Here is a 56,917-nt window from a genome sequence, read left to right as displayed (position 1 = left end):
GCGCCGGCACCGTAGCGCTCGGCGATCCAGCCGACGATCGGGGCGCCGACCGGGTTGGTGCCGAGGAACACCAGTACCCAGAGCGCCATCACCCGGCCCCGGAACGCCGCGTCGACCCCGAGCTGCACCCGCTGGTTGGACGCCTGGGCGAAGAAGACCGTGAAGAACCCGGTCAGCGGCAGCAACGCCACCACCAGCCAGTACGCCGGAGCCAGCCCGACCAGCGTGCCGCAGACGCCGGTCGCCACGGCCGAACCCAGCACCACCCACACCGACGGCCGGCTGCGCCGCCCGCTGCCGGCCAGCGCCCCGACCAGGGAACCCACCGCGAGCGCGGTGGTGAACAGGCCGAACGAGGCGGCCCCGGTGTGGAAGGTGGTCTTGGCCAGCGCCGAGAGGGTGAGCTGGAAGTTGAACAGCGCCAGCCCCATCACCGACATCAGCACCATCGGCAGCACCAGGTCGGACCGGCGGGCGACGTACCGGAGGCCGTCGATCACCCGGGCGGAGGCCCGCTCGGCGAGCGGCGGCAACTCCTCGCGGTGCAGCTCGGCGACGCGCATCATCACCACGCAGATCACCGGGGCGATCGAGCTGACCGCACTGACCAGGAAGACCGGGCCGACGTCGAAGAGGGCGATCGCCACCCCGGCCACCGCCGGGCCGACGATCCGGGCGGAGTTGAACGTGGCGGAGGAGAGCGCCAGCGCGTTGGGCAGCAGCGAGGTGCCGACGAGCTCGGAGACGAAGGACTGGCGTACCGGGGTCTCGACCGCGTTCGCCACCCCGAGCAGGGCGGCGAAGACGAAGACGTGCCAGAGCTGCACGACGCCGGTGAGCACCAGCGCGCTCATGCCGAGCGCCAGCACGCTCCAGGTGGCGTTGGCGATGACCAGCAGCAGGCGCTTGTCGTACCGGTCGGCGAGGCGGCCGGAGAGCAGGGTGAGCAGCAGCACCGGGGTGAACTGCAGCGCGACCACCACGCCGAGCGCGGAGGCCGAGTTGTTCGAGAGATCCAGGACGAGCCAGTCCTGCGTGGTGAACATCATCCACACGCCGATCAGCTTGATCAACTGACCGGTGACGAAGAGCCGGTAGTTGCGGATCGTCAGGGACTGGAACGTGGTGCTCAGCTTTGCCCGCACTCGGGGTGCGCCTCCTCGGGTCGTACGCGTGATCCCGACCTCCGGTTGGCGACCTTGCGCCGGAAGTCCTAGCGGACGAAGCGGACCCGTTGGTTTGCGGCGGTCAGTCGCGCGCCACCTTCTGCAGGATCTCCGCGGCACGCTGGAGCGCGTCGCGTTCCTCCGGGGTCAGCTCGGCGAGCCGGACGGCCAGCCACCGGCTGCGGGCCCGGTCGAACTGGGCGAGCATCTCGCGGCCGGTGTCGGTGGTCGAGAGGATGACCTGTCGACCGTCGGTCGGATGGGGGGTGCGCTGCACGAGGCCGCGCTCCTCCAGCTTTGCGACGATCTTGGTCATCGTCGGCGGCTGCACCCGTTCGGTGTCGGCCAGCTCGCGGGGGGTCAGCGCGCCGCCCAGCTCCAGGCTGGTCAGGGCGGAGAGCTGGGTCCCCGTGAGGTCGCCGACCGGCCGGGTCTGCCGCACCCGTCGGTTGAGTCTGGTGATCGCGTCGCGCAGTAACGTCGCGAGCTGCGCCGGTGGCATCTGCTTCGCCATCACCGTCCACTCCGTCACGATCGTTAGCATAACTAATGAGCTTGGCTAACGACCACCGATTATGACCACTGTCACCGGCGCCCCCGCCCGACCCGCTGCCGCGACCCCCGGTAGCCGTTGGGCACAGGTTAGAACAGCAGGGTCTCGATCGGACCACGCAGGAAGTAGACCACGAAGAGCCCGGCCACCCCGTAGAGCAGGGGGTGCACCTCCCGGGCCCTGCCCCGGGCAACCTTCACCAGCACGAAGCTGATCACCCCGGCCCCGATGCCGTTCGAGATCGAGTAGGTGAACGGCATCAGCACGATGGTCAGGAACGCCGGGATGGCGATCTCGTAGTCGTTCCAGTCGATGGTCTTCACCGCGGTCATCATCAGGAACCCGACGATCACCAGCGCCACGGAGGCCGCCTCGAAGGGCACCACCACGACCAGCGGGGCGAGGAACATCGCCAGCAGGAACAACCCGCCGGTGACCAGGTTGGCCGCACCGGTCCGGGCACCCTCCGCGACCCCGGCGGCACTCTCGATGTACGCCGTGTTGCTCGACGTACTCGCCGCACCGCCGGCCGCCGCGGCGATCGAGTCCACCAGCAGGATCTCCCGGGTACGCGGCGGCATCTTCCGCTCGTCCAGCAGCCCGCCCTCCTGGCCGACCGCCACCATCGTGCCCATGGTGTCGAAGAAGTCGGTGATCAGCAGGGTGAAGACGAACATCAACGCCACCAGCACACCGGCCCGCTGCCAGGAGCCGAGCAGGTCGAAGTGCCCCAGCAGGGAGAGGTCCGGGGTGTCCACCACCCGCTCCGGCAGCGCCGGCACGTTCAGTGACCAGCCCGACGGGTTGGGCCGGCCGTCGACCAGCGACGGGCCGACCTTGGCGACCGCCTCCACCACGATCGCCAGCACGGTCGAGGAGAGGATGCCGATCAGGATCGCGCCCCTGACCCGGCGCACCACCAGCACCAGCGTGACCAGCAGGCCGAGTACGAAGACCAGCGCCGGCCAGGTGACCAGCTTGCCGCCGATGCCCAGCCCGACCGGCACGGTGGTGCCGGCGGCGTCCGGGATCCGCCGGACGAACCCGGCGTCGACCAGTCCGATGATCGTCAGGAACAGCCCGATGCCCACCCCGATCGCCGTCTTGAGCTGGGTCGGCACCGCCCGGAACACGGCGGTACGCAGCCCGGTCAGCACCAGGATGCCGATGACCACACCCTCGATCACCACCAGGCCCATCGCGTCGGCCCAGGTCATCTGCGGTGCGATCTCGAGCGCCACCAGGGCGTTGACACCCAGCCCGGCGGCCAGCGCCAGCGGGAACCGGCCGACCACACCCATCAGGATCGTCATCACCCCGGCAACCAGGGCGGTTCCGGCGGCCAGCGCCGGGATGGCCAGCCGGGCGCCGTCGCCGTCGACCGCGTTGCCCAGGATGAGCGGGTTGAGCACCACGATGTAGGCCATGGTGAAGAACGTGGCGAGACCGCCGCGCACCTCCCGGTTCACCGTCGAGCCACGTGCCGTGATCTCGAAGTACCGGTCGAAGGCGTTACCGGCGGCCGGCCGGCCGGGCGGCGGCGTCGGGACTTTGTGCATCGGGTCCTCGCGAAGGGTGTACGAGTGCGCTCGGGGCGTCGTTGACCCGATCCTCGTTGATCGGGTCGTCGTTGATCGGGGCATCGTCCCAGATCACCGGTGACCGGCAAAGAGCTTCCCGGTTGCCGACGCCCAGCAGTACGGCCGTACGCTGGAGCGATGCCCGAGGAGCCGCAGATCGAGCCGCTCGACCCGCCGATGGTCCCGTTCGCCGTGGCCGGGCTGGTGATCTGGGCGGCCGTCGGGCTGGTGCTGCTGCTCTTCGGCGGCGACTGGCTCGCCGACACCGGCCGCGAGCACTGGCTCTGGACCTGCCTGGCCGGTTTCCTGCTGGGCTTCCCCGGGCTGGCCGTGATGCTCCGGCACGACGCCAACCGCCGCCGCCGTCGCGCCGACGGTTGACCGTTCCCCGGTCAGCCGTGCCCGTACGGCTCCGGGGGTTCGGCGGCCTCGACCGAGCCGGGCGCCCGGCTGACCGCGATCGCCTCGACCTCGCTGTCGTCGTAGATGGTCGGCAGCTCGTCGACCGGTGTCTCGGCCGACTCGACCAGCGTCTCGGAGTGCGCCCCGCAGCCATGGTCGGCGCTGACCGCCCGGCCGTCGTCGGGGGCGAAGAAGTTTCCGCAGACCCCGAAGGACTGGCGCAGCGCGCCGGCCAGCGGGAGATAGAAGCCACAGGTGCCGCAGCGGGCGGCGCGCGGCGCGGCGATCGCGATCGGCGCGCTCGGCCCGTGGTCGCCGTCGTACCACCGCTGGGCGGTCTCGATCCGGCCCTCCCGGGACATCACCCGGGGCCGCCCGAGACCCAGCTCCCAGGCCGTCTCCTCCACCGCCGGATCGTCCGAGAGCAGGTAGCCGGGAACGAGTCGCTCGTCGTCGGACGGGGTGGGGAGCAGGTCACCGACCCCGAGGTCGCCCGGCTGGAGCCGCTCCTGCCACGGCAACCAGCTCGGCGCGAGCAGCGCGTCCGGGCCGGGCAGCAGGAGCGTCTCGCAGATCGTGACGTGCCGGCTGCGCGGCACCCGGGTCACCGTCACCGCCCACTGCCAGCCCTGGTAGCCGGCCATCCGACACTCGAAGAGATGCGTCACGAGCCGGTCGCCCTCGGCGATCGCCCCCTGGTGGTCGCCGACGTCGGCGGGGTCGACCTCGGTGATGCCCTCCCGCGCCACGTCGACGGCGCTGGCACAGACCTGGTCGAGGCGGGCGGCTCTGGCCGTGGTGCTCCTGGTCACCCACCCATTCTTGCCTATCCTTGACGACGGGTCGGCGGCACTCCCCCGGCACTTCGCACCGCAGAGATATCTCGGCACAGATCCGACGGTCGTCGACCGGATGGGCGAGGATGATGCTCATGCCGCTGTTCACCCGCTCCGGGCGATCGGTACCCGGGCGTGTCGTCGGTACGGCGATCCGGGGCGTCCGGCTGCTCTTCCGGGGTTCGCTCGGCAGTGCCCGCTGGACGACCCGCCGGGTCGCCCAGGTACGCGCGAAGGGTGCCGGCGGCGAGACAGGGATGGTCCGGCTCTTCGACCTGCACGCCGCCTCGTGTGCCGGCGACACGTTGATCACGATCGGACTGGCCGGGACGATCTTCTTCAACGCCCCGCTCGGTGAGGCACGGAGCAGGGTCGCGCTCTATCTGTTGGTCACCATGGTGCCGTTCGCGCTGCTCGCCCCGGTGGTGGGACCGCTACTCGACCACTTCCGGCACGGACGCCGCTACGCCCTGGCCGCCACAATGCTGGGGCGGGCCTTCCTGGCCTGGCTGATCTCGGACTACATCCACGGTTTCGGCCTCTATCCGGCCGCCTTCGGCGTACTGGCGCTGTCCCGGGCGTACGGGGTGGCCCGGTCGGCGGCGGTGCCCCGGCTGCTGCCGGAGGGGATCGGACTCTCCCAGGCCGGCGCCCGGGCCAGCGTGTACGGCTCGATCGCCGGCGGCGTGGTCCTGCCGATCGGACTGGCCGCGTTCTGGTTCGGTCCACAGTGGCCGCTCCGGGTCGCCTCGGTGATCTTCCTGGTCGGGATGGTGATCGCGTTGCGCCTGCCACCCCGGGCCGACTCCGACCCGCCGGAGACGGTGCCCAGGGCCTTCCAGGCGCTCCGACCGGGCCGGAACGGGCGGGAACGGGCACTCAGCCGCAGCGGCCCGGGTGGCCGGCTGGTGATCAGCGCCCTGGTCGGCAGCGCCCTCCTGCGCGGCGTCTACGGCTTCCTGCTGCTCTTCCTCGCCTTCGCGATCAAGGCGGGTGACCTGGACACCGAACTCCTCGGCCGCCAGCGCGGCGCGGAGGTCGCGCTCGGGCTGGTCGGCGCGGGTCTCGGCATCGGCACGTTCCTGGCCACCGCGCTCGGCACCCGGCTACGCATCCACCGTCCGGTCGCGCTCCAGGCCGCCGGCCTGGTGCTGGTGGCCGGGGTCGGGGTGCTGGCCGCCCTCCGGTTCTCCCTGCTGCTGGTCGCCCTGCTCTGCCTGGTCACCGCCGTGGTCAGCGGCATCGCGAAACTGGCCGTCGACGCCTCCATCCAGGAACGGGTCCCGGAGCGGCTCCGGGCGACCGGATTCGCGCACTCCGAGACTGTGCTCATGCTGGCCTTCGTCGCCGGCGGCGGACTCGGTCTGGTACCGCTGGACGGTCGGCTCGGGGTCGGGCTGCTCGCCGGCCTCGCCGCCGTCGGTACGGTCTGGGCCTTCGTCGTCGCCACCCGGCTGCGCGGCCATCGACTCTCCGGGCGGGCGATGGCCGACGCCGAACCACCGGAGACCGGCCGTCCGGACGGTGACCGGCGGCCGGGGGACGACCCGGCGCCCACCTCCCCTGCGCCGGTCGCCAACCGTCGGGAAGTCGACGAGGCTGCCACCGGGGCAGCCGCGGAGCGCGGTGAGGACCCGCACTTCGCGCCCCCCGGCTACCACATCTACCGGCCGTCGTCCGCGGTACCCGGCTCCGGGCCGGGCGAGGAGGGCTCGCGCCGAGAGACCCGGGGGACGTAGTGGCCGAGGGGATACTCGTGGTCACGGCCGTACCGGCCGAGGCCGAGGCGGTGCGGGCCGGTCTGGTCGCCGACGCGGTCACCGTCGAGCCGGTCGGGGTCGGCCCGGCCGCGGCCGCCGCCGGGACCGCCCGGCTACTCGCGCTGGCCGAGGCGGCCGGGAGGCCGTACCGGGGAGTGCTCAGCGCCGGCATCGGCGGCGGCTTTCCCGGCCGGGCCCCGGTCGGCGGGATCGTGGTCGCGACCCGCAGCGTCGCGGCCGACCTGGGCGCCGAATCGCCGGACGGGTTCCTCACCCTCGACGAACTGGGCTTCGGCAGCACTGTCGTGCCCGCCGCCCCGGCCCTGCTGGACGTGCTCCGCGCCGGCCTGCCGCAGGCGGTCACGGGCGCGGTTCTCACCCTCGGCACGGTGACCGGCACCGCCGCGAGCACCGCCGCCCTGCTGGCCCGACACCCGGACGCGGTGGCCGAGGCGATGGAGGGGTACGGGGTGGCGACCGCCGCCGTCGCCGTCGGACTCCCCTTCGCCGAGCTGCGTACGATCTCCAACCCGGTCGGGCCCCGGGACCGCGCCGCGTGGCGGATCGGCGACGCCTTCGCGGCCCTGACCGCCGCCTTCGCCACGGTCGGCCAGAAGCTCTGAGGTGATTGGGCGCCGGGCCCGTGTTCCGGGCCGGCGACGGAGGTGACCTGGCCAACCGGTCCCGGGTGGGCCGGGGTGGCGACCGGAGCGGTCGGGGTTAGCGTGGACCCGTGGCGCTCTCCCTGGCGATCTCCCCCTGCCCCAACGACACCTTCGTGTTCCACGCCCTGGTGCACGGGCTGGTTCCCGGTGCCCCGCCGGTCGACGTGACCTACGCCGACGTCGACGTCACCAACACCGCCGCCGAACGCGGGGCGTACGACCTGGTCAAGGTGAGTTACGCGGCGCTGCCGTGGCTGCTCGACGACTACCATCTGCTGCCCTGCGGCGGGGCGTTGGGCCGGGGCTGCGGACCGCTGGTGCTGACCCGGGAGGATCGGGCCGGAAACGCCGACCTGACCGGCGCGACCGTGGCGGTACCCGGCGACCGGACGACGGCGTACCTGCTGTTCCGGCTCTGGGCGGCGCGGCGACCCCCGGCGCGGATCGAGGTGGTCCCGTTCCACGAGATCATGCCGGGGGTGGCCGCCGGTCGGTACGACGCCGGGCTGGTCATCCACGAGGCCCGGTTCACGTACCCGCGCTACGGGCTGACCGCCCTGGTCGACCTCGGGCAGTGGTGGGAGGCGGACACCGGCCTGCCGATCCCGCTCGGCGCGATCCTGGCCCGCAGGGGTGCCGTCGACCCGGCCGAGGCGACCGGCTGGATCCGCGACTCGGTACGCCGGGCCTGGGCCGACCCGGCCGGTACCGAGAAGTACGTTCTCGCGCACGCCCAGGAGATGGAGCGTGACGTGGTCGACCGGCACATCGCGCTCTACGTCAACGAGTTCACCGCCGAGCTGGGCGTCGACGGCCAGGCGGCGGTCGACGCCCTGCTCGGCCGGGCCGCGGCCGCCGGGCTGACCCCTCAGATCTCCAGTTCGCGGGCGACCGCGTGGACGAGCTGAGCCACCGTCTGCGCGGTCTTCCGGTCGGGGAAGCGGCCCCGGCGCAGGTCCGGCTGGACCTTCGCCTCCAGCACCTTGATCATGTCTTCGACCAGGCCGTGCAGCTCCTCCGCTGGCCGGCGGCGAAGCTCCGCCATGGACGGTGGCGCGTCCAGCAGCTTCACCCCGAGCGCCTGCGCGCCCCGGCGGCTGTCCACGACGCCGAACTCGACCCGCTGGCCGCCCTTCAGGTCGGTGACACCAGCCGGCAGCGCGCCCTTCGGCAGGAACACGTCGCCACCCTCGTCACTGGTGACGAACCCGTAGCCCTTGGCCGCGTCGTACCACTTCACTCGACCCGTCGGCACCTGAGAAACCTCGACTCCCTGATGAGATTGCTGTCCTTCACAAGGCTAGCCGCATCAGCCGCCGGAGCGCCTGCGGGAATCCGGTAAGGTCCTCGACCACCAGATCGGCGCCGGCCGCCCGCAGCTCGTCACCGTCGTGCGAACCGGTGGTCACCCCGAGTCCCGGGATGCCGGCCGTCTGCGCCGCCACCATGTCGGCGATGTGGTCACCGACGTAGAGTTCCGCGCCGTGCGTGGTCAGCGCGGTCGCCTTGTCGGCGGCGAAGAGCTCGCCGACCAGCTCGTCGACCTCCATGCCGAGGTGTTCCAGGTGCAGCCGGGCCAGCGGGCCGTACTTGCCGGTGACCACCACCACCCGCAGACCCGCCGCCCGGACCTCGGCCAGCGCCTCGACCGCGCCGGGCAGTGGCGGCGACATCGTGATCGCGTACTCCGAATAGAGCGACCGGTAGATCTCGACGGCCTCGTCCAGTCGCTCCGCCGGAAACCAGTTCCGCAGTTCGGTCCGGAGCAGCGGGCCGAGTCGGGAGACCACCGCGTCGGCGTCGACGTACACCCCGGTGCTGGCGGTCAGCGCCCGGTAGGCGGCGGCTATCCCGGGCCGGGTGTCGATCAGGGTCAGGTCGAGGTCGAACCCGACGGCTGGGGCAGTCACATCGTCATGATCGCACGGCCGTCGGAAACCACCCCTGGTGCCGCTCGCCGACCGACGCACACGAGCGACGCCCGGCCGGGATAGCGTGAAAGGACGATGACCACACTCGCCGACCACCTGCGGGCGTTGCCCGACGAGGCGCTGGCCGCCCTGTTCCGGCTGCGTCCGGACCTCGTCGTGCCGGTACCGACCGATCTGTCCGCCCTGGCGGTCCGCGCCCAGTCCCGGGTCTCGGTCGCCCGGGCCCTGGACGGGCTCGACGAGTTCACCCTGCGGATCCTGGACGCGGCCCGGCTCAGCCGTGACGCGGATCATGGCGAGACCTCCACGGAGGCCGTCCTCACCCTGGCCGCCGGGACCGACCGCCGGGCGGACCGGACCGCCGCCAGGTCGGCCGTCGACCGGCTCCGGGCGCTCTTCCTGCTCTACGGGCCACAGGAGTCCCTGCGAATCGTGCCCGGCGTGGACGAGGTCTGCTCGCCGTACCCGGCCGGGCTGGGCAGGCCGGCAGCGGAGCTGGACCCGGAGGCGGCCGCGCTGGTCGCGGACCCGGCCCGGCTGCGCCGGACCCTGTTGGCCGCGCCGCCGCCGGCCCGGGCGATCCTGGACCGGCTCGCCACCGGGCCCCCGGTGGGCACGTTGCCGGCCGCCGCCGCGCCCGGCGCGGGTGCGGCCGCCCCGGTCTCCTGGCTGGTCGACAACCGCCTGCTGGTGCCGGTGACCGAGCCCAGCGCCCTGGCCGGCAAGCCGACCGCCGTCGAACTGCCCCGGGAGATCGGCCTGCTGCTGCGCCGCGACTCCGGTCCGCTCGGTCCGCTCCGGCCGACCCCGCCGGCGGTGGCCGGCGCGGCCAGGGAGCCGAAGGCCGCCGACTCCGCCGGCGCCGGCCAGGCGATGGAGGCGGTACGGCACACCGAGGCGCTACTCGAACAGCTCGCCACCGAACCCGCCCCGGTACTCCGCTCGGGCGGACTCGGCGTACGCGACCTGCGCCGGCTGGCCCGGGCCACCGGGCTGGACGAGCCGACCGCCGCGCTGCTGCTGGAGGTGGCGTACGCGGCGGGACTGCTCGGCGAGTTGGACCTGCCCGGTACGGCCACCGCCCGGAACGGAGCGGACCAGCAGCTGCTGCCGGCCGCCGGCTACGAGGGCTGGCGGGAGGGCTCGCTGGCCCACCGCTGGGAGCACCTGGCCCGGGCCTGGCTCAGCATGACCCGGCAGGTGGGGCTGGTCGGCCAGCGCGACGAGCGGGACCGGCCGGTCGCCGTACTCTCCGCCGAGGTGGAGCGGGCCGGGGTGCCGGCGGTACGCCGTGCCGTGCTCGACGTGCTGGCCGATCTCGAACCGGGCGCCGCACCCAGCGTCGACGAGGTCGTCGACCTGCTCGCCTGGCGCTCGCCCCGGCGCAGCCTCGGCCGGGAGGCCGGGCAGCGGGAGGTGATCGCCGAGGCGGCCCTGCTCGGTGTCACCGGGCTCGGCGCGCTCACCACGTACGGCCGGCTGCTGTTGGCGCAGTGGGCGGCCGGGGACACCCGGCTCGGCGAGCCCGGCGACGATCCGCTCGGCGTACGCCCGGACGCGGACGGCGCGGCCGGGGGCGGTTCCGCCGCGGTCCGGGCCCTGGACGCGCTGCTGCCGGCGCCGGTCGACCATTTCCTCGTGCAGGCCGACCTGACCGTGGTGGTGCCGGGGCCGCCGGAGCCGAGCGTCGCCGCCGAACTCGCGACGGTGGCCGAGCCCGAGTCGGCCGGCGGGGCCAGTGTGCACCGGGTCACCGGGGCGAGTGTGCGCCGGGCACTGGACGCCGGGTACGCGGCCGAGGACCTGCACCAACTCTTCAAGCGCCGGTCCCGCACACCGGTACCGCAGGGTCTGACCTACCTGATCGACGACGTGGCCCGCAAGCACGGCGGGTTGCGGGTCGGCTCGGCCGGGGCGTACCTGCGCAGCGACGACGAGGCGCTGCTGACCGAGGTACTCGCCGACCGCCGGCTCGGCCCGATGTCGCTGCGCCGGCTTGCCCCGACCGTGCTCACCACCCCGCACCTGGTGGGGCGGCTGCTCGCCGCGCTGCGGGAGGCCGGGTACGCGCCGGTCTCCGAGGACGCCACCGGGGCGACGGTGCTGACCCGGCCGAAGATTCGCCGGGCGCCGGCCCGGGGCTCGGTCGCCAACCGGGTCACCGATCCGCTGGCCACGCCGAGGCTGAGCACGCCGAGGCTGCTCGGAGTCGTGCAGCAGGTCCGTCGAGGTGACGCCGCGACCCGGGCGGCCCGCCGGGCGCCGAGTACGGTCCGGGGGGCCGGCCGGGCGGGTGGAGCCGGGCCGGGGATGCCGACCGCGCACGCGCACACCCAGGCGCTCGCCGTACTCCAGCAGGCGGTCCGGGACAAGGCGCTGGTCTGGGTCGGGTACGTCGACGCGCACGGCGCCACCGCGTCCCGGCTGGTCCGTCCGGTGTCGATCGGCGGCGGATACCTGCGGGCCGAGGACGAGCGCACCGAGATGCTGCACACCTTCGCCCTGCACCGGATCACGGCGGCGGTGCTGGAGGAGTGAACGCAAGGAGGGGCCCTTCTACAACAGAAAGCGATAAGAGGAGGCCCTTCCTCACACCTCAGTCGCGGGGGTGCTGCCGGACCGAGCCGACCACGGAGACGATGAGCAGCAGGGTGAAGGCGGCGCCGAGCCCTTCGCCGAGCGAGTCGACCAAGCCCTGCTGCTGCACCAGCCAGCCGAAGAGCACCCAGCAGGCCAGCAGCACCGCCACGGTGGCGTACGCCAGCACGGTGGCCCGGGAGACGGGCGCCGGAAGGGGTCCAGGGGCGGTCGGGGGATCTGCCTCGGACCTGACCTCACCGTCGACCGTCATCTGTGACCTCCCACCACGCGGCCTGCCCGAACCTCCAGACTCGCACCTGGCGGGCCGATATGACAGGTCCACCGACCGGAGTCGCGTCAGGTGCCCGGCCGGCGACCCGTCACGTGCACCCTGGTGCCCACCTTGCCGAGCTGCCACAACCGGCGGGCGTCGACGGGCAGCAGGTTGACGCAGCCGTGCGAGCCGATCGGCTTGTTGTGCAGGTAGGTGGTGGTTTCGTGGAAGCCGATCCCGCCGACGAAGCGCTGCCAGTACGGCAGCCACACCTCGTACGGGTCGGACCACTCCTTCGTGTTGCGGAAGTTGATTTTGTAGGTGCCGGCCGGCGTGGCGTACCCCGACATGCCGGTGCGGGTGACGGTGGGCGGCATCACCACCTTGCCGTCGCGCATCGCCCAGACGGTCTGCAGGGTCAGGTCGACGCAGAAGGTCGTACCGCTGCCGGTCCTGCACTTGCCGGTGTCGGTGCGGGCCAGCCGGCGGGCCACGTCGGCGGTGGTCGGTCCGGCCCGCCCCTCGGGCGGCCGGATGTCGTAGCGGCGCTGGAACCTCTTGATGGCGGCGCAGTCGGCGGCCGACTGCCGACCGTCGACGGTGACCGTGCCGAACCCGCCCAGCCGGGCCAGGTAGCCCTCGACCTCGCGCTGCCGCTCCCCCTGCGGGCAGCCGCCCGGCGGCTTCGGGGAGGCGGTACGGGTCGGCTTCCTGGTCGGCTTCCGCGTCGGTTTCTTCGTCGGCTTGCTCGTCGTCGGCGCCGGCTCGCGCGGGCTGGTACGCGGACTCGGCGTGACCTTTCCCTGATCCGGCCCGGGCGGCGCGCTCGCCCCCGTTGCGTCCTCCGCCGCCCCGACCGGCGCGAGCCCCCCGGCGGCTCCCGACTGGTCCGACTGCGGATCAAACGCGCACGCACCGGCGCCGAACAGAGTGACCGCGACCAGAGTGACCAGACCGGTGCCGAGACGTGTCAGAACCATCTGCCCTCCCCAGAGCCGTCGACAGCTAGACGCACGGGAGTACCACTTCGGTTGCGCCCGGTGAAGAATTTTTCCGGTTCGTTATCCATCGTGCAAGACTGGAGGGTCGGTGCGTAGGACGCCCGACCGGAACGGAAGGGCGTGAGCGTGAGCGGCGGACCACTGATCGTGCAGTCGGACAAGACCCTGCTGCTGGAGGTCGACCACCCGGACGCGCTGGCCTGCCGGATGGCGATCGCACCCTTCGCCGAGCTGGAACGCTCGCCGGAGCACGTGCACACCTACCGGCTGACCCCGCTGGGCCTGTGGAACGCTCGGGCGGCCGGGCACGACGCCGAGGGCGTGGTCGACGCGCTGCTGCGGTTCTCCCGCTACCCGGTGCCGCACGCGCTGCTGGTCGACGTCGCCGAGACGATGGACCGGTACGGCCGGTTGCAGCTCGTCGCGCATCCCAGCCACGGCCTGGTGCTCCGGGCGGTGGACCGGCTGGTGCTGATCGAGGTCGCCAAGAGCAAGAAGCTCGCCGGCATGCTCGGCGCGAAGGTCGACGACGACACCGTGGTCGTGCACCCGTCCGAGCGGGGCCGGCTCAAGCAGGCGCTGCTCAAGCTCGGCTGGCCGGCCGAGGACCTGGCCGGCTACGTGGACGGCGAGGCGCACCCGATCGAGCTGGCCACCGAGGGGACCGACGGGCGCCCCGGCTGGGAGCTGCGGTCATACCAGCGGGAGGCGGTGCAGCAGTTCTGGGCCGGCGGGTCGGGCGTGGTGGTGCTGCCCTGCGGGGCCGGCAAGACCCTGGTCGGGGCCGCCGCGATGGCCGAGGCGAAGGCGACCACCCTGATCCTGGTCACCAACACCGTCGCCGGCCGGCAGTGGAAGCGGGAGCTGATCGCCCGCACCTCGCTGACCGAGGAGGAGATCGGCGAATACTCGGGGGAGCGCAAGGAGATCCGTCCGGTCACCATCGCGACGTACCAGGTGCTGACCGCGCGGCGCGGCGGCGCCTTCACCCACCTGGACCTGTTCGGTGCCCGGGACTGGGGGCTGGTGATCTACGACGAGGTGCACCTGCTGCCGGCGCCGATCTTCCGGTTCACCGCCGATCTCCAGGCCCGCCGCCGGCTCGGCCTGACCGCCACCCTGGTCCGGGAGGACGGCCGGGAGGGCGACGTCTTCTCGCTGATCGGCCCGAAGCGGTACGACGCGCCGTGGAAGGACATCGAGGCGCAGGGCTGGATCGCCCCGGCGGACTGCACCGAGGTACGCGTCACGCTGACCGACGCCGAACGGATGGCGTACGCGGTCGCCGAGCCGGAGGAGCGCTACCGGGTGGCGGCGACCGCCCGGACCAAGCTGCCGGTGGTGAAGGCCCTGGTGCGGCGGCACGCGAACGACCAGGTGCTGGTGATCGGCGGCTACATCGACCAGCTACACGAGCTGGGTGAGACGCTGGACGCGCCGATCGTGCAGGGCTCGACCACGAACAGGGAACGGGAACGGCTCTTCGACGCGTTCCGGGCCGGCGAGATCTCCACCCTGGTCATCTCCAAGGTCGGCAACTTCTCCATCGACCTGCCGGAGGCGGCGGTGGCGATCCAGGTCTCCGGCACCTTCGGGTCGCGGCAGGAGGAGGCGCAGCGCCTCGGCCGGGTGCTCCGGCCGAAGGCGGACCGCCGGCAGGCACACTTCTACACGGTGGTCTCCCGGGACACCATCGACACGGAGTACGCCGCACACCGGCAGCGCTTCCTCGCCGAGCAGGGATACGCGTACACGATCGTCGACGCCGACGACGTGCTCGGCCCGCCACTGCCCAGCGTGGAGTGAGCTGTCTCCCGGCTCAGCAAATCCACACGCGCTCGCCCAAGCTGGCCCTCGCGACGCCTTCTACCTGCGGATGACGCACTGGGCAGCACCGGACTCGTGGGACGTGTCCGCCCGGCCGATGGACGGCCGGTCGAGCGGACCTTCGCCTGGCTCACCGCCCACCGCCGCCTCGCCCGCCCCTTCTCAGATCCTCCCTGAGGGAACTCGTCGGCGGTCGCGACGGCCGCGAGGCGTCGCTGCGTTTGGCGCTACCATTCGGCAGCGAGCGGCAGGGGACTCGCGAACTTCCTGACATGTCGAACGAGCGCAGTCGCCGGGTGGACGGGCGTCAGGGCTGGTACTCGCCACGGGTGCGGGGTAGCCATTGCGGATGGGTGTTCCGCAGGTAGTGGATCAGTCCCTCGCGCAGGTCGCAGCGGAGATCCCAGGCGCTCGGCCCGTCTGCGGCGGAGGCCTGGACCTGGATGATCACGGTCTGCGGGGTGGCGTCGACCATCTGCAACACCCACTGGTGCCGGTCCCACAGCGGCGACGACTCGACGAGCCGTCTGGTCACCTCCCGGAGGTCGTCCAGGTCGGCGGTGTAATCCAGGTGGATGCGGATCTCGCCCACCACCCGGGTCTCGTGCCGCGTCCAGTTCTGGAAGGTGTGTTCGGTGAAGTAGGTGGTGGGCAGGACGAGCATCCGGTCGTCCCAGAGCCGGATCACCACGTTGGTCAGCTTCACCTCCTCGACCCGGCCCCATTCGCCGTCTATCACCAGCACGTCGTCGACGTGCAGACTGTCCGCGAAGGCGACCTGGATGCCGGCGAAGGCGTTGCCGAGCGCGGTCCGGGCGGACAGGCCGATCACCGCGCCGATCACGCCGGCCGAGGTCAAGAAGGTGAGCCCGAACGAGCGTACGGGTCGGAAGGTGACCAGCATCAGACCGACCGCCACCACTATGACGACAGCCGACGTCAGCCGGCGTACCGGGCGGATCTGGGTACGCGCGCGGCGGATTCTGCGGTCGGCGACCGTCTCGCCCGGCAGCCGGCTGAACGCGACGTCCTCGGCGACGTGCAGCGCCTTGACCACCAGCCATCCGGCGCTAGCGATCAGCAGCAGCAGGATGCCGTGGCGGACCGCGCGGATCCACTCGTCCCCGGCCGATGGCAGCGCGGAGTACAGCGCCGCGAGCAGCAGCACCACCGTGGTCGGGCGGCGACAGGCCTGGCGCAGTGGGGTCAGCAGCCACTGGTAGCGGCCACGGGCGAACCGACGGACCAGCACGCCGGTCAACAGGTCCACCAACACAGCCGTGCCGACCGCGGCCAGCACGATCAACGCTGCGCGCAAGAGATCCCGTCCGCTGCGGTCCTGGTCCCCATCCTTCGCGGCTCCTCACTCGGTGGTATCGCATCAGCTTGACACCAAGCGGCGGGGACGGAGCGCATATCACCAACGGCCGCGCCTCCGTGGGCCGACCGTGCCGCCGGGTCTCGCGGCGGGAAGCCTGGCTGATCAGGATTCGCCCAGGCCGGTTACCAGGTTCACGGCCACGGCGAGGATGACCGTGCCGAACAGGTAGGACAGCAGCGCATGGCCGAGGGCGGTCCTCCGGACCCGCGTACTGGCCGGTTCGCTCTCCGACACGGCAAACGACATGCCGACCGTGAACGCCAGATAGGCGAAGTCGCTGTAGGCCGGTAGCTCGCTCTGCTTGAAGTCGATCCCGCCGTCCTCAAGGTAGAACATGCGCGCGTACTTGAAGGCGAAAACGGTGTTCATCAATCCCCAGGACAGGATCGCCGTGAGCACACTCACGATGACCAGGGTCACCGCGAGCGCGTCCTGGTCGCTCGACGAGCGAACGAGGGCCCAGGCCACGGCACCGAGGCTAGCCACCGCGGCGATCAGCACCCCGCCGTCGGTGGAGCGTGACCGACTCTCCTCCTCGGCGAGTCGCTCGGTGCCCTCCGCCCCCTGATGCCAACTGATCCGCCAGACCCAGAGCAGCACGGTGGCGGCGGCGACGTTCCAGCCGACCAGCGGAAACAGTTCGGGGAACCCGAGCACCGCGACAGCCACGGCGACGACGGCGCCGGCGGCCAACGAGATCGACAGGCGCCGGACGGAGAGAATCCGGTCCGGCGTTCGCATTCTGACCTGACCCATTTGCTCAGGATTCCAGGCGGTCGGAGAAAGGCCGGCCAGCCATGCCGCGCTCCGTCCGGATCGGTCGGCTCGCGGCACCGGTGACCTGCCCCGGGACGCCGTCTCAGCCGCACCGTTGTTGTCGGCGGCACGGCGCTGGCAACGCCGTTTGACCGATGCCGGGTCGAAAGCCAGGCCCCTACACCTGGGCCTGGCTCGACGACGTCACCGACCCCGATGACATCTGTCGTCAGCCGTCAGCCTATCGATCAGACCAACACGCCACCGCTGAGGAGCTGACCTTCCACCGTCTGCTGCACCCCACAGCCGACCAGCCTCTCCCAGCTCCTGCGAGTCGTCAGGATCCGCTGGACCGTCGAAGACGTGTTCCAAACAGCCAAGCGCCAGGTCGGACTGGACCAAGCACCAAATCCGCCGCCGGGACTCGTGGCACCGCTACAACCTCTCGCCCTGACCGCCCTCACCATCCTCGCGATCTGCGCCGCCGACCGAACGCGAGGATCCCACCGAGCAGCACGTGATCCGACTCACCGTCAACAGCTGAGAGGCACGGCGCCCGGCGCCGATGGCCAACATCAGCCGATGGCCAACATCAATAGCGCCAGAAGTGAGCGGCGTCAGGCGGTCTCGCGGGCCAGTCGGACGAAGGCGCGCCAGGCAGCCGGGCCGAAGGTGAGCGCCGGTCCCTGCCGGTCCTTGCTGTCCCGGACCAGCACGCGGCCGGGGAGGTTGTCGGCGACCTCCACGCAGGAGCCGGTGGCGTTGCTGCGGGTGGAGGTCCGCCAGCGCGGTTCATTTGTGATCATCGAGCATCCTCAGGATCATGTCTCGGGACTGGACCACGGGCAGCGCCAACGCGTCGATCTCCTCCCATGCTAGTTCCAGGTGACCCAGGTCGCCACGGTCAATCACCGGGTGTCCGATCAACTGGTCGTCCAGGAGGCCGATCCGCCGGCCATCCGGCATTGTCGCGATATTGAACGGACCGGAGAGCCCGACGTGGATACCCTCCCACTCCGCCGGGACGATGCGAATCTTGACGTGCGGCCGGTGGCTCTCGTCCGCCAGGTGGCCCCACTGTTGTTTGCGGACTTCGCGCGGGCCACGGCTCAGTGCCAGCTCGCCGATGATGGCGGAGAGCGCGACGGGGTTGTCCCGGTGGATCGTGTTCGCCTGCCGCTCGCGGCGGGTGGCGACCAGGTCGTCAACCTGCCCTGCGGTGCGAGGCACCGCCGCGAAGACTTCGCGCATGTACGCCTCGCATTGCAGCAGCCCCGGTATCAGCAGCGGCTCCCAGGTGCGGATCAGCATCGCGCGGCGCTCCTGCTCGAACCACGATCGCAGCCAGGGTTGCCGGTCCTCGCGCTCGACCTTGGCGAGCTTGCGGATCTCGTCGCCCGTACCGAAGAACTCGTCCAGGCGCTCCGCCGTGTCGTCCTGCGGGGTCAGCTTTCCGCTCTCGAACTGCTGGATCAGCGACTTCGACACGTGAAACGCCGCTGCCAATTTCTCTTGGGACAGCTTCCGGCCGGTCCGCAGTTGCCGGAGTTTGGTCCGCAAATCCTGATGGTCACTCACGATTATCGTCACCTGTCGTTCGCGCGGATACTCACTCTGACCCATCCATGAACGTCATCCATCTTCCAGCCCTTCGGTCGCGCGGTCCAGCATGGATGCCAAGCACGGCGATTCGGGCGCGATCGGCAGAAGGAAAAGCATCCGACTCGGCACGGCGGGTTGCACCGCGCACCGGTCGTCGTGCGGCGTATGGCCCCGCCCGGTCGGCCTCACCAGGCAGAGGGTGAGGCGGGGACGGGATCGAGCGGGGTCTGTCGACGGTCCCGGGAGGACCGGAGCCCGGTCCGGCTCGCTGCCATGTCGCGCGGGCCGGGGTGGAGGTAAACCGGTCCCCCGGGTACCGAGCAAACAGGGAAGGCGGAAAGCACATGAGTGAGACCGAGTTGACGCGGCTCGTCGCCGAGACCATCCACGCGTCCGGGTGTCCGGACATCGTTACGGCAGTACCGTTCGGCGGTGGGACGGAGACGCCCGGCATCCGGATAGAGCATGCGGGAGGCGGCACGACCTACCTGGTGCTCACCCCTCCCGCACGTAGCGGAACGACGGCCGACGTGGTGGAGTTCCTCAATTTCGTCGCGGGCCTGCTGCACCGAGCGCAGCGACCGGAGATCCTGCGGGTGGAGGCCGTTCTCACGGCCATGGACCACCCTTCCGGACTGCGGGTGACCACGGCAGCCGGAGACGTGCGGGTACTGCGGGTATTGCGCACCGAGGCGCGGCCGGTGACCGCCATCCCGATCACCCCCGCCACCTCCGCCCCCAACGCGGCGGCGCTCCGGGACACGTTCCCGCGCCCCATGCATGCCCCCCAGGCGGGCCGGAACACACCGAGGCGTTGACGCGCGCCGGGTACACCTGGAACTCGTATTCGTTCAGGGAAAGAGTGGCTTGCGCCGGTGGTGAAGGCACTCTTTCCCTGAAACAGCACGAACCTTCCCTGCCTGTCACCGGACCGGCAGCTCCGGGCCGCCGTCGAGGAGCTCGATCAGCAGGTCGCCGTACTCCTCGATCCGCTCCAGCACCTCGACGGCGGGGAACTGGCGGACGGCGCCGGCCTCCCCGTCGGCGGCGGCCTGCACCTCGGCCCAGGTCAACGGGGTGGAGACCGACGGCGTCGGCTGGGCCCGCAGCGAGTAGGGCGCCACCGTCGTCTTCGCCGCGTTGTTCTGGCTCCAGTCGATGAAGATCTTGCCGGGGCGGAGCCGTTTCGCCATCTGCGCGGTGATCGACTTCGGTGCCTCCCGGGCGAGTTCCCCGGCGATCCGGCGGGCGTAGTCGGAGACGACGTCGGCGGACTGCCGGCCGGAGACCGGGCAGCAGAGCTGCATGCCCTTCTTGCCGGAGGTCTTCGGATAGCTGGCGACGCCGTCGGCGGCGAGGCGTTCCCGGAGCAGCAGCGCCACCTGGCAGCACTCGACCAGTCCGGCCGGGGCGCCCGGGTCGAGGTCCATCACCATCAGGTCCGGGTGGGCGTCGACCTGCCACTGCGGGGTGTGCAGTTCCAGGGCGGCGAGGTTGGCCAACCAGACCAGGGTCGGCAGGTCGTCGCAGACGACGTAGTCGAGCATCTCCCGGCCCTTTGTCGAGCCGGGGGCGGGCAGGGTCTCCAGCCGTACCCAGTCCGGGGTGCCGGCCGGGGCGTTCTTCTCGAAGAAGGAGTTGCCGTCGACGCCGTTCGGGTAGCGGATCCGGGTCAGCGGCCGGTTGCGCAGGTGCGGCAGGAGGGCATTCGAGATCCGGGTGTAGTAGTCGATCACCTCACCCTTGGTGAACCCGGACGCCGGATAGAGCACCTTGTCCAGGTTGGACAGTTCGAGGCTGCGGCCCTCGACCTCGACCCGTACCCGCTGCTCACGCGCCATCGATGTCCGCCACAGTCTTGTCGGTGCGCAGCCGGCGGATCCGGGGGAACCGCAGCCGGCCGTCCGGCGTGCGCTGGCCGTACTTCACCTCCACCACGATCTGGGGGGTTACCCAGATCGCCCCCCGGGCATCCTCCCGGGGCACCGGGGTCACGAACGGCGAGCCGGCGGCGCGCAGCGGCTCCAGCACGGCGAGCAGTTCCCGCTCGGTCGCCGCGCCGATCCCGCCGCCGACCCGACCCCGGTAGACGAGCCCGCCGTCCGGCGCCGGCACCCCGACCAGCAGCCCACCGATCCGGCGTACGCCGGGCCGCCAACCGCCGACCACGAAGTCGTCGGTGACCTCCAGTTTCACCTTCACCCAGTCCGGCGACCGGAGCCCGGCCCGGTAGACCGCGTCGGCCCGTTTCGACACCACACCCTCCAGCCCGTGCTCGCCGGCCGCCTGGTAGGTGGCCCGGCCGTCCGGGAAGACCGGCGGCACCGCCCAGCGCGGACCGCCCAGGCCGAGCGCCTCCAGCGCCTCCCGGCGACGGCGGTAGGGCCACCCGGTCAGGTCCGTGCCGTCCCGCCGCAGCAGGTCGAAGACCATGTACGTCACCGGCAGGCTCGCCGCCAGCCGGGCGGCCCGGGCCGGTTCCCGGACGTGCATCCGCTCGGCGAGCGCGGTGAACGACGGCTGTCCCGACTCGGTCAGCACCACCACCTCGCCGTCGAGCACCGCATCGGCCAGCCCTCGTTCGGCGAGCTGCGCCCGCAGCCCGGCCAGCTCCGGATAGGCGGCGGTGATCTGCACCCCGGAGCGGGCGTAGAGCCGCAGCTCACCGCCGACGAAGTCGGCGATCGCCCGCACCCCGTCCCACTTGAACTCATGCACCCAGCCGGGGCCTGCGGGCAGCTCCCCGGTAACCGCGAGCATCGGCTTGACCGGGGTGCCGGGCACGATCCTCACTCTAGGTCCACGCCGAAACGCTCGCGCCCGGTTCGATCCGGTGCGATCCTGGATCGAACCGGTCGTCCGCACCGGCAACGGCGGGGGTACCGGCTGCTCGGGGGCACTTTCACTCGACGGGGTGAATATCCGCCCGGAGAGGGGAAGGTACGAGATCATGCGGGCTATCTGGCGCGGCGCCGTCTCGTTCGGGCTGGTCTCCATCGGCGTACGGGTCTACTCGGCGACCGAGGAGAAGGACATCCGGTTCCACCAGGTGCACCGCACCGACGGCGGCCGGATCCGTTACAAGCGGGTCTGCTCGATCGACGGCGAGGAGGTCAGCTACGACGACATCGCCAAGGGGTACGACATCGGCGGCGGCGAGATGGTCATCCTCACCGACGAAGACTTCGCCGACCTGCCGCTGAGCACCTCGCACGCGATCGACGTACTGGAGTTCGTCCCGGCCGAGCAGGTCGACCCGATCCTCTACAACAAGGCGTACTTCCTGGAGCCGGACGGCGCGGCGGCCAAGCCGTACGTGTTGCTCCGGGACGCGCTGACCGACTCGGAGCGGGTGGCCATCGTCAAGGTGGCGCTGCGGCAGCGGGAACAGCTCGCCACCCTGCGGGTCCGGGAGGGCGTGCTGCTGCTCAACACCATGCTCTGGCCGGACGAGATCCGCCGCCCCGACTTCGGCTTCCTCGACGAGGACATCAAGGTGCGCCCGCCGGAGCTGGCGATGGCGAGTTCGCTGATCGACTCGATGGCCGGCGAGTTCGAGCCGGACATCTTCACCGACGACTACCGGGCCGCCCTCCAGGAGGTGATCGACGCCAAGGTCGAGGGCCGGGAGGTGGTGCAGCCGGAGGAGGTCGAGGAGGCACCGGCGGCGGCGGTCGACCTGATGGCGGCGCTGCGCGCGTCGGTGGACCGGGCCCGGGCCGCCCGGGGCGAGGAGCCGGCCGGGGCCGGAGCCGGCCAGCCGACCCCGATCTCGTCGGCCAAATCCGCGAAGGCGGCGGCGAAGAAGGCCACCGGCGCGAAGAAGGCGGCCAAGAAGACCGCGGAGAAGTCCACCGGGGCGAAGAAGGCCGACGGGGGCAAGAAGGCCGCGACCAAGTCGGGCACGGCCAAGAAGGCCGCGCCGAAGAAGGCCCCCCGCAAGTCCGCCTGAGCCCCGCTACCGGACACCCCTTCCGGGCGTCGGTACCGGGGGCTCAGTACGCCGGCGGCACGCCGAACGGGTACGCCACCGGCGGCGCGCTGCCGTGTCGCTCGGCGCAGTAGGCGGCTCGGGGTCCCGGCCCGGACAGCGGCGGGACGTAGCTGGTCAGCGTGGCGAGGCCGGTGGCGATCGCCACCGCGCCGGACTCGATGTCGAGCTCGACCAGGGTCCGGGCGAAGGGGGTACGCGCATCGGCCAGCCGGACTGCGTTGCGCCACGCCTGCTCCCGCCAGCCGACCAGCAGCCCGAGGGCGGCGCTGGTGGGGATGCCGGTGTCGAAGCCGGCCCGGTCGAGCCGGGCGATCAGTTCGGCGAGCAGTGGGTCGATCACCGCGGCCAGGATGTCGTTGACCCTGTCGTGGTCGGGTTTGCGGCTGCTGCCGTCCGGTGCGATCAGCCCGACCCGTTCGAGCACGTACGGCAGGTCCCGGTTGATGTGCGCGTTCATCCCGAGCAGCAGGTCACCGGCGCCACTGAGCCGGCGGGACCGGGCCGCGTCCAGGGCGACCAGCCAGGCGCCCGGTACGGCGGAGCGCCGCCCGGCGGCCCAGTCGTCGTACGCCCGGTAGTAGTACTCGGCGAAGAGCGCGCCCTCCCGGTTGACCCAGGCGTTGTCGGCGAAGTATCCGTCCTGGTCCCGTCCCCACTTGAAGCCCTGGGTGGTGCGCAGGTAGGCGAGCGCGAAGGTGGCGTGGTGGTCGCAGGACGACCCGAGCACGGCGAACCGGTCCCGGAGTCGGGCGATCGTGTCGTCCACGCAGCCGGCGCCGCCGTCCGGGCAGGTGTCGGGGACATCGGCCCTCGCCGCCGCACCGGCCGCCGGCGACGATGCGGCGGCGACAGGCGGGGCGGGTGGTAGCGCCCCCGTCACGCCCAGCGTGGCCACCAGCAGAGCCCGCGTCACCGCCCGCCGTCCCATGTCCGCCCCCTCAGATGATGATCGGCATCAATTCCAGTCATCATTCCCAATCTGAGTGACCAGTCAGGAACATTGGTCTGATACCCGACTCGACCAGCGAAAAGAGCCGGACTGGCCGCTATCCTCGCGGCCAGTCCGACTCTGTCTCGTCGGCGGATCCCGCTCAGCGGTTGCCGAGCACCGCCGACAGCCGTGCCGGCGAGCACCGCCCTGACCGGCCGGGCCAATCACCACGATCGTTTCAATCCCGACCACGGCGGGCCGGCGCCGGGCGGCTGGGGCAGGATGGAGCCGTGGTGGATGCGGTGGTCTTCGACCTGGACGGCGTACTGGTGGACTCCGAACCGGTCTGGGAGCGGGTCCGGCGGCGCTACGTCGACACATCCGGCGGCCGGTGGCAGCCCGACACCCAGCGCCGGCTGATGGGGATGAGCACCGGCGAGTGGGCCCGCTACCTCGGCGAACTCGGCGTACCCGGCAGCCCGGAACAGATCGCGACCGACGTCATCGACGCGATGGCCCGGGAGTACCGGAGCCACCTGCCGGTCATCGACGGCGCACCCGAGGTGGTCCGCCGGCTCGCCCGGCACTGGCCGCTCGGGCTGGCCAGCTCGTCCCCACGGCGGCTGATCGACGTGGCGCTGACCGCGATGGGGCTGGCCGAGCAGTTCCGGGTGACGCTCTCCACCGAGGAGGTCGCCCGGGGCAAGCCGGCGCCGGACGCGTACCTCGCGGTCGCACAGCGCCTCGGCATGCCGGCCGATCGCTGCGTCGCCGTCGAGGACTCCAGCAACGGGGTACGCTCGGCCGCCGCCGCCGGCATGCGGGTGGTGGCGATCCCGCACGGGTCGTACCCGCTCGACCCGGACGCCGAACAGCTCGCCGCGGTGGTCCTGCCGCACGTCACCGACCTCACCGAGGACACGGTGCCGCCGACCCTGTCCGACACCGGACCCGACCGGACGGCGTAGCGCAGACACCTCGGCCCGGCCTCGACGGCGAGTCGCGCCAGCCACGACACCCGAGCGCCGAAGTGCCGGCCGCGGCGCCGGCTCCCCCTGCTGGCCCCGCTACCGCCGTTGTCAGCTTTCCGACCGGTCGGGCCGGTGAGCCAGGCCGCTCCGACGCACTGCCGCGCCGGGCGGGGGTGACCGGGGACGGACCGCCCGGCCGGTGAAACAGCGCCTGACAACGGGGTTTGTGCGGCGTACCGCCGGGTCTGCCGGGAGTGTGCCGTGCCCCCACTGCCACCAGGGAAAACGCGAGCAGAATCCGCGTACCACTCCGCTGCGTATCAGATCTGTTGCTCTAGGTGATTGTCTGCGTAACATGCCCGAGGAGCAGGGCCCCGACCGGCCGACCGGGTCCATCGGACGTGTGACAACCCCATCGATCAGTGAGAGCGGTCAACGGTATGCCAACTTTTCGATCGACGCTGCGCCGCGCGTTCCACCAGTCCGGTGCGCAGCACGTCCGCCGGGCCGCCCACCGGATCGCCCTCCGCACCCGGGCAGGTGCCTTCCGCAACGAGATCGGCGTCGTACTGCACGCCGATTACACCGACATCAGAGGCACCGAACTCGCCGTCTACAAGGGGAACCTCGACCGCAAGGCGGTCGCCGCCTGGCGGCGCCTGGTCTCCGAGACCCGTCCCACCGTCGCGATCGACGTCGGCGCGAACTACGGCGAGGTGGCCTTCTCGACCTGCTACTACGGGCTCCGGGAACTGCATCTCGTCGAACCGAACCCCGCCGTGCTGCCCTGGCTGCGCAAGACCATCGCGGCGGCCAGGGGCGACTATCCGGGTACCGTGCTGCACGCGGGCGCCGCCAGCGACCGGTCCAGCATCGCCCGGCTCTACCTGCACGAGCACACCGGCGTCGCGTCGCTGCGGGTACACAACGACCGGGGCGTCGAGGTGGAGTGCTTCCGGCTGGACGAGCGGATCCACCTCGGCGACGACGACTCACTGCTGTTCAAGATCGACGTCGAGGGTCACGAGCAGGCCGCGCTGGAGGGGATGGCCGGGCTGTTGCACCGCCGACGGGTCGCCGGCATCTGTGAGATCCTCCACGCCGACGACGACCTGCTGAAATACCTCTGCGCCAACTTCGCCGTCGCCCTGCAACAGGCCGGCCGGGAGCAGCCGGTGGACGAGTCCCAGTTGCGCGACACCGTCGCCCGGGCCAGGGAAACCGGCTGGGGCGACCTCAGCAAGGACGTGGTACTCCGCAGCCGCTGACCCCTGGACCGCACGGGTCGCGGCGGCGGCTACCCGGCGCAGACGAACTGGGGATCGGCCCAGACACCGACCGCGCCACCGGACGGACTGCTGGTCACCAGGTCGACGAAGCTGGCGCTGGCGATCGCCACGTCGATCTGCTCGGCGCTGTCCGCCCGGCTGCGTACGCCGGACTCGAAGACGGTCACGTCGTCCGCGCGTACCGCGAAGGCGACCTCGACGTCGTCGGCGCCGACGTCGATCACGGCCCGGAGCCGCTCGCAGCCGGCCGGCGGCTGCACCCGGACCCGGCTGGGCGCGGCGGTGAGCACCGCACGCGGATAGACCTGGCCGTGCACGGTGACCGACCCGGGCGCCGAGTCGGGCGGCGGGGCCGACGACGGCCACTCCGAACTCCCGTCCAGCAGCATCGGCAGGTCGGAGAGGTGGTAGGTGACCTCGGCCGGAGACGCCCCGACCTGACTGCGGGTCGTCACCCCGGGCCACAGGTTGAGCGCCATCACTCCCAGACCGACGGCGAGCACCGCGACGGTCGAGGCCATCGCCCGGTGCCAGCGCCGCGCCGCCCGGACCGACCCCGCCGGACGCGCGGGCGCCGGGCTCGGCCCGGACAGCGCTACCCCGACCGCTGCCGCGGGTATCCCGGCGGTGTCCCGGCCACCCGCGCCAGCACCCCGCCACCCGCTCCGATCGAGGCCGGCGGGCACGCTGGACGCGGTGGCCCGTCGGGGCGGGCTGACCCTGGCCGGGACCAGCGCCGGCCGGCGCCGAGCGGCCAGATCCTCGATCCAGCCGAACATTGCCACCGCCACGGCCACCAGCAGCCAGACGGCGGCCAGCCGGACGGTGACGGTCTGCACCCAGCCCGAGACGGCCAGCGGTGCGACCAGCACCCCGGCCAGTACGCCCAGCGGCAGATGCCACAGGTAGATGGTGACCGCCCGGGCGTTCAACAGCTCGACCAAGCGGTCCAGCAGGCGGATGCGGCCCAGCCAGTCGAGGCGCGGCCGGAACCGGAGCACCGCCGCGACGAACGCCATCGACCACAGCGTGTTGCCACCCGCGATCCGGTTCAGGTCGTAGCTGCCGGTCGACCAGGCAACCGCCAGTACCCAACCTGCCCCGGTGACCGCGAGCAGCCCGACGGCGAGTGCGTACCGCCGGGCGGGTATCCGGCGCAGCAGCCCGTCGTGGTGCGCGAAACCGAGCAGCCAGCAGGCCAGGTACGTGCCGACGTTGGTGGCCTGCTCGTTGAAGTACCCGCCGATGTTGACGATCTCAAGCCGGAAGGCGATCGGCAGCGCCACCGCCACCGCCAGGCTGTACCAGGGCCAGCGACGGAACGCCGCCAGCAGAGCCGGCGAGAGCAGTACCAGCCACAGATAGGTGACGATGTACCAGAGCACCACGTTGTAGGCCCAGGCCCACGACTGGCCGCCGACCGGCGGGGTACGGGCCGGGAAGATCCACCAGACCAGTTCGCCCCAGCCGAGTTGCGCGGCCGGTGCCGTACGCCAGCCGGTGACCAGCAGCAGCGTGACCGCCACCACCCCGAACCCCCACAGCGGGGGCAGCAACCGGCGCAGCCGTCGCCCGACCGCGCCTCGGCCGGTACGGTCCAGCGAGCCGGCCATCAACGAGCCGGCGAGCGCGAACATCAGCCCCATCGCCGGGAACAGCACGGTCAGCCAGACCCAGCCGAGCACGTGGTACGTCACCACCCGGACCAGCGCGGCCGCCCGCCACAGGTCCAGGTACCGGTCCCGACCACCGACACGAGCCCTCGACGATCCGCCACCCGGAAACGGTCCGCCCCCCGAAGACGAGCCGCCACCCGGGAACGGTCCGCCCCCCGAAGACGAGCCGGCACCCGAAGACGAGCCGGCACCCGAAGACGAGCCGCCGCCAGGACCGGCCGTCGGCGCCACCGCCGGACCTGCCGTCGGTACGAACGCAGCCGGCACCGCAGGCTCGGCTGAGGTTCCCATCGGCGTCTCCACGTCCCAGGTCGGCGGGCCGGCGCTCTCGACAGACGGACCCTTGCCCACCAGTCCTACCCGACAAACCTGAATGATTCCTGACCGGGCTCCCGCAGCGTGTTCCCGGCAACGAAAGCTCTGCGATCCACCCGTTCGGGCAGCAAGATGGTGATCAGACGTATCGCGTGCGGAACCCCGTCGGCCGGCAGGTCACCAACGCCGAGGATCGGCGGACCGGGGCGGCCGGGCCGGCGGATCGAGACGAGAGGTGGTCAGGCGTGGCAGCTCCGGAGAGGTCGACGATGAAGGCGGCCGTCTACCAGCGCACCGGCGATCCCTCCGTGCTCAAGGTGGTGGAGCGGCCGGTGCCGGAGCCGGGCCCGGGCGAGGTGCTGGTTCGGGTCGCCGTCTCGGGGGTCAATCCCACCGACTGGAAGTCGCGGCAGGGCGACGGCTCCGGCACGCCGCCCCGGCACGGCTGGCAGATTCCGAACCAGGACGGCGCCGGGATCGTCGAATCGGTCGGTACCGGTGTCGACGCGAAGTTGACCGGCGAGCGGGTCTGGATCTGGGAAGCGGCCTGGCAACGGCCGTGGGGCACGGCAGCGGAGTACACCGTGGTGCCGGTCCGCCAGGTGGTACGGCTCGGCTCGGCCCCGTTCGACCTCGGCGCGGCCCTCGGCATTCCGTTCATGACGGCGCACCGTTGCCTGACGGCCGGCGAGACGATGCCGGACCGGCTCGACGTCGGCGCGCTCACCGATCGCACCGTGCTGGTCCAGGGCGGGGCGGGCGCGGTCGGCAACGCCGCCATCCAGCTCGCCCGGTGGGCCGACGCCACCGTGATCGCCACGGTCAGCAGTGCCGAGAAGGCCCAGCTCGCGGTCGCGGCCGGCGCATCGCACGTGATCAACTACCGGGAAGAGGACGTGGTCGCCGAGGTCCGGAAGGTCGCGCCGAACGGGGTGGACGCGATCGTCGAGGTCGCCGCCGCCAGCAACGCCGAGATCGACTGCCAGGTGATCGGCGCCAACGGCGCGGTCGCGGTGTACGCCGACGACGGCGGCGACGCCCTCACCCTGCCGGTACGCCCGATGATGGTGCCGAACGTCCGCTGGCAGTTCGTACTGGTCTACACCCTGCCGGCGGTGGCCAAGGCGCAGGCCGTGACGGACGTCGCCGCCGCCGCGTCGTCCGGCGTACTCCGGATCGGCACCGAGGCGGGACTGCCGCTGCACTATTACCCGCTGGACGAGGTGGCCCGGGCGCACGCCGCCGTGCAGGACTCGGCGGTGGGCAAGGTGCTCGTGACGACCAGCGAGTCCTGACCGTCCCTGCCGCCGCCCACGGCACCCACACCGGCCGCCGCCACGGCACCGCCGGGGTCACCTACCGCACGGCCGAAGGTCACCTACCGCACGGCCGGAGTCCGCCTACCGCACCGCCGAGAGTCGCCTACCGCACGGCCGGGGTCCGCCTACCGCACGGCCGGGGTCCGCCTACCGCACCGCCGAGAGTCGCCCACGGCACCCGCCGAGGGTCGCCTACCGCCCGGCCGGGGTCCACCTACGGCACCCGCCGAGGGTCGCCTACGGCACCGCCGGGGTTGTCTACGGCATGAGGATGATCTTTCCGCGCAGCCGTCCCGCCTCCACCAGCCGGTGCGCGTGGGCCGCCTCCGCCAGCGGTAGCGAGGCCGCGACCCTGGTCCGCAGCCGCCCCGTCGCCACCTCGGTCATCAACTCCGCCAGCATCGGCGGGTCGAGCTGGACCAGGACCGTCTCCTGGCGTACCCCGCGCGGCGGATCCAGCGGCGGGACCGGCCGGGTCGTCACCAGCTTGCCGCCGTCGGCGACCGTGGCTGCGGCCGACGCGCCGACCGGCACCGCGTCCAAGACCGCCGGGACCGGTCCAAGCTGGGACAGATCGGCCGAACGGGGCACCACCTCGGCGACGCCGAGACCGCGTACCCACTCCTCGTCGTCGGAACTGGCCACCGCGAGCACCCGGTGGCCGGCCCGGACCGCCAACTGTGCGGCGAACCCGCCAACCCCGCCGCTGGCGCCGGTGACCAGAATCGTCGACCCGGAGGCCGGTACCGCCGATCCGGATGCTGGCGACAGCATCTCCAGTGCCTGCCGGGCGGTCAGCGCGTTCAACCCCACGGTCGCCGCCTCCGCCGCGTCCAACTCGTCCGGTACGGCGACCAGCCAGTCCCGCTTGGCGACCAGGAACTCGGCGTACGCCCCGACGGCGCCCCGGGTGAGATACCACGGCACCATGCCGGCGACCTGGCTGCCGGGACGATGTTCGGTGACCCCGTCCCCGACCGCCACCACGTCACCGGCGAAGTCCCAGCCGAGCAGGAACGGTGGCTCGACCGGGCCGCCGGGGATCCGCCCGACCCGGGCGGCCAGATCGGCGGGGTGCACCGCCGCCGCGCGCACCCGGACGAGGATCTCGCCGGGGCCGGCGACCGGGTCCGGTCGCTCGACCACCCGCAGCACACCGGGACCGCCCAGTGCCGTCACCGCCACCGCTCGCATCGCCAGCCCCTTCCACGTGGCCAACATCCTTCCCGCCACGACATCCCGTTGGCAACGGCTCAGATCCGTTGGACCGTGGGCTTCCGCTGCCCCTCTGGGGGCAGCAACAGCACACGATCCGCCGGGACCCACCCGGGTTGTCCACAGGGGGCGGGGTGGGGGTGGAGAGCGGGGGGTTGGGGCGGGATAGTCGGCGGATGGCGGGCTGGGCCAGCTTCCTGAACCGCGTCGTCGTGCAGGAACGCCGGCGGGTCCCCCGCCGCCACCGGCCGAAGCGGGAGGTCCGTGATGCGGCGGGGCAGCGGGGGGGCGTGCTGACGGGCGGCGGGCGAGCGTGCTCGGGCGGGGCAGCGTGCTGACAGGCGGCGGGGCGACGTGCTGACGGGCGGGGCAGCGTGGTGACAGGCGGCGGGGCGACGTGGTGACGGGCGGGGCGAAACGGCGCCCGGGGCTGCGGCGCGAGACAGTGCCCGGGCTGCGCCCGCCGCCGCCACCGGACGCGGACGAGCTGACGTACCTGCGCTGGCTGCAGGACGACGTACTGAGCCGGCGGCAGGCGCTGCGGCAGCTGTCGGCCAAGGCACTGCGCCATCGGCTGACGACCGGCCGGTGGCAGATCATGTCCCCGGGCGTCTACCTCGCACACGACGGCCCGGTGACCCGCGAGCAGCGGCGCTGGGCGGCGGTACTGGCAGCGGGCGCCGGACGACGAGCCGTGCTGGCCGGACTCTCCGCGCTGGAGGTACTCGGGATGCGCGGCTACCACAGCGCGACGCTGCACGTCCTGATCCCCGCACATCGGCAGGACCGCGATCCTCCACCGGGCGTCGTGGTGCACCGTACCCGACATCTGAGCGCCGCCGACGTCCACCGGTTGGGCCAGCCGCCGTGCACGATGCCGGCCCGGTCGCTGCTCGACGCGGCGCAGTGGGCCGCGGACGACGAGCGGGCCCGGGCCATCATCGCCGCCGGTTTCCAGCAGCGGCTGGTCGACGGTCCGGAACTGGACCGCGCCCTGGCCCGGCTACCCCGGCTGCGTCGACGCGGTCTGATCGTGGCGGCGGCCGCCGACGCGCGCGCCGGGGCCGAGTCCGTCGCCGAGTCGGACCTGCTCCGACTCTGCCGGCGGGAGGGCCTGCCGACGCCCAGCCGGCAGGTACGGCGTACCGACTCGCGGGGGCGGCGCCGCTATCTCGACGTCTACTTCGAAGAGTGGAAGGTGATGGTCGAGATCGACGGGGCACAGCATCTGGAGGTACGCCACTGGTGGGCGGACATGCGCCGGCAGAACGACCTGTGGATCAGTGGCATCCGGATACTCCGCTTCCCCGCCTGGCTGGTACGGGACCGCCCGGCCGAGGTGGCCGGACAACTCCGCGCGGCGCTGCTGGCCGCCGGCTGGCGCCCGTGAGAACCGCCGCCGCCGAAGCGTGTCCTTCTGCTGCCTCTGGAGGGGCAGCGGAAGAACACGCACCGGGTGGGTGGGGGGACGCGTGCCGGGTGGGCGGGAGGATACGTAGCGGGTGGGTGGGGGTACGCGTGCCGGTCAGGTCGGCAGCTCGATCACGTCCAGGGCACCGGCGGCGTGGTCGGCGCGGATCCGCTTCTTGTCGAACTTGCCCACCGAGGTCTTCGGTACGGCGTCGACGAACGCCCACCGCTCGGGCAACTGCCACCCGGCCACCCGGTCGGCGAGGAAGTCCCGCAGCTCCTCGGCGCCCACCTCGGCGCCCTCCCGCCGTACCACCGTCGCCAGTGGACGCTCGTCCCAGCGCGGGTCCGGTACGCCGACCACGCACGCCTCCTGCACCGCCGGATGCGCCATCAGCGCGTTCTCCAGCTCGACCGACGAGATCCACTCACCACCGGACTTGATCACGTCCTTGGCCCGGTCGGTGAGGGTGATGAAGCCGTCCGCCGAGAGAGTGCCGACGTCACCGGTACGCAGCCAGCCGTCCCGGAACCTCTCCGGGTCGGGTGCGTCGTCGCCGACGTACCGGCCGGTCACCCACGGGCCGCGGACCTCCAACTCGCCGACGGACGTGCCGTCGGCGGGCATCCGCGCGCCGCCCGGGCCGACGATCCGGGCGGCGACCCCGGCCGGCACCCGCCCCTGGGTGTAGCGGTAGCGCCAGGCCTCGTCCCCGGTCGCCCCGGCCGGTGTCCGGGCCACCGAGCCGAGCGGTGACATCTCGGTCATCCCCCAGGCGTGGATGACGTCGATCCGATGCCGCTCGGCGAAGGCGTGCATCAGCGCGGGCGGGCAGGCCGAGCCGCCGACGATCACCTCGGTCAGCGAGGAGGTGTCGACCTCGTTGGCGTCCAGGTAGTTGAGCAGGTCGGTCCAGATCGTCGGCACCGCACCGGCCAGGGTCGGTCGCTCGGCGGCGATCATCGCGGCGATCGGCGCACCCTGGAGGTACCGGTCCGGCATCACCAGGGACGCCCCGGAGAGGAAGGCTGCGTACGGGATGCCCCACGACATCGCGTGGAACATCGGCACGATGGCGAGTTCCCGGGTGGTCGGGCCGAGCCCGAACGACTCCGGCAGGCAGATCTGCACCGAGTGCAGCCAGATCGACCGGTGCGAGTAGGCGACACCCTTCGGGTTGCCGGTGGTGCCGGAGGTGTAGCAGAGGGCGGCGGCATCGCGCTCGTCCAGCTCGGGCCAGTCGTACCGGTCCGGCCGGTTCCGCAGCAGGTCGTCCCACCGGTGTACGGCGATCCGCCCGCCCCCGGCTGCCGACAGCGCCGCCGGGTCACCGCCACCGACCACCACCACGTGCTGCACAGTGGACATTTTCGGCAGCGCCTTGGCCAGCAACGGGATCAGCGTCGAGTCGACCAGCACCACCCGGTCCTCGGCGTGGTTGGCGATGTAGGCGACCTGCTCGGGAAGGAGACGGATGTTGAGTGTGTGCAGCACCGCACCCATGCTCGGCACCGCGAAGTACGCGACCAGATGCTCGGCGTTGTTCCACATGAAGGTCGCCACCCGCTGGTCACCGGTGATCCCGAGGTCGTCGCGGAGCGCGTGCGCGAGCCGGGCGGCGGTCGCACCAACCTCGGCGTACGTCATCCGACGGGAGCCGTCGCCCAGCCAGGTGGCCACCTCGGCGGTGCCGTGCACGGTGCTGCCGTGTTCAAGGATGCGGGAAACCAGCAGGGGCGCGTCCATCATCGTGCTACGCATGGACCACAACCTAGTGTCGCAGCTCACACCTGACCACCCGGAAGGCAGCCCGATGAGCAGCAGTATCCCGTGGGCCGATTCGTACCTCGGTCAGCTTCGCTCCCTCGCCGGTGACCGTACGCTGCTGTTCGTCGGCGCCCGGGGCGTGGTACGCGACGAGGCCAACCGGGTGCTGCTGATCGAGCGCTCCGACAACGGTTACTGGGCGCTGCCCGCCGGCGCGTTGGAACTCGGCGAGTCGATCGCCGAGTGTGCGGTCCGCGAGGTCTGGGAGGAGACCGGCCTGACCGCCACCGAGGTCACCCCGTTCGCCATGTACACCGGCCCGGACCGCACCTTCACCAACATGTACGGCCACACGTACCAGCTCTTCGTCGTCGCCTTCCGGGTCGACGCCTGGTCCGGCGTACCGCTCACCAGCACCGACGAGACCACCGACGCCGGCTTCTTCGCGCCCCGGGCGCTGCCCGCGCCGGTCTCCGGCACCGTGCCGGAGACCCTGGACGACCTCGCCGTGTTCGAGCAGACCGGCCAGGTCGTCTTGAAATAGGTCATCCTGAAATAGGAAGGGTGCGACGGGAGCGCAGTCAATTCTCCGATCAGGAAGGCCTCAGATCATCGTCTGGGCGTTCGCCTCCATCTCGGTGGCCGCGTCGCCCTTCCGGTCCCGGGAGAGCCGCTCGCCGGAGGTGGCCGGCGGGGCGCCGCGCAGCTCGTGGTTCGGCATCGCCAGGGTGACGGCCACGGCCAGGAGCGCGACCAGCCCGGCGACCAGGAAGACGGTGTCCAGCGCGTCGACGAACGACTCCTGCACGGCCGCCCGGATCGGCTCCGGCAGCGCCAGGATCCGGGACGGCTCGTTGACCGAGAATTCCGTGCTGGCGCCGGCGAACTGGGCCCGTTGCTCGGGCGGGAGCTGGGCGAACGCGCCGGGCAGCCGGTCGGCCAGCCCGGTGGAGAGGCCGGCGGAGAGCACCGCGCCGAGGATCGCCACCCCGAACGAGCCGCCCAGCGACCGGAAGAAGGTGGCGGCCGAGGTGGCGGCGCCGAGGTCGCGCATCTGGACCGCGTTCTGCACGGCGAGGACCAGCGACTGCATGCAGAGGCCCAGCCCGACGCCGATGACCACCATGTAGGCGAAGGCGTTCCAGAGCGAGGTGTCGACCTGCAACTGCGTGAAGAGCAGCATGCCGGCTACCAGCACGACCGCCCCGGCCACCGGAAACCATTTGTACCGGCCGATCTGGCTCATCGCCCGCCCGGAGAGTACCGAGGTGACGATGACACCGACCATCATCGGCAGCATCAGCAGGCCACTGTCGGTCGGCGACGCACCCTTGACGATCTGGAGATAGAGCGGGATGAAGATGATCGATCCGAACATCACCAGCCCGAGGATGAAGCCGGCGGCGTTGGCCAGCGCGAAGGTGGACCGGCGGAACAGTTTCAGCGGCAGGATCGGCTCGGCCACCCGGGCCTCCTGGACGAGGAAGAGTACGCCGAGCACCGCTCCGGCCGTGAAGAGTCCGATGATCATTCCGGAGCCCCAGGCGTACTCGTTGCCGCCCCAGCTCAGCGCGAGCAGCAGCGCACTCACCCCGGCCACCAGCAGGCCGGCGCCGAGCCAGTCGATGGCGTGCTGCCGGCGCTCGAACGGGACCAGCCGCATCACGTGATAGCAGACGACGATGGCCACCACCGCCAGCGGCACGTTCAGGAAGAAGATCCAGCGCCAGTCGTGCTCGGCGAAGTAGCCGCCGACCAGCGGACCGGCCACCGAGGAGACCCCGAACACCGCGCCGAACAGCCCCTGGTAGCGGCCACGCTCCCGAGGCGTCACCACGTCGGAGATGATCGTGAAGGCGAGGGTCATCAGACCGCCCGCGCCGAGGCCCTGCACCCCCCGGGTGATGATGAGCTGGGTCATGTCCTGCGCGAAGCCGGCGGCCAGCGAGCCGACCAGGAACGTCCCGATGGCGAAGAGGAAGACCGGGCGGCGGCCGAGGAGATCGGCCATCTTGCCGTACAGCGGGGTCGAGGCGGTCGACGCCAGCAGGTACGCGGTGACCACCCACGAGTAGTGGTTGATCCCGCCGAGTTCGCCGACGATGGTCGGCAGCGCCGTACCGACAATGGTCTGATCCAGCGCGGCCAGCAGCATGCCGGTCATCAGGCCGCCCATCAGGAGCAGGATCTGGCGGCGTGTCAGGGCCGGCCGCGTGTCCTCAGCAGCGGTGGTCATAGTGCCTTCTCCCCCTGATGACACAGAAGATGCCTGCCTGGACACGCGCGAGCGGCTCGACCGCACCGCCGGTCCCGGGGCGCGGCCCGTGGGACGCCGGTCCCGGACTCGGCTCGTGACACCGGTCCCGGACTCGGCTCACCGCCGGGCCGGGACCGGTGATGGTGCCGCAGGGGTCGGTCAGAGTGTCAGTGCCGGCCCTCGGCGAGTTCCTCCACGAGCTTGGCGCAGAACGCCGGCAGGTCGTCCGGCTTGCGGCTGGTCACCAGGCCGTTGTCGACATGGCACTCCTCGTCGACCCAGTGCGCGCCCGCGTTCGACAGGTCGGTGCGCAGGCTGGGCCAGGAGGTGAGGGTACGGCCCTTGACCACGTCGGCGTCGATCATCGTCCACGGCGCGTGGCAGATCGCCCCGACCGGCTTGCCGGCGTCGAAGAACGCCCGGACGAATCGGACCGCGTCCGGGTTCGTCCGCAGGGCGTCCGGGTTGGCCACCCCACCGGGCAGCACCAGGCCGTCGTAGGCCGCCGGGTCCGCCTCGGCCACGGTCGCGTCGACGTCGTACGTCCCGGACTTGTCCAGGTGGTTGAAGGCCTGGATCCGGCCGCCCTTGAGGGAGACCAGTTCGACCCGGCCGCCGGCCGCCTCGACCGCCTCCCGGGGGCGGGTGTACTCGACCTCCTCCACACCGTCCGTGGCCAGGAAAGCGATGCGCTTGCCCTGCAAGGTCGCGGTCATCTCGGTTCTCCTTTCCAGGGGGAAACGGGGGTTAATGTTCCGACGAACCGTTTGGTCGCATCCCGTGGAAAAGACGTTCCCGGTACGCCCGGTGCCAAACCCGCCGTACGGCCACCGCCGCACCCCCGGCGGGGTACCCGGGACCAGGTTTGCCCGGCCGGGCACCGGGGACCCGCAGCAACATGGCGACAGACGCAGCGGAACAGCGCCGGTTGGCCTCGGTGGTGGAGAGCTGGCTCGGCAGGGGCGTACTGGTGGTCGGCGACGCCATGCTGGACGAGTGGCGGTTCGCCGAGTCGGACCGGCTCTGCCGGGAGGCGCCGGCACCGGTGTTGACCCTGCGCCGCCGGCTGACCGCGGCCGGCGGCGCGGCGAACACCGCCGTCAACCTCACCGCCCTGGGCGGCCTGGCGGCGCTGGTCGCCCCGGTCGGCGCGGACGTGGCCGGTGACGAACTGCACGACTGCCTGGACCGGGCCGGCGTCTGGGACCGGACCATCAGCCAGCCCGGCCGGCCGACCCCGGTGAAGCGGAGACTGCTCGCCGCCGACCAGATCCTGCTCCGGGAGGACGAGGGCGACGCCGACGAGACGCTGCCCGAGGAGGGCGTACAGCGGATGCTCAACGCGCTCGCCCGGGCGACCGAGGAACTGCGGGCGGACCGGGACGGCCAGCCGCCGACCCTGGTGGTCTGCGACTACGGCCTGGGTGCCCTGCCCGAGGCGGTACGAAGCTGGCTGGTCCGGCACCGCGACTCCTTCGCCACCGTCGCCCTGGACGCGCACGATCTGGCCTACTGGCGCGGGCTCGCCCCGACCGTGGTGACCCCGAGCTTCGCCGAGGCGACCCGGCTGCTCAACGACGCGGTCACCGCCGGCCCGGCCAGCTCTTCGGCGGTCGCCGGCATCCGGGTCAGCGTCGCCGAGGATGGCACGACAGCCGTCACCGGCGGGCCCGTCCCGGCCGCCGCTGCCGCTGGTGCCGAGGAGGGTGGCCGGGACGGTGACGGCTCCGCCGCGCCGGACGGTACGCCCCCGGGTGGCGGCGACGGTGCCGGTCCGGTCGGCGGGGACGGCCTCACGGTCACCAGTGACGAGATCGGGGTCTCGGGTGACGACATCGTGGTGGCCGGTGACGAGACGTCGAGTGCCACCGCCGGGCGTCCCGTCGCGGCCGGCGGCGTCAGCCGGGCGCTGGTCGCCCAGGCCCGCCTCGCCGAGCTGCGGGAACGCACCGGTGCGGACGTGGTGGCGGTGACGTTGGACGCCGAGGGTGCCGTGGTGGGCGGGGCCGACGGGCGGTCCCGGCGCAGCCACGCGACTCCGGTACCGGCGAGTTACGCCGTCGGTGCCGGTGACGCGTACCTGGCCGCGATGACGCTGGCGCTGGCCGCGGGCGCGCCGCTGCCGACCGCCGCCCAGTTGGCCCAGCTCGCCGCGACCACCACCGTCTCGGACACCGGCACCTGTGTCTGCCTGCGGGAGGACCTGATCGCCGCGCTGGGCTCGGTCGACGAGGCCCCGGCCCGGATCGTGCTCGACCGGGACGCGCTGGTCGAACTCGTCGAGCGGCACCGGGCCGAGGGGCGGACCGTCGTCTTCACCAACGGTTGCTTCGACGTACTGCACCGGGGGCACGTACGCTACCTCGACCAGGCACGCGACCTCGGCGACCTGCTGGTGGTGGCGGTCAACTCCGACGAGAGCGTACGACGGATCAAGGGCACGGACCGGCCGGTGAACCCGGTCGAGGACCGGGTGGCGGTGCTCGCCGCACTCTCCTGTGTGGACCACGTGGTGGTCTTCGAGGAGGACTCGCCCACCGCGCTGATCGAGGCGATCCGCCCCGACGTCTACGTCAAGGGCGGCGACTACCCGCCGGACATGGTCCCGGAGGCACCCCTGGTACGCCGGCTCGGCGGTGAGGTCCGCACCCTCGGCTACGTACCGGACCGGTCCACCTCGGCGGTGATCGAGCGGATCCGCTCGCACGGCGACGCGGCCCGTGGGGCGGTGCGCACCAGCACGCTGCGTCGGCGCGGAACGGCGCAGACGGCCGGATCGCCGCAGACGGGCGGGACGACGCGGACGGCTGGGACGGCGGCCGGATCGCCCCAGACGGGTGGGACGGCGGAGACGGCCGGATCGGTGCAGACGGCCGGATCGGTGCAGACGGCCGGATCGCCGCAGACGGGCGGGACGGCGGCCGCGTCGAGTCGCCGGGCGTGAACGCCGGTTCACACTCCGATCGGGCCGGTGCGGGGGTCAGGACGGTCACCCGGCCGCTCGACCCGGGCAGTGCGGCCCAGTTCCGTACGCCCCGGCTGCTGGACGTGCTGGTGCCGACCCGGAACCGACCCGCCGAACTCGCGGTCACCCTGGCCGGGCTGGCCGCACAGCGCCCCGCCGAGGTCGACGGGCAGGCCACCGACCGGACCGGCTCGGACGGCTTCGGGGTGGTGGTCAGCGACCAGTCCGACGGAGAGCCGGGCTGGGCCGAACCGGCGGCTGCGGCGATGGTCCGGGTACTCCGGCACCGGGGACACCCGGTGCTGCTCACCCGGCGGCTGCCCCGGCGGGGCCTGGCCGAGCACCGCGCCTATCTGCTGGACGCCTCGGCGGCCCGGTACGTCCTCTTCCTCGACGACGACGTCTGGCTCGAACCCGGCACCGTCGACCGGCTGGTCACCGCGATCCGGGAACTCGACTGCGGCTTCGTCGGCAACGCGGTGCACGGACTGTCCTACCTGGGCGACGTCCGGCCGGAGACCCACCGGCACTACGTGGAGTGGGACGGCCGGCCGGAGCCGGAGCGCCTCCGCCCCGGCGCGCCGGAGTGGGACCGGGCGCAGATCCACTCGGCGGCGAACCTGCTGCACGTGACGGAGGCCCGCCGGCTGCCGGCCGGACAGTGGCGGGCATACAAGGTCTCCTGGATCGGCGGCTGTGTCCTCTACGACCGGTCCCGGCTGCGCGCGGCGGGCGGCTTCGACTTCTGGCCCCGGCTCGACCCGGGGCACCAGGGCGAGGACGTGGCCGCCCAACTCGCCGTGCTGGCCCGGTACGCCGGAGCCGGCGTGCTGCCCAGCGGGGCGTACCACCTGGAGGCGCCGACCACGGTGACCGAGCGGACCATGGAGGCCTGGGAGGTCACCGTCGGGTCAGATCGGCCACCGCCGCCAGCACCTCCACCACCGGTACGTCGGTGACGAACGAGACCTGGTGCGGGCAGGCCGGGCCGCCGCCCCGGGCCGGATAGATCTCCCGGCTGCAGTCCTGGCCGCAGGTCGGGCAGTTGAGGGTCCACGAGGCGATCGGCCGGTGCCGGGCGCGCAGCGGCACCGCGCAGTTGATCATGTTGCCGACCCAGAAGATGCCGACCGTCGGGATGTCCAGCGCGGCGGCGACGTGCACCGGCCCGGTGTCGTTGGAGACCACCACCTCGCAGCCGGCGTAGCAGCCGATCAGGCCGCCGAGCGACAGTTCGCCGACCACCGAGCGGACCGGCCGGCGGGCCGCCGCCACCACCTCCCCGGCGAGTTCCCGCTCGCCCGGGGTGCCGGTCACCAGCACCTCGTAACCGTCGTCGACGAGGTGGTCGGCGACCTCGGCGAAGCGCTCCGGCGGCCACCGGCGGCGCGGGTCGCTGGCACCGGGATGCAGGGCGATCCGGGGGCCCGCCGGCTCGCCGAGCACCGTACGCGCCTCGGCCAGGTCCGCCTCGGTGGCGACCAGCCGGGGCAACAGGCCGGTAGGGCTGGCGCCGACCAGGCCGGCGACCTCCAGGTATCGGACCACCTCCGGCTGGTAGTAGACGTACCGGAGCCACCGGTCCAGCGGCGGCGCGTCCTCGGTACGCAGCCCGGCGGTCACCCGGGCACCGAGCCCGGCGACCAACGGGTTGGAGTTGGCCCCGCCACCGTGCATCTGGAGCGCGAGATCGAACCGCTCCCGGCGGGCCGCGGCGAGGAACTCGGGCATCGACTCGGCCGACGGCTCCGGTTCACCCGGCCCGGCCACCCGGATCCCGTGCGCGGGCGGTACCACCAGTACCCGGTCGACCGGGCCGGGACGGTCCCGGAGCAGACGCTCGTGCCAGGGCGCGCCGATCAGCACCAGCTCGGCGTCCGGATAGCCGGCCCGCAACGCGTCGAGCGCCGGCAGCGCGAAGATGAAGTCACCGAGCGCGTTGGCCCGGAGTACGGCGATCCGCTCGACGTCACCGACGAGGTCCCCCACCTTGCCGATCATCGGGTACGGGTCCGCCGCCCGCTCAACCCGTGAAGCCGGACGTCGGGGTGCCGGCGGCGGTGTCCGGCCGGTGCAGTTCCCGGTCGGCGGCCGGGTCCACGGTGCCGGGCGGGACGCCGGCTCCGGCGGTACCCCCGGCGCGCTGGCCCGGGTCGTGGCGTCGGCTGCCGATGGTGATGGTCCGGCGACCCGGCCGGGGTGCCCTCGGCAGCGTGACCGTGAGCAGCCCGTGATCCATCACGGCGTCGATCCGGTCCGGGTCGACCGGCGCCGGTAGGTGCACCCGGTGCTCGAAGGCGCGGGTCTGCGACGCGCTGCCGACCATCCCGTGGTCCGCGTTGACCTCGGCCTCGGAGCGGGCCCGGATGCACAGCTCGCGGTCGTCCAGCTCCAGGGCCACCTCCTCCGGCGCCACCCCGGGCAGCCGGGCCTGCACCGTCCAGCCGTCGTCGACCGGCCTCAGCTCGACGTCGGGTTGCCCGCCCCGTCCGCCGACCAGCCGGCCGAGTTCCGCGCGGAGCGTCTGCAACTCGCCGATCGGATCCCAGCCCCGGTCCCCGGTGCCACGTCCTGGCTCAGTCATGCCGCCGCCTTCCCTCCCATCGTCGTCCGGGCCTTCCCGCCCGGTTCGGCACTCCTCGGGCCGGCCCGCTTCGCCCAGCTCAACGCTCCTCGGGCCGGTCCGCGGCCGCGGCGGCGGTGGCCCGGGGGCGCAGCGAACTCGGCGCGTTCAGGTCCGCATCCGGATCCACCCCGACGCCGAGCCGGTCCACCAGCTCGCCACCGAGCCAGGCGCCGAGCCCGGCGGCGGCGACCGCCACCACCTCGATCGCGACCAGGGCGCCGCCGGCCGCCCGGGTGTCCGCGGCCAACCGCACCGCCCAGACGGCGGCGAAGAGCAGCACCACGGCCAGGTTGGTCGAGGCGTGCGCCACCCCCACCCGCTTGGCCCGGGTCCCGGACGGTATGGCCAGCAGGTCCACCGCGCCGGCCATCGCCGCCAGTAACCCGCCGATCAGGCCGACCAGAATGTTCCAGTACGCCACCTCGCCGAGGAAGGCAGGGCCGCCGGCCACGTCGATGATGTCGAAGATCGTGGCGGACACGAACAGGGCGATCGGGAACATCACCAGCATCGGATGGACCGGGTGCCCGAGCACCTTGATTCGGCTCTCCATCATCGTCGCCTCCCAGGCTCAGCGAATGCCGGCGCCGCGGTCGCTGTAACCGACGCCGTACCCGAATTGTCCGCCCGCAAACCTTCCGTGCCTGGCTCATCCGCTATTTCGGTGCTGAATGCCGCTGCGTGCGGTAGGCAACCGCCATCGCGCACCCCGAGGGGATCGAGCCAAGCTGCCGAAGACCGTCAGCGGCGGGCCACCACGGGTTGGGCCAGGACCCGCCGGCCCAGCGGCTCCGACCCGGTGGCCAGGCAGGTGAGCAGGCAGCGTGCGGCGACGTTGACGTAGTTGCCGTAGCGGACGAAGCCGACAAGCTGGTCGACGGTCATCCAGCAGAAGTCATCCGGTACGTCCAGGTCGAAGTCCTCACCCAGGTCCACCACGATGTACCGGCTCTCCGCGTGGAAGAACCGCCCACCCTCCTCCGAGTGCACCACGTCCACCAGTCGCCGGGACGGCGGCGCGTCGAGGATCTCGGTCAGATAGCGCGGCCAGCGCTCGGCGGGCAGCCCGGCGTAGTTGGCGGGGATGCAGGACACGGTGGGCGCCATCTCGATCACGTCGTGCGTGCCGGCCTCGGTACGCGCGTGCACCAGCACGTGGAACGTCTCCCCGACGTGCCGGCCGAGGAACCCGACGACGCCGCGGCCGCAGGGCTCGATCATCGGCTGCGACCAGCGGCTCACCTCGCGGTTGCTCGCCTGCACGTCCACGCCCATCACCGAGAAGTGCCGGCCCTCCTCGTGCACGACCCGGCCGTCGACGCGCCGCCACCGGGCCACCCGGGACAGCGGCAGCAGGTTCCGGCCCAGGTGGTACCGGGCTCGTGCCTCGGTGAACCAGCTCAGCAGGTGCTCGTGGGAGTGCAGGGGGCGAACCGTGCTGTCGGGCCGGGCTCCCTCCTCGTGAAACAGGAATGGCGCACCCGACAGCACGGTGCGCGCGTCCATGTTGATGAGGTTGGGTGCCTTCAGCAACTCCGCGATCTGCTCAAGGCTGAGCCAGCAGAAGTCCTCACGGGCGGGCACCGGCCCGTCGACCTCGACGATCATGTTGCGGTTCCGCTTGTCCAGGAACCAGGTGCCCTGCTCGGACTGCAACGCGTCGAACACCGCCCGGCCGGGCCGGGGCGCGACGAAGTACTCCAGGTAGGGAACGCTGTCGCCCCGGTGAACCCTGGTGTAGTTGCTGCGCGTCGCCTGGATCGTCGGCGACAACTGGACCAGGTTGATGTTGCCCGGCTCCATCTTGGCCTGCATCAGGCAGTAGACGGTGTCGCCGACCAGCCGGACGAGGAGACCGAGGATGCCGATCTCGGGCTGGAGGATGATGGGTTGCGACCAGGACGACGTCTCCCGGTGGTCGGTGGTAACCGCGAGCCCCTGCACGGAGAAGAACTTTCCGCTCCGGTGAGCGATGTTCCCGGTCGCCGGGTCCGTCTGCCATCCGTCCAGCCCATCCAGTGGCGCCCGGGTCACCTGGTACGCGTTGCGTCGGCTCCGCTCGGCGAACCAGGCGTGGAATTCTGACAGGTCGTGGATCACGAACTACCTCCGGAGGACGGACACGCAGTGGGCCAGCGGACCGGTGGAGAGGGCGGCTGTCACGGGCGGCGCGCGGCCGACGACCTCCCTCGATGGTGGTTCGTCCGTCAGCGGACGACGGCCGGCGTGTGCCGGTAGGCGAACTCGGCGATGGACCCGGCGATGTAATCGATCATCTCGTCGGTCAGCCCGGGGTAGACCCCGACCCAGAAGGTGTCCTCGGTGACGACGTCGGTGTTGGTCAGCTCGCCGGAGACGCGGTGCGGGCGGTCCACGTAGGCCGGATGCCGGGTCAGGTTGCCGCCGAACAGCCGGCGGGTGGCGATCCGCCGCGACTCGAGGAACGCGACCATGTCCCGCCGGGTGTAGCAGGCGTCGGGTCGTACCGTGAGAACGAAGCCGAACCAGCTCGGATCGGCGTTCTGCGTCGGCTGCGGCAGCAGCAGCCCGGGCACGCCGTCGAGGGCCTCACGCATCCGGCGCCAGTTGCGGCGGCGAGCCTCGACGAACTCGTCGATCCGGCGAAGCTGCGCCAACCCGAGGGCGGCCTGTAGGTCGGTCGACTTCAGGTTGTACCCGACGTGGGAGAAGACGTACTTGTGGTCGTACCCGTTCGGCAGCGTGCCGAACTGCTGGTCGAAGCGTTTGCGGCAGCGGTCGTCCTCACCCGGGTCGCACCAGCAGTCCCGGCCCCAGTCCCGCATCGACTCGGCGAGCCGGGCGAGCACGAGGTTGTTCGTCAGGACGCAGCCGCCCTCGCCGGTCGTGATGTGGTGCGCCGGGTAGAAACTGACGGTGGCGAAGTCGCCGAACGTGCCGGTGAGCTGGCCCTCGTAGGTGGAGCCAACCGCGTCGCAGTTGTCCTCGATGAGGAACAGCCCGTGCTCCTCGGCCAACGCGGCCACCTCACGCACGGCGAACGGGTTACCGAGCGCGTGGGCCATCATCACCGCCCGGGTCTTCGGCCCGATGGCCGCCGCCACCCGCTCGGCCGTGGCGTTGTAGGTGCCCAGCTCGATGTCGACGAAGACCGGTACCAGTCCGTTCTGCGCGATCGGGTTCACCGTTGTCGGGAACCCGGCCGCGACCGTGATGACCTCGTCGCCGGGGCGTAGACGATACTCCTCAAGCTGCGGCGAGGTCAGGGTGCTCAGCGCGACCAGGTTCGCCGACGAGCCCGAGTTGGTCAACAGCGCCTTGCGGAGCCCGAAGTACCGGGACAACTCCCGCTCGAACCGCCGCGAGTGCGGCCCCGCCGCGATGCGCAGGTCCAGCGCCGCCTCGACGAGCGCGACCCGGTCGTTCTCGTCCAGCACCGCTCCGGAGGTCAGCAGCGGTGTCACACCCGGGACGAACTCTCCGGGCGGGGACTCACGGTGGTACCGACCCACCAGGTCCAGGATCTGTTTCTTGACTGTTGTCACCGGATCGCCCTTCCGCAACGGGATGCTCTGCCCTCGTCCGCCAGCGCACGGACTCTGTCGATCAACCTCGCCTGCTCGACCGTCACCTCGATGTCCGGTGCGGGGCCGCCGCGGACCGCGGCGACGAACGCCTCGATGGCGCGGGAGTACTGGTCGTCGGGGGGCAGCGTCCGCTCCTCCGCGCCGTCCCCGGTGACCAACCGCAGCACCGGACGGTGGTCGGCCGGCGGGGTGAAGACGTGGTCCACGCTGAGCCGACCGGTGCTGCCGGTGAAGCGGTACCCCGAGGTGTAGGCGTGGCGCAGCCCGAAGGACAGCTCGGCGGTCACCCCGCTCGGCGCGGCGAGGAGCGCGGCGCCACCCACGTCGACCCCGAGGTCCCGGTCGTGCCGCAGGACGGCGCCCCGCACCTCCAAGCCGCCGCCGAGGAAGTGCAACGCGGCGCGGACCGGATAGCCGGCGACGTCCAGGAGGGCGCCCCCGCCCAACTCGGCGCGGTACCTGATGTCGTGGCGCGGGCGGGCCGGGATCGCGAAGGTGGCGGCGAAGGACTGCAGGTCGCCGATCGCTCCCTCGTCGATGAGCCGGCGCACGGCCCGGTGCTGGCCGTGCCACGGAAACATGAAGTTCTCCATCAGCACGACCCCGTGCCGGGCCGCGAGTTCGGCCAGCCGGGCGGTGTCCGCCGCGGAGGTGGTGAGCGGCTTCTCGGCGAGCACGTGCTTTCCGGCGTGCACCGCCTCGGCGATCCACTCCGCGTGCAGCGCGGGCGGCAGCGGCAGGTAGACCGCGTCCACGTCGTCCCGGTCGAGCAGCGACCGGTACCCGTGCACGGGCTCGCCGCCGAAACGTGCGGCGAACGCATCCGCCCGGCCGCGGTCGCGGCTGGCCACCGCGATCAGGCGAACGCCCGGGACACTGGCCACCGCCGGCAGGATCCGGCGGGCGGCCACGTCCGCGCACCCGAGCACGGCGAGCCGCACCTCACCGGTCATCTCAGGCCGCCGATCCCTGCCGGTGGTCCGAGAGCAGTTCGTGATGGAGCTGCTGCAGCTCGGTGCAGGGCTCAAGGCCGAGTTCCTCGTTCAGCGCGCCACGGAGGTGGCGGTAGGCGTCGAGGGCGTCGCCGCGCCGGCCACTGCGGTCCAGGACCCGCATCAACTGGCCGCGCAGCCCTTCGTCCAGCGGGTTGGCGGCGACCAGGGACCGCAGCTCGCCGATCAGCTCACGGTGCAGCCCGACCTCGATCTCGGCCTGGATCCGCAGGTGCCGCGTGTTGCGGCGCTGCTCCTGGAGGTCGATCGCGTACGCGGACAGCCGCGGCCCGCACATCACGTTCGCCAGCGGCGGGCCGCTCCACAGCGCGAGAGCGGCGCGGAACGCGCGGGCCGCGGCGTCGTAGCGGCGCTGGTCCAGCGCCTCCCGGCCGATCTGGCGCAGCCGCTGGAACTGGAACACGTCGACCCGCGCCGGGTCGACCCGCAGCATGTATCCGGGCGCCTTGGTCACCAGCACGTCGTCGCCGTCTTCGGCGAGCCCCCTGCTCTCGAACATTCGGCGCAATTGGCAGATGTAGGTCTGGACAGCGGTGCGGGCGGTCTTCGGCGCGCCGTTCGGCCACAGCTCATGGATAATGGATTCGGTGTTGACAACCCGCCCCGCGCATAGCACGACCATCGCCAGCGACTGCAGCAGTTTCGGCGCCGTCGGCGCGATGTCCGCGCCGTTCCAGTGAATCTCCACGGGTCCGAGCACGGTGAAGCGAAACCCGGCCTCGCCCCATTTCGCGCGGCCAGCCCGGTCGTCCGAAAGCCCAGGTACAGCGTTGTCCGCGAGCCGCTGCCGCATCAGACTGCCCACTCTCGACCTCCGTTTATACGCAAGGTTGCCGGGTCGGACAATAACTTTGCACTCATCGAAGCGTCTTCGAGGCGGGGGCGAACGTCAATGGGAGTTACGTCAGGCCTGAGTAAAGTTTCGTCATGTACGCGTCAACCCGGTATAGCCTTTACCGCAGCTTGAGTGGGCTTGTACGGGGTCACCGTACGCTCGCGGACATGAAGGGAATCATCCTGGCCGGCGGCCACGGGACTCGCCTGCATCCGATCACCCTGAGCGTGTCGAAACAGCTTCTTCCGGTCCACGACAAGCCGATGATCTACTACCCGCTGTCGGTGCTGATGCTGGCCGGCATCCGAGAGATCCTGATCATCTCGGCGCCGTCGGACCTCGCCGGGTTCCGCAGGCTGTTCGGTGACGGCAGCGCCCTCGGCCTGTCGATCGGCTACGCCGAGCAGGCCGCACCGCTCGGCATCGCGGAGGCGCTGCTCATCGGCGCGGACCACATCGGCACCGACTCCGTCGCGCTGATCCTCGGCGACAACATCTTCCATGGCCCGGACCTCGCCACGCTGCTCCGGCGCAGCGTCCGCGAACTCGACGGCTGCGTCCTGTTCGGCTATCCGGTCCCCGACCCCGAGCGCTACGGGGTCGCCGAGACCGACCCCGACGGCCGACTGGTCAGGATCGAGGAGAAGCCGACAGAGGCCCGGTCCAACCGCGCGATCACCGGGCTCTACCTCTACGACAACGAGGCCGTGGCGATCGCCCGGCGGCTGCGCCCGTCCGCACGCGGCGAACTGGAGATCACCGACGTGAACCGGGTCTACGTCGAGCGTGGCCGGGCCCGGCTGGTCGACCTCGGCCAGGGCTATGCCTGGCTCGACACCGGAACGCACGACTCGCTCACCAATGCCAGCCAGTACGTCCAGACCATCGAGCACCGGCAGGGTGTCCGCATCGGGTGCATCGAGGAGATCGCGCTGCGAATGGGGTACATCGACCGGGACGCCTGCTACCGGCTCGGCATGGGGCTGGCGAAGTCCTGCTACGGCCAGTACGTCATGGCGCTGGCCGCACCGCAACCGCTGCTCACCCCGGTCGGCTGACGGCCATGCAGGTTCTGGTCACCGGCGGTGCCGGATTCATCGGGTCGCACTACGTACGGCGACTGCTACAGGGCGCCTACCCAGGGTTCGCCGGGGCACGGGTGATCGTGCTCGACAAGCTGACCTACGCCGGCACCTGGGAAAACCTCGCCGAGGTCCACGGCGACCCCCGCCTCACCCTGGTACACGGCGACATCTGCGACCCGGCCACGGTCGCCGCGGTCATGCGTGACGTGGACACGGTGCTGCACTTCGCCGCCGAGTCGCACGTCGACCGCTCGATCAGCGGTGCCGCGGACTTCGTCGCCACCAACGTGCTCGGCACGCAGACCCTGCTCGCCGCGGCGGTCGCCTGCGGTGTGCGGAAGTTCGTCCACGTGTCAACCGACGAGGTGTACGGCTCCATCGACGAAGATCGCTGGACGGAGACCCGCCCGCTGCTGCCGAACTCGCCGTACTCGGCGTCCAAGGCCGGCGCCGACCTGCTCGTCGGGGCGTTCCACCGCACCTACGGCCTGGCGGTCTGCATCACCCGCTGCTGCAACAACTACGGCCCGCACCAGTTCCCCGAGAAGGCGGTCCCGCTGTTCGTCACGAACCTCCTCGACGGGCGGAAGGTGCCACTCTACGGCGACGGGACGAACGTCCGGGAGTGGATGCACGTCGACGACCACTGCGCCGCGGTGCAGCTGGTGGCGGAGCACGGGGTGCCCGGCGAGACCTACAACGTCGGCGGCGGCACCGAGCTGAGCAACCTGGAGCTGACCCGGCGACTGCTCGCCGCCGTCGGCGCCGACTGGTCCAGCGTGGAGTTCGTGACCGACCGGCCGGGCCATGACCGGCGGTACGCCGTCGACACCACCAAGATCCGCACCGAGCTGGGCTTCGTTCCCCGGGTGCCGTTCGAGCACGGGCTGGCCGAGACCGTCAGGTGGTACCGCGACAACCGGCGCTGGTGGGAACGCGCGCGGCTGGTCGCCGCCGGAGGGCATCGCTGACCTCCTTCCGTCACCGGATGACCGCCCTGGCGAGGGCATCCTCGCGCCCCGCCGCCGACGGCGGGTCCACCGCGAGCGGCCCACACCGCCGTCCGCGCTCATCGGCGGGCGGCGGCCTCCTGCCAGCTCGTCAGGACACCGGCGGCCACGGACTGCGCCACCGTAGGCGCCCGCACGTCTTTGCCCGACATCAGAGGTGGCTCGCTGCGTCCTGGCGGTTCACGGGCTGCGGTTCACCGGCGATGAGCTGGAGTACCGCGTCCTCCCGGACGAAGTCGGCCCGGGCGACGCTGAGCTGGTCGGACAGCGAGTCGTCCAGGGCGCGGCGGGGCAGCCAGTCGAGGAGCTGCCGTGCTCGCGAGATATCCACCTGCTGCCACTGCGCGCCCGCGCCCGCCGTCACGCCGGGCACCTGGTCCGCAGCCACGACCCGGACCGCCGGTCCACTGAGCGCGATCATCCGGTGGACCAGCCGCCGTACCGAGACCGCCTCGCCCCGACCGATGTTGACGACCTCCCCGGCGACCTGCGATCGCGGTGCCCGCGCCGCCGCCACGACCGCATCGGCCGCGTCACGCGCATCGACCTCCCGGTGGCGACGAAGAGCAGGCCGCGATGCAAGTCCCGCCGCCCGAACAGCGGCCCGAGCCGCAGCTCGCCCGCTCCGGTCGCGGCGATCCCGGCCAGTTGGCCGGCGACGCTGCCCAACAGGCTGGCTGGGGGTGCGCCCGGACCGCAGACGTTGGCAATCCGCAGCACCAGACCGTCCAGCCCACCGGTCCGCACGGCCCGCAGCACTGCCCGCGTCCCACCCAGCTTCGAACGCCCGTAGCCGGTGTTCGGGGCCGGCAGCCGCTCTTCGGTGATGGCGGCGCCGATCGGCACCGGGCTGTACTCGTGGACGCTGCCCAGGCGGATCAGACGTGGCCGGCGCGGCACCGTGGCCACCGCGGGCATGATGGTGAAAAGGACTCGCATGACACGCTCCTCCGGCCTCAAGCAAACCTTCTGCTCCGTACCGACTGGGTTAATCCACGCTGAATGGCGAGCGGGTTATGGTGTCCACGCGGGAACGGACGATTCTGGAGACAATTGCGCGAGAGCTAATTGGTAGCTTCTTCCGCACGGTCGGCGTGGTCAAGGCGCGGTACGTCAGATCTCGGCAAGGTTGCGTCAGCTCCGTCGAATATCACCACCCGGCGCCGCCCCAGGTCCGGGCCGGGAGTCACCCGTCGAGCAGACGACGCGGGCCGGAACCCTGGCGTCCCAGCGTGTCGTTGGGATTGGCCAGCAGGCAGCGGTCGATCGACATGCAGCCGCAACCCACGCAGTCGGCGAAGTCGTCGCGCAGCTGCTGGAGCAGGCGGATCCGCCGGTCCAGGTCATGCTGCCACCGCCGGGACATCCGCTTCCAATCCCGGCGGGTCGGCGCGCCGTTGTCCGGCAGTTCGGCCAACGCGGCCCCGATCTCGGCCAACGGTATCCCCACCCGTTGGGCGATCCGGATCAACGCGACCCGGCGTAGCGTGTCGCGCGGGTAGCGGCGCTGGTTGCCGGAGGTGCGGCGACTGGTGATCAGGTTCTGCCGCTCGTAGAAGTGCAGCGCGGAGACGGCGACCCCGCTGCGGGCGGAGAGTTCCCCAACTGTGAGTTCCATCCTCTCTCGGCCCGGCTCCGGCATGTCCACGCGCTCATTGTCGACGCGAATCGGGCCCGCTTCAACCTCGGACACGCTCGGCACCGATCCCAGCAATTCTTTACCACCTTCCTTTGCGGTCCGCCGTGCCCGCAGATGGGAGCGGGCCGCTGGTGAGAACGGACCGCTGGTGAGAACGGGCCGCTGGTGCATCGGGTCGCGGCGCCGTGGGCGTCCAGGTGGGCAAGGATCAGTCGTCGTTGGGGTTCCCCGCGCCGATCACGGCCGATGCCGCGAGGTAGGCGTCGATGACCCGCCGGTAGTAGCCGGCGCCGAACCACGTCGACACCTCCGGCACCAGGGCGCGCAGCTTTTCCGTCGAGATGAGATGGTGCATGCCCACGTTGAGGTAGAGCCGACGGGCGGCCAGACCGAGGCGCTGTTCCAGGTAGTCGGCGATCTCCACCACCGGTGTCGCCTGGCCGGACGCCACGTTGACCGTCTCCCCGCGCAGCCCCATGGCGAGCAGCCGGTCGATGACCCGGACCGCGTCGCGGGCGTCGATCAGGTCGCGGGCGGCACCGCGGTGGATCCGCACGCACCCCGCGCGCATCTGCCGGATCAGCGCCGGGACCAACTGGTGCGGCGGCTGGCCCGGCCCGACGAGGTGGCCGAGCCGCAACACCAGGTAATCGGCGCCGGAAGCGCGCAACTGCTGCTCAAGGGCGAGCTTGTGCACGCCGTACGGCGTGCACGGGACCACCGGCCGATCCTCCGTGCCGGGCCCGTCCACGGTGCCGTACATCCCCGTCGACGCCGTGGAGAAGTACAGCAGCCGCCGACCCGTCGCCCGGCAGCGGTGCGCCGCGTCCCGCAGCAGCGCCGCCTCCCGGGCGAAGTCCGCACGCGAGGTGGTGTTCACCCACGACACGCCGGCGGCGAGCACGACGGTGTCCGGGTGCTTGCCGGCGACCGGCGCCAGGCTTCGAGCCAGAAAGCCGTTCCCCACGATCTCCATCGAAAAGGTCCTCATCGTCGGCCGGCGACACGGCGCCGGTCAGTCGGATACGAGGGACGTGCCGGCGACCATGTGCTCGGCGGTGGACGCCAGCGCGGCGGGCGTCGGGAGTGCCGCCACCTCGTCGCGCAGCCGCGCCGCCGCCGCCCGGTAGTCGGGGTTGTCCAGCAGGTCGGCCGCTGCGGCGGCGACGTCGCCGGCGTCCGCGATCGCGTTGTGTACGACCCGTGCCACCCCGGCGTCCGCCATCCGGGCCGCCACCGTGTCCTGGTCCAGCCCGTTGGGCAGGATGAGCTGCGGGGTCCCGGCCGCGGCCGCCGTCATCGCGCAGCCCGCGCCGCCGTGGTGGACGACGAGGTCGCAGTCCGGCAACAGCAGGTGCAGCGGTGTGTGCTCGAGCAGCCGCACCCGGGGCCCGACCGGGCCGATCCGCCGCCGGTCGGCACTGATGACCGTCACGACCACGTCGACATCCAGTTCGGCGAGACCGGCCAGCACCTTCGGCACCGCGAACGTCGCCGGGCCGAACATCGTGCTGACCGCGGTCCCCCAGACCACGCAGACCCGCCGACGCCGCACCGGGTCCGGTGCGGGGTCCGGTGTGGCCGCCAACCACGACGGCATCGCGCCCGGCCCGTTGTACGGCAGGTACCGCAGCCCGAGCCGCTCCGCCCGCAACGGTGGGGCGGCGGACGGCGGGCTCGGATCGACGACGTACCGGTAGACGTCCGGCCCCATCGTGCCGACGCCGTGCCGGGGGAACGCCTCGCTGTCGTCGGCGGGCACGAGCGGGAAGAGGCCGGCGACCAGGTCGTCCGGGCCGAACAGACCCCACAGGTGCAGCAGCGCGGGCACGCCCAGTACCCGCCCGAGCAGCGGACCCTCCAGGCTCATCAGGTCGTGCACCACGAGCCCGGGCCGCCACCGGCGCGCGAAGGCCACCGCCGCGTCGGTGCTGCGCCGGGCGGCGCCGGCAATGCGGTCGCGGTTCTCGGCCCGCCACGCCGCGAGGTCGAACTCGTCGAGGCTGGCGACCCGCTCGCCGGTAATCGGGTGCGGAGGCGGCTCCGGGAACCGCCACCGGCCGGCCAGTGCGTTGCCGTAGTTGTGCAGCCGCGCCCCGAGCACCATGTCGGGCCCTTCCAGGAAGGGCATCGCCAGGAGCCCGGCCGCGGAGACCGCGTCGGCCTGTTCCGGCGGGCAGGCCACCCGGACGTCGTGACCGGCGGCCCGCAGCGCCCACGCCAGCGGTACCGTCGGGAACCAGTGACCGGCCCAGTTGGACACGCCGAAAAGGACCCGCATCGCATCGTCCCCTCTCGATTTGCATTGATGATTTTCGATGTTTGGTGCTCGGGGCGATCCGGTCGGCGGGGCGAGCCCACCGACCGGGGCGTACGGTCAGGGCACGAGCGCCACGAGTGCGTCGACCACGTCGGTGGGTGGCGGCAGCGTGGCGATCTCCCGGGACAGGGCGCGCGCCCGCTCGGCGTACCGGCCGTCGGAGAGGATCTCCCGGCAGGCCGCCGCGACCTGGTCCGGGCCGTCCTCGCCGGCCAGGAGCGTGACGGCCGCGCCGAAGTCGGACACCCGCTGCGACGGGGCGACGAAATTGGCCCCCTTGGGGATCAACACCTGCGGTACGCCGGCGTTCATCGCGGTGAGCCCGGTGACGCCGCCGGCGTGGTGCACCACCAGGTCACACGTGTGGATCAGGACGTCGAGTGGAATCCAGCCGGCCCGGATCCCGCCCAGCTCCGGCCGCAGCGCGTCGGCGACGGCCGGCGGCGCGGCGACGACGACCTCTACGCCGAGCGGGGCGACGCTCTCCACCAGGCCGCGCAGGAAGTCGAAGTTCTGGTCGCGGGCCACCCGACTGCCGGACGTCACGCAGACCCGCCGGCGCTCGCCCCGGGTGTACATCCACGGCTCCAGCAGGGCCTGCCGGTTGCCAGGCACCCAGCGCATCATCTGCGCCGGCCCGGCCCCGGGCGGCCGCAGGCTCGGCGGGCAGATGTCCACGAAGAGATCCGGCTCGGGGAGCCGGTCCAGGCCCACCGCCGCCAGCTCCGGCCGCAGTTCCTCGTTCGCCCCCGGATCGATTCCGGTGGCCTCGGTCGCGTCCCACGCCTGCCGGACGAACGGGATCTTCAGGTGGGCGGCGAGCAGCGGCGCCGCGTAGGACATCGTGCCGCCGACCACGATGTCCGGGCGCCAGTGCTGGGCCAGCTCCAGCAGCGGGTCCAGGCTGGCGGCCGCCATCCGGCCGAACCAGCGGCCGGTGAAGAGCATCTCCTCCGTCGGGTCCTTCGGTATCTCCACCGGCGCGCCGGACCGGTCGGTCGTGATGAAGTGCCGGATCGTCAGCGGCGTGGCGGAGACCGCCGGCAGGCCGACCCCGGCGATGTACGGCGCCATCTCCTCGGTCGACGCCATGAAGACCTGGTGACCCGCGTTCCGGGCCGAGGTGGCGAGCGGTGCCAGGGCGAAGATCGTCGCCGGTGCGCCACCTGCCACGAACAGCAGCCTCATAACTCCTCCTTGTTCGGTCTGTTCCGGGCGAGCCGCTCGAGGTCGGCGGCGATCCGGGCGGGTGTGGGCTGGTCCCGCATCTCGCGCCCGAGCTCACGGGCCGCCTTGGCATAGCTGTCGTCCTCCAGCAGCGCGGCCAGCGCGGCCCGGAGCGCCGCCGGGTCGTTCTGGCGGGCCGCGTCGTCGATCGCGATGGCGGCGCCGCGGGCGGCCAGCCGGTCGCCGGCCGCGAACTGGTCGCTGATCTGCGGCAGGACGAGCTGCGGCAGGCCGGCGTCGGTGGCGGACATCGAGGTCCCGGCGCCGCCGTGGTGTACGACGGCCGCACAGCGGCCAAGGAACATGTTCAGCGGGGTGGGATCGATCATCCGGACGTTCCCCGGCACCGGCCCGATCTCCTCCCGGTGGACGGCGTCGACGGTGGCCACCGCCTCGACGTCGGGGAGCCCGTCGAAGGCCCACAGCAGCCGCCGCAGGAACGGAACCCCGTGCATGACGAGGGTCAGCCCTCCGACCGAGACGGCCACCCGCCGGGGTCCGGGCCTGCCCTCGCCCAGTTCGCTCCCCAGCCAGGCCGGTACCGCCCCGCCGCCGTTGTACGGCACGCACCGGAGCGGGGTGGCCGGCTCCACACCCGGCAACTGCAGGCTCGGCGGGCACGGATCGAGCAGTACGTGGGGGTCGGGCAGGCCGGCCAGTCCCACGCTCCGGCACGCCTCCGCAAGGGCGAGCCGGGCCTTGGGCCGGGCCGGCGTGGAGATGGGGTCGACGCCCCAGCGGTGCTGCACCACCGGCACGCCGAGCACGCCGCCGACGATCAGTGCGACGTACTCCAGCGGGTCGGCGAGGATCAGGTCCGGGCGGAAACCCCGCGCGAAGTGGAGGTAATCCGGCAGCATGCGTTCGGCGTGCACCATCCACACCCGGCCGTACTCCCCCATCACCTCCGGGGCGGGCCGCCCGCGCAGTTCGATCGGGCGCACGCCGTCCGGCAGTCCGGCCAGCAGCATGGCCCCCAGGTCGAACCGGGTGCCGATGCTCACCGCGTTCAGCCCGGCGCACCGGGCCGCCTCCAGCACATCCGGCTGGCCGGCCACCAGCAGTTCGTGACCGGCGGCGCGCAGCGCCCAGGCCAGCGGCACCAGCGGCGTCAGGTGCGTGGGGACCGGGGTGGTCAGCATCAGAACGCGCATCTGCCTTCACAACCTCCCATGAGCAGGGCTCCGGGTACCGATCCCGGTCCCCGCGCCTTCCGTGGTGCCTACGCCCGGTCCCCGTTCCCGGGCCCGAGCCTGTCGTCGTCAACGCCCACGCCCGGTACGGGCGCCTCGGCCCCCGCGCCCGGTACGGGCGCCTCCACCCCTACGCCCGGTACGGGCGCCGGTAGCGGGCGTCCCGGAGCGCCTCCGCCCACCAGACGAGCTGGTCGAGCATCACCTTCGCCGCCGCGTTGCACCCCTCGGGATGCGTCGGCCGCCCGTCGCTGTCGAACTGCTGCCACGCGCCGTGGAAGCTGACCATGTCGCGAATGGTCATCGCGTGCAGCTCGGCGAACACCTGACGCAATTGCTCCACCGCCCGCACGCCCCCGGCGAGACCGCCGTAGGAAACGAACCCGACCGGCTTTGCCTGCCACTGGGTGAAATGCCAATCGATCATGCATTTCAACGAGGCCGGATAGCCGTGGTTGTATTCCGGCGTCACCACGACGAACGCGTCAGCCTGCTCGACGCGCGGACTCAGGTCGCCGAGGACCGCCGCGACTCCGGGCGCCGGCTCGTCCGTGATCGTGACCGGCAACGGGGCCTCGGCAAGGTCGATGACGTCGACCTCGACACCGTTGCGCTGCCGGGCCTGCTCGACGAACCAACGTGCGACCGTCGGACCGAAGCGGCCCTTGCGGACGCTGCCGATGATCACAGCAACGCGGATACGATCCTTTGACATGGCTGTCCTTTCCGTGGGCGTGAGACAACGGCTGACTCACATTGACGACCGTAGAATCTCAACTAATGTTGATGTCAAACGGCCGATCGACGCCCTGGTAGCAGGCCCGGCAGTGCCACCAGAAAGCCGGCCACGCCAACCGCGGTGACCAGTGCCAGCGCCGGACCATGGTGTGCCGCGACCGCCGCTGCCGGCGGGCCGCCGCCGAGGACCGCGCCGGTTCCGAGCACCACGGCCGCACCGCCGAGTTGGACCGATGTCTGGTAGAGCCCGCCGGCCATCGCCTGCCCCACGGCCGGGACCCCGGCCGTGGCCTGCACGTGCAGGGCGAAGAAGGCCAGCGCGAAGCCGGCCCCGACCAGGAGCATCGTCGGCAGGACCTCGGTCAGGTACGTCGGCGACGCCCGCGCCGGGCGGTAGAGCGCGTAACCGACCGGCGGCGCGGCCGCGCCGATCGCGATCAGCCGGGCCGTGCCGAACCGGCCCACCAGGGCGGCCGCGTACGGCACCGAGACCAGCAGCAGCAGGCTGGCCGGCAGGAACGCGAGCCCCGTCCGCAGCGGGCTCCAGCCGAGCAGGAGCTGCATGTGCAGGGTGGCCACGAGATGGAAGCCCCAGCACGAGCCGTTGAGCGCGGCGGCGCCGACCATGGCCCGCAGCAGCCGACCGTCTTTCGGTACCGCCAGGCGCCCCGGGCCGGCAGAGGGTGAACCGGGGACGACGCGCAGGGCGAACGCGAACAGCACGAGCGCGGCCGGCGCCGGTACCAGGAATGTCCAGCGCCAGCCGAGGCCGGTGGTGAGCACCCCGGAGAGCAGCAGCCCGGCGGTGAAGCCACTGGCACCGAAGAGCCCGTAGACGGAGACCGCCCGGTTGCGCTCCGGCCCCTCCGGGAAGGTGCTCGCGATGATGGCCAGCCCGGCGGGTGCGGTGAGTGCCGCGCAGACGCCCTTCACCACCCGGGTGGCCATCAGGGTCGCGCCGTCGGTCGCGAGACCGCCCACCAGCGACGCGACGGCGAAGACGAGCAGCGCGGCGAGATAGACCCGGCGCCGGCCCAACCGCGCGGCCAGGTACGCGCCGGCCAGCAGCGTACCGCCGAACCCGACCGCGAACCCGGCGATCGTCCACTGGAGGGCCGGCACCGGCAGACCCAGCTCGGCGCCGATGGACGGCAGCGCGATGCTCGCGACCGACACCTCCAGCGCGTCGAGGAGCATGTTCCCCGACAGGACGAGCAGCAGGACCGACCGGCCCGCGCCCC

Annotated in this window: 52 protein-coding genes and 1 pseudogene (2 of these 53 cut by a window edge); 17 read left to right on the top strand and 36 right to left on the bottom strand. The window is 72.1% G+C overall.

The features are described from left to right. The 3 genes from EV371_RS09510 to EV371_RS09500 all read right to left on the bottom strand — a co-directional run. Positions 1-1,145, bottom strand: partial view of an MFS transporter gene (locus EV371_RS09510; RefSeq protein ID WP_130461725.1) — the 5' portion only. Its footprint begins 142 nt before the window's first position; only the first 1,145 of its 1,287 coding nucleotides appear in the window; it begins with the start codon at positions 1,143-1,145; the stop codon falls past the left edge of the window. A 103-nt stretch (positions 1,146-1,248) separates the two neighbouring features. Next, positions 1,249-1,698, bottom strand: coding sequence for a MarR family transcriptional regulator (locus tag EV371_RS09505; RefSeq protein WP_207230445.1), 450 nt, complete (start codon positions 1,696-1,698; stop codon positions 1,249-1,251). 110 nt (positions 1,699-1,808) lie between these two features. Continuing rightward, positions 1,809-3,278 carry an NCS2 family permease gene (locus EV371_RS09500; protein ID WP_130461724.1) on the bottom strand — a complete coding sequence of 490 codons (1,470 nt, stop codon included), beginning with the start codon at positions 3,276-3,278 and terminating at the stop codon, positions 1,809-1,811. Between the two features lie 159 nt (positions 3,279-3,437). On the opposite strand from EV371_RS09500, the gene EV371_RS09495 reads away from it, so the two are divergent. Continuing rightward, entirely contained in the window at positions 3,438-3,680 is a 243-nt protein-coding gene (locus tag EV371_RS09495) for a DUF2530 domain-containing protein (RefSeq protein ID WP_130461723.1), read from the top strand. A gap of 11 nt (positions 3,681-3,691) precedes the next feature. On the opposite strand, the gene EV371_RS09490 is transcribed toward EV371_RS09495, so the two are convergent. Next, entirely contained in the window at positions 3,692-4,531 is an 840-nt protein-coding gene (locus EV371_RS09490) for a DUF3027 domain-containing protein (protein WP_130465779.1), read from the bottom strand. 101 nt (positions 4,532-4,632) lie between these two features. On the opposite strand from EV371_RS09490, the gene EV371_RS09485 reads away from it, so the two are divergent. From EV371_RS09485 to EV371_RS09475, 3 genes are all read left to right on the top strand, one after another. After that, positions 4,633-6,276 (top strand): MFS transporter, encoded by a 1,644-nt coding sequence (locus EV371_RS09485; RefSeq protein ID WP_130461722.1) that lies wholly within the window; start codon positions 4,633-4,635, stop codon positions 6,274-6,276. Beyond that, positions 6,276-6,920 carry a futalosine hydrolase gene (locus EV371_RS09480; RefSeq protein WP_130461721.1) on the top strand — a complete coding sequence of 215 codons (645 nt, stop codon included), beginning with the start codon at positions 6,276-6,278 and terminating at the stop codon, positions 6,918-6,920. Before EV371_RS09485 ends, EV371_RS09480 begins: the two co-directional genes overlap by 1 nt. Positions 6,921-7,030: 110 nt before the next feature. After that, complete coding sequence (locus tag EV371_RS09475) at positions 7,031-7,870, top strand: MqnA/MqnD/SBP family protein (protein WP_130461720.1); 840 nt, start codon at positions 7,031-7,033, stop codon at positions 7,868-7,870. Here EV371_RS09475 and EV371_RS09470 read toward each other — a convergent pair. Both EV371_RS09470 and EV371_RS09465 read right to left on the bottom strand, forming a co-directional pair. Beyond that, positions 7,831-8,217 (bottom strand): cold-shock protein, encoded by a 387-nt coding sequence (locus tag EV371_RS09470; RefSeq protein ID WP_101368382.1) that lies wholly within the window; start codon positions 8,215-8,217, stop codon positions 7,831-7,833. The two genes, EV371_RS09475 and EV371_RS09470, sit on opposite strands and share 40 nt — an antisense overlap. 37 nt (positions 8,218-8,254) lie before the next feature. Further along, positions 8,255-8,872, bottom strand: coding sequence for an HAD hydrolase-like protein (locus EV371_RS09465; RefSeq protein ID WP_130461719.1), 618 nt, complete (start codon positions 8,870-8,872; stop codon positions 8,255-8,257). Between the two features lie 96 nt (positions 8,873-8,968). Here EV371_RS09465 and EV371_RS09460 point away from each other — a divergent pair, with 96 nt between their 5' ends. Then, the gene (locus tag EV371_RS09460; RefSeq protein WP_130461718.1) at positions 8,969-11,431 is read left to right on the top strand and encodes a helicase-associated domain-containing protein; all 2,463 of its coding nucleotides are present in this window, start codon (positions 8,969-8,971) and stop codon (positions 11,429-11,431) included. Positions 11,432-11,489: 58 nt separating this feature from the next. On the opposite strand, the gene EV371_RS09455 is transcribed toward EV371_RS09460, so the two are convergent. Together EV371_RS09455 and EV371_RS09450 are read right to left on the bottom strand one after the other, a co-directional pair. Continuing rightward, positions 11,490-11,744, bottom strand: coding sequence for a hypothetical protein (locus EV371_RS09455; RefSeq protein ID WP_130461717.1), 255 nt, complete (start codon positions 11,742-11,744; stop codon positions 11,490-11,492). 86 nt (positions 11,745-11,830) lie between these two features. Next, positions 11,831-12,727, bottom strand: coding sequence for a L,D-transpeptidase family protein (locus EV371_RS09450; RefSeq protein ID WP_130461716.1), 897 nt, complete (start codon positions 12,725-12,727; stop codon positions 11,831-11,833). Between the two features lie 147 nt (positions 12,728-12,874). On the opposite strand from EV371_RS09450, the gene EV371_RS09445 reads away from it, so the two are divergent. Beyond that, on the top strand, positions 12,875-14,554 hold the full coding sequence (locus EV371_RS09445) for a DNA repair helicase XPB (protein WP_130461715.1): 1,680 nt from the start codon (positions 12,875-12,877) through the stop codon (positions 14,552-14,554). Positions 14,555-14,882: 328 nt separating this feature from the next. Here EV371_RS09445 and EV371_RS09440 read toward each other — a convergent pair whose 3' ends face one another. The 4 genes from EV371_RS09440 to EV371_RS09425 form a co-directional block, all read right to left on the bottom strand. Then, positions 14,883-15,893: a mechanosensitive ion channel family protein gene (locus EV371_RS09440; protein WP_486484551.1), complete on the bottom strand. Its 1,011-nt coding sequence runs from the start codon at positions 15,891-15,893 to the stop codon at positions 14,883-14,885. A gap of 165 nt (positions 15,894-16,058) precedes the next feature. Next, positions 16,059-16,790, bottom strand: a complete 732-nt coding sequence (locus tag EV371_RS09435; RefSeq protein WP_486484550.1) for a DUF1345 domain-containing protein — start codon at positions 16,788-16,790, stop codon at positions 16,059-16,061. Between the two features lie 539 nt (positions 16,791-17,329). After that, positions 17,330-17,518: a DUF397 domain-containing protein gene (locus EV371_RS09430; RefSeq protein WP_130461714.1), complete on the bottom strand. Its 189-nt coding sequence runs from the start codon at positions 17,516-17,518 to the stop codon at positions 17,330-17,332. After that, on the bottom strand, positions 17,505-18,290 hold the full coding sequence (locus EV371_RS09425) for a Scr1 family TA system antitoxin-like transcriptional regulator (RefSeq protein WP_165436642.1): 786 nt from the start codon (positions 18,288-18,290) through the stop codon (positions 17,505-17,507). Before EV371_RS09425 ends, EV371_RS09430 begins: the two co-directional genes overlap by 14 nt. Before the next feature lie 368 nt (positions 18,291-18,658). Here EV371_RS09425 and EV371_RS09420 point away from each other — a divergent pair, with 368 nt between their 5' ends. After that, positions 18,659-19,132 (top strand): hypothetical protein, encoded by a 474-nt coding sequence (locus EV371_RS09420; protein ID WP_130461712.1) that lies wholly within the window; start codon positions 18,659-18,661, stop codon positions 19,130-19,132. A gap of 105 nt (positions 19,133-19,237) precedes the next feature. Here EV371_RS09420 and ligD (EV371_RS09415) read toward each other — a convergent pair whose 3' ends face one another. Both ligD (EV371_RS09415) and ligD (EV371_RS09410) read right to left on the bottom strand, forming a co-directional pair. Beyond that, on the bottom strand, positions 19,238-20,155 hold the full coding sequence (ligD, locus tag EV371_RS09415; RefSeq protein ID WP_130461711.1) for a non-homologous end-joining DNA ligase: 918 nt from the start codon (positions 20,153-20,155) through the stop codon (positions 19,238-19,240). After that, positions 20,145-21,098 (bottom strand): non-homologous end-joining DNA ligase, encoded by a 954-nt coding sequence (gene ligD, locus EV371_RS09410; RefSeq protein ID WP_130461710.1) that lies wholly within the window; start codon positions 21,096-21,098, stop codon positions 20,145-20,147. The genes ligD (EV371_RS09415) and ligD (EV371_RS09410) overlap by 11 nt, the downstream gene beginning before the upstream one ends. A 166-nt stretch (positions 21,099-21,264) precedes the next feature. On the opposite strand from ligD (EV371_RS09410), the gene ku reads away from it, so the two are divergent. Then, entirely contained in the window at positions 21,265-22,266 is a 1,002-nt protein-coding gene (gene ku, locus EV371_RS09405) for a non-homologous end joining protein Ku (protein WP_130461709.1), read from the top strand. Positions 22,267-22,309: 43 nt separating this feature from the next. On the opposite strand, the gene EV371_RS09400 is transcribed toward ku, so the two are convergent. Further along, complete coding sequence (locus EV371_RS09400; protein ID WP_130461708.1) at positions 22,310-23,221, bottom strand: DUF5995 family protein; 912 nt, start codon at positions 23,219-23,221, stop codon at positions 22,310-22,312. A gap of 308 nt (positions 23,222-23,529) precedes the next feature. Between EV371_RS09400 and EV371_RS09395 the strand changes: the two genes are divergently transcribed. Next, positions 23,530-24,207, top strand: a complete 678-nt coding sequence (locus tag EV371_RS09395) for an HAD family hydrolase (RefSeq protein ID WP_130461707.1) — start codon at positions 23,530-23,532, stop codon at positions 24,205-24,207. Positions 24,208-24,650: 443 nt separating this feature from the next. Then, positions 24,651-25,478 (top strand): FkbM family methyltransferase, encoded by an 828-nt coding sequence (locus EV371_RS09390; protein ID WP_130461706.1) that lies wholly within the window; start codon positions 24,651-24,653, stop codon positions 25,476-25,478. 29 nt (positions 25,479-25,507) lie between these two features. On the opposite strand, the gene EV371_RS09385 is transcribed toward EV371_RS09390, so the two are convergent. After that, positions 25,508-27,466 (bottom strand): acyltransferase family protein, encoded by a 1,959-nt coding sequence (locus EV371_RS09385; RefSeq protein ID WP_130461705.1) that lies wholly within the window; start codon positions 27,464-27,466, stop codon positions 25,508-25,510. A gap of 293 nt (positions 27,467-27,759) precedes the next feature. Here EV371_RS09385 and EV371_RS09380 point away from each other — a divergent pair, with 293 nt between their 5' ends. Then, the gene (locus EV371_RS09380; RefSeq protein WP_130465776.1) at positions 27,760-28,785 is read left to right on the top strand and encodes a zinc-binding dehydrogenase; all 1,026 of its coding nucleotides are present in this window, start codon (positions 27,760-27,762) and stop codon (positions 28,783-28,785) included. Between the two features lie 282 nt (positions 28,786-29,067). Here the strand turns inward: EV371_RS09380 and EV371_RS09375 are convergent, their stop codons facing one another. Next, the gene (locus EV371_RS09375; RefSeq protein WP_486484549.1) at positions 29,068-30,030 is read right to left on the bottom strand and encodes an NADP-dependent oxidoreductase; all 963 of its coding nucleotides are present in this window, start codon (positions 30,028-30,030) and stop codon (positions 29,068-29,070) included. Positions 30,031-30,424: 394 nt separating this feature from the next. Here EV371_RS09375 and EV371_RS09370 point away from each other — a divergent pair, with 394 nt between their 5' ends. After that, the gene (locus EV371_RS09370; RefSeq protein ID WP_486484548.1) at positions 30,425-31,414 is read left to right on the top strand and encodes a DUF559 domain-containing protein; all 990 of its coding nucleotides are present in this window, start codon (positions 30,425-30,427) and stop codon (positions 31,412-31,414) included. A gap of 135 nt (positions 31,415-31,549) precedes the next feature. On the opposite strand, the gene EV371_RS09365 is transcribed toward EV371_RS09370, so the two are convergent. Next, complete coding sequence (locus EV371_RS09365; RefSeq protein ID WP_207230726.1) at positions 31,550-33,181, bottom strand: long-chain fatty acid--CoA ligase; 1,632 nt, start codon at positions 33,179-33,181, stop codon at positions 31,550-31,552. Positions 33,182-33,248: 67 nt separating this feature from the next. On the opposite strand from EV371_RS09365, the gene EV371_RS09360 reads away from it, so the two are divergent. Next, a complete protein-coding gene (locus tag EV371_RS09360; RefSeq protein ID WP_130461703.1) occupies positions 33,249-33,746 on the top strand; it encodes an NUDIX domain-containing protein in 498 nt (165 codons plus the stop codon). Positions 33,747-33,806: 60 nt separating this feature from the next. On the opposite strand, the gene EV371_RS09355 is transcribed toward EV371_RS09360, so the two are convergent. Together EV371_RS09355 and EV371_RS09350 are read right to left on the bottom strand one after the other, a co-directional pair. Continuing rightward, positions 33,807-35,438: an MDR family MFS transporter gene (locus tag EV371_RS09355; RefSeq protein WP_130461702.1), complete on the bottom strand. Its 1,632-nt coding sequence runs from the start codon at positions 35,436-35,438 to the stop codon at positions 33,807-33,809. 188 nt (positions 35,439-35,626) lie between these two features. Next, positions 35,627-36,175: a DJ-1/PfpI/YhbO family deglycase/protease gene (locus EV371_RS09350; protein WP_130461701.1), complete on the bottom strand. Its 549-nt coding sequence runs from the start codon at positions 36,173-36,175 to the stop codon at positions 35,627-35,629. A gap of 182 nt (positions 36,176-36,357) precedes the next feature. Here EV371_RS09350 and rfaE2 point away from each other — a divergent pair. Together rfaE2 and EV371_RS09340 are read left to right on the top strand one after the other, a co-directional pair. Next, positions 36,358-38,178: pseudogene (gene rfaE2 / locus EV371_RS09345) on the top strand (D-glycero-beta-D-manno-heptose 1-phosphate adenylyltransferase); the annotation flags it as partial. Positions 38,179-38,399: 221 nt separating this feature from the next. Next, a complete protein-coding gene (locus EV371_RS09340) occupies positions 38,400-39,383 on the top strand; it encodes a glycosyltransferase family A protein (protein ID WP_130461700.1) in 984 nt (327 codons plus the stop codon). Here the strand turns inward: EV371_RS09340 and EV371_RS09335 are convergent. The 7 genes from EV371_RS09335 to EV371_RS09305 all read right to left on the bottom strand — a co-directional run bounded on the left by EV371_RS09335 (position 39,325) and on the right by EV371_RS09305 (position 46,434). Further along, on the bottom strand, positions 39,325-40,425 hold the full coding sequence (locus EV371_RS09335; protein ID WP_130461699.1) for a glycosyltransferase family 9 protein: 1,101 nt from the start codon (positions 40,423-40,425) through the stop codon (positions 39,325-39,327). The genes EV371_RS09340 and EV371_RS09335 overlap by 59 nt on opposite strands. 22 nt (positions 40,426-40,447) lie before the next feature. Further along, a complete protein-coding gene (locus EV371_RS09330; RefSeq protein ID WP_130461698.1) occupies positions 40,448-41,008 on the bottom strand; it encodes an Hsp20 family protein in 561 nt (186 codons plus the stop codon). Positions 41,009-41,087: 79 nt separating this feature from the next. Further along, positions 41,088-41,603, bottom strand: coding sequence for a DUF2231 domain-containing protein (locus EV371_RS09325; protein ID WP_130465773.1), 516 nt, complete (start codon positions 41,601-41,603; stop codon positions 41,088-41,090). Positions 41,604-41,791: 188 nt separating this feature from the next. Then, positions 41,792-43,150, bottom strand: coding sequence for an NDP-hexose 2,3-dehydratase family protein (locus EV371_RS09320; RefSeq protein WP_130461697.1), 1,359 nt, complete (start codon positions 43,148-43,150; stop codon positions 41,792-41,794). A gap of 107 nt (positions 43,151-43,257) precedes the next feature. Next, a complete protein-coding gene (rfbH, locus tag EV371_RS09315) occupies positions 43,258-44,574 on the bottom strand; it encodes a lipopolysaccharide biosynthesis protein RfbH (RefSeq protein ID WP_130461696.1) in 1,317 nt (438 codons plus the stop codon). Further along, positions 44,571-45,569 carry a Gfo/Idh/MocA family protein gene (locus EV371_RS09310; RefSeq protein ID WP_130461695.1) on the bottom strand — a complete coding sequence of 333 codons (999 nt, stop codon included), beginning with the start codon at positions 45,567-45,569 and terminating at the stop codon, positions 44,571-44,573. The genes rfbH and EV371_RS09310 overlap by 4 nt, the downstream gene beginning before the upstream one ends. 1 nt (position 45,570) lies before the next feature. After that, positions 45,571-46,434 carry an AfsR/SARP family transcriptional regulator gene (locus EV371_RS09305; protein ID WP_349339505.1) on the bottom strand — a complete coding sequence of 288 codons (864 nt, stop codon included), beginning with the start codon at positions 46,432-46,434 and terminating at the stop codon, positions 45,571-45,573. A gap of 197 nt (positions 46,435-46,631) precedes the next feature. Here EV371_RS09305 and rfbA point away from each other — a divergent pair, with 197 nt between their 5' ends. Both rfbA and rfbB read left to right on the top strand, forming a co-directional pair. After that, positions 46,632-47,522, top strand: coding sequence for a glucose-1-phosphate thymidylyltransferase RfbA (gene rfbA / locus EV371_RS09300; protein WP_130461694.1), 891 nt, complete (start codon positions 46,632-46,634; stop codon positions 47,520-47,522). A 5-nt stretch (positions 47,523-47,527) separates the two neighbouring features. Next, the gene (rfbB, locus tag EV371_RS09295; RefSeq protein ID WP_130461693.1) at positions 47,528-48,520 is read left to right on the top strand and encodes a dTDP-glucose 4,6-dehydratase; all 993 of its coding nucleotides are present in this window, start codon (positions 47,528-47,530) and stop codon (positions 48,518-48,520) included. Positions 48,521-48,710: 190 nt separating this feature from the next. Here rfbB and EV371_RS09290 read toward each other — a convergent pair whose 3' ends face one another. The 9 genes from EV371_RS09290 to EV371_RS09250 form a co-directional block, all read right to left on the bottom strand. Then, a complete protein-coding gene (locus EV371_RS09290; protein WP_130461692.1) occupies positions 48,711-48,980 on the bottom strand; it encodes a hypothetical protein in 270 nt (89 codons plus the stop codon). After that, positions 48,977-49,498 carry an NAD-dependent epimerase/dehydratase family protein gene (locus tag EV371_RS09285; protein WP_130461691.1) on the bottom strand — a complete coding sequence of 174 codons (522 nt, stop codon included), beginning with the start codon at positions 49,496-49,498 and terminating at the stop codon, positions 48,977-48,979. Before EV371_RS09285 ends, EV371_RS09290 begins: the two co-directional genes overlap by 4 nt. Before the next feature lie 247 nt (positions 49,499-49,745). Then, a complete protein-coding gene (soxR, locus tag EV371_RS09280) occupies positions 49,746-50,177 on the bottom strand; it encodes a redox-sensitive transcriptional activator SoxR (RefSeq protein WP_207230444.1) in 432 nt (143 codons plus the stop codon). A 229-nt stretch (positions 50,178-50,406) separates the two neighbouring features. Next, a complete protein-coding gene (locus tag EV371_RS09275) occupies positions 50,407-51,174 on the bottom strand; it encodes an NAD-dependent epimerase/dehydratase family protein (protein WP_130461690.1) in 768 nt (255 codons plus the stop codon). Positions 51,175-51,213: 39 nt separating this feature from the next. Next, positions 51,214-52,479, bottom strand: a complete 1,266-nt coding sequence (locus EV371_RS09270; protein ID WP_130461689.1) for a nucleotide disphospho-sugar-binding domain-containing protein — start codon at positions 52,477-52,479, stop codon at positions 51,214-51,216. A 96-nt stretch (positions 52,480-52,575) separates the two neighbouring features. After that, positions 52,576-53,706 (bottom strand): glycosyltransferase, encoded by a 1,131-nt coding sequence (locus EV371_RS09265; protein ID WP_130461688.1) that lies wholly within the window; start codon positions 53,704-53,706, stop codon positions 52,576-52,578. Continuing rightward, on the bottom strand, positions 53,703-54,899 hold the full coding sequence (locus EV371_RS09260) for a nucleotide disphospho-sugar-binding domain-containing protein (protein ID WP_130461687.1): 1,197 nt from the start codon (positions 54,897-54,899) through the stop codon (positions 53,703-53,705). The genes EV371_RS09265 and EV371_RS09260 overlap by 4 nt, the downstream gene beginning before the upstream one ends. Before the next feature lie 169 nt (positions 54,900-55,068). After that, complete coding sequence (locus tag EV371_RS09255; RefSeq protein ID WP_130461686.1) at positions 55,069-55,653, bottom strand: NAD(P)H-dependent oxidoreductase; 585 nt, start codon at positions 55,651-55,653, stop codon at positions 55,069-55,071. A gap of 74 nt (positions 55,654-55,727) precedes the next feature. Then, a protein-coding gene (locus EV371_RS09250; RefSeq protein WP_130461685.1) for an MFS transporter crosses the window boundary here: on the bottom strand, positions 55,728-56,917 show its 3' portion. Its footprint extends 37 nt past the window's final position; the window shows 1,190 of its 1,227 coding nt (coding positions 38-1,227); its start codon lies beyond the right edge, outside the window; it ends in the stop codon at positions 55,728-55,730.

The organism is Plantactinospora sp. CNZ321 (assembly GCF_004217235.1).
The sequence above is the reverse complement of the archived record's forward strand: the minus strand, read 5'-3'. Positions and strand labels throughout refer to the sequence as shown.

Coding starts and splice junctions, on each gene's coding strand:
- EV371_RS09500 (WP_130461724.1), bottom strand. CDS start 3,278: ATGCACAAAGTCCCGACGCCGCCGCCCGGCCGGCCGGCCGCCGGTAAC.
- EV371_RS09495 (WP_130461723.1), top strand. CDS start 3,438: ATGCCCGAGGAGCCGCAGATCGAGCCGCTCGACCCGCCGATGGTCCCG.
- EV371_RS09485 (WP_130461722.1), top strand. CDS start 4,633: ATGCCGCTGTTCACCCGCTCCGGGCGATCGGTACCCGGGCGTGTCGTC.
- EV371_RS09460 (WP_130461718.1), top strand. CDS start 8,969: ATGACCACACTCGCCGACCACCTGCGGGCGTTGCCCGACGAGGCGCTG.
- EV371_RS09455 (WP_130461717.1), bottom strand. CDS start 11,744: ATGACGGTCGACGGTGAGGTCAGGTCCGAGGCAGATCCCCCGACCGCC.
- EV371_RS09450 (WP_130461716.1), bottom strand. CDS start 12,727: ATGGTTCTGACACGTCTCGGCACCGGTCTGGTCACTCTGGTCGCGGTC.
- EV371_RS09430 (WP_130461714.1), bottom strand. CDS start 17,518: ATGATCACAAATGAACCGCGCTGGCGGACCTCCACCCGCAGCAACGCC.
- EV371_RS09420 (WP_130461712.1), top strand. CDS start 18,659: ATGAGTGAGACCGAGTTGACGCGGCTCGTCGCCGAGACCATCCACGCG.
- ligD (WP_130461711.1), bottom strand. CDS start 20,155: ATGGCGCGTGAGCAGCGGGTACGGGTCGAGGTCGAGGGCCGCAGCCTC.
- ku (WP_130461709.1), top strand. CDS start 21,265: ATGCGGGCTATCTGGCGCGGCGCCGTCTCGTTCGGGCTGGTCTCCATC.
- EV371_RS09390 (WP_130461706.1), top strand. CDS start 24,651: ATGCCAACTTTTCGATCGACGCTGCGCCGCGCGTTCCACCAGTCCGGT.
- EV371_RS09385 (WP_130461705.1), bottom strand. CDS start 27,466: ATGGGAACCTCAGCCGAGCCTGCGGTGCCGGCTGCGTTCGTACCGACG.
- EV371_RS09380 (WP_130465776.1), top strand. CDS start 27,760: ATGAAGGCGGCCGTCTACCAGCGCACCGGCGATCCCTCCGTGCTCAAG.
- EV371_RS09375 (WP_486484549.1), bottom strand. CDS start 30,030: ATGTTGGCCACGTGGAAGGGGCTGGCGATGCGAGCGGTGGCGGTGACG.
- EV371_RS09365 (WP_207230726.1), bottom strand. CDS start 33,181: ATGGACGCGCCCCTGCTGGTTTCCCGCATCCTTGAACACGGCAGCACC.
- EV371_RS09360 (WP_130461703.1), top strand. CDS start 33,249: ATGAGCAGCAGTATCCCGTGGGCCGATTCGTACCTCGGTCAGCTTCGC.
- EV371_RS09355 (WP_130461702.1), bottom strand. CDS start 35,438: ATGACCACCGCTGCTGAGGACACGCGGCCGGCCCTGACACGCCGCCAG.
- EV371_RS09350 (WP_130461701.1), bottom strand. CDS start 36,175: ATGACCGCGACCTTGCAGGGCAAGCGCATCGCTTTCCTGGCCACGGAC.
- EV371_RS09335 (WP_130461699.1), bottom strand. CDS start 40,425: ATGATCGGCAAGGTGGGGGACCTCGTCGGTGACGTCGAGCGGATCGCC.
- EV371_RS09330 (WP_130461698.1), bottom strand. CDS start 41,008: ATGACTGAGCCAGGACGTGGCACCGGGGACCGGGGCTGGGATCCGATC.
- EV371_RS09325 (WP_130465773.1), bottom strand. CDS start 41,603: ATGGAGAGCCGAATCAAGGTGCTCGGGCACCCGGTCCATCCGATGCTG.
- EV371_RS09310 (WP_130461695.1), bottom strand. CDS start 45,569: ATGACCGGTGAGGTGCGGCTCGCCGTGCTCGGGTGCGCGGACGTGGCC.
- rfbA (WP_130461694.1), top strand. CDS start 46,632: ATGAAGGGAATCATCCTGGCCGGCGGCCACGGGACTCGCCTGCATCCG.
- rfbB (WP_130461693.1), top strand. CDS start 47,528: ATGCAGGTTCTGGTCACCGGCGGTGCCGGATTCATCGGGTCGCACTAC.
- EV371_RS09290 (WP_130461692.1), bottom strand. CDS start 48,980: ATGATCGCGCTCAGTGGACCGGCGGTCCGGGTCGTGGCTGCGGACCAG.
- EV371_RS09285 (WP_130461691.1), bottom strand. CDS start 49,498: ATGCGAGTCCTTTTCACCATCATGCCCGCGGTGGCCACGGTGCCGCGC.
- soxR (WP_207230444.1), bottom strand. CDS start 50,177: ATGGAACTCACAGTTGGGGAACTCTCCGCCCGCAGCGGGGTCGCCGTC.
- EV371_RS09275 (WP_130461690.1), bottom strand. CDS start 51,174: ATGGAGATCGTGGGGAACGGCTTTCTGGCTCGAAGCCTGGCGCCGGTC.
- EV371_RS09270 (WP_130461689.1), bottom strand. CDS start 52,479: ATGCGGGTCCTTTTCGGCGTGTCCAACTGGGCCGGTCACTGGTTCCCG.
- EV371_RS09265 (WP_130461688.1), bottom strand. CDS start 53,706: ATGAGGCTGCTGTTCGTGGCAGGTGGCGCACCGGCGACGATCTTCGCC.
- EV371_RS09260 (WP_130461687.1), bottom strand. CDS start 54,899: ATGCGCGTTCTGATGCTGACCACCCCGGTCCCCACGCACCTGACGCCG.
- EV371_RS09255 (WP_130461686.1), bottom strand. CDS start 55,653: ATGTCAAAGGATCGTATCCGCGTTGCTGTGATCATCGGCAGCGTCCGC.